32 protein-coding genes and 1 pseudogene are annotated in these 49,022 nt (G+C 45.1%); 15 read left to right on the top strand and 18 right to left on the bottom strand.

Translation table 11 applies throughout. The features are described from left to right. The first annotated feature begins 83 nt into the window (after positions 1-83). Positions 84-704 (top strand): ISAon1 family transposase, encoded by a 621-nt coding sequence (locus AC23P2_RS12250; protein WP_487773460.1) that lies wholly within the window; start codon positions 84-86, stop codon positions 702-704. Between the two features lie 112 nt (positions 705-816). Here the strand turns inward: AC23P2_RS12250 and AC23P2_RS12245 are convergent, their stop codons facing one another. From AC23P2_RS12245 to AC23P2_RS12225, 5 genes are all read right to left on the bottom strand, one after another. Then, a complete protein-coding gene (locus AC23P2_RS12245; RefSeq protein WP_487773459.1) occupies positions 817-3,063 on the bottom strand; it encodes a sodium-translocating pyrophosphatase in 2,247 nt (748 codons plus the stop codon). A gap of 181 nt (positions 3,064-3,244) precedes the next feature. Beyond that, entirely contained in the window at positions 3,245-3,484 is a 240-nt protein-coding gene (locus AC23P2_RS12240; RefSeq protein WP_487773466.1) for a T9SS type A sorting domain-containing protein, read from the bottom strand. A 42-nt stretch (positions 3,485-3,526) separates the two neighbouring features. Next, positions 3,527-14,482: a choice-of-anchor D domain-containing protein gene (locus tag AC23P2_RS12235; protein WP_487773458.1), complete on the bottom strand. Its 10,956-nt coding sequence runs from the start codon at positions 14,480-14,482 to the stop codon at positions 3,527-3,529. Positions 14,483-14,689: 207 nt separating this feature from the next. Next, positions 14,690-15,277 carry a diheme cytochrome c-553 gene (locus tag AC23P2_RS12230; protein ID WP_487773457.1) on the bottom strand — a complete coding sequence of 196 codons (588 nt, stop codon included), beginning with the start codon at positions 15,275-15,277 and terminating at the stop codon, positions 14,690-14,692. Positions 15,278-15,308: 31 nt separating this feature from the next. Beyond that, complete coding sequence (locus tag AC23P2_RS12225; RefSeq protein WP_487773456.1) at positions 15,309-16,298, bottom strand: ScyD/ScyE family protein; 990 nt, start codon at positions 16,296-16,298, stop codon at positions 15,309-15,311. A 264-nt stretch (positions 16,299-16,562) separates the two neighbouring features. Here AC23P2_RS12225 and AC23P2_RS12220 point away from each other — a divergent pair, with 264 nt between their 5' ends. The 4 genes from AC23P2_RS12220 (at position 16,563) to AC23P2_RS12205 (ending at position 25,063) form a co-directional block, all read left to right on the top strand. Continuing rightward, positions 16,563-17,891 (top strand): AAA family ATPase, encoded by a 1,329-nt coding sequence (locus AC23P2_RS12220; RefSeq protein WP_487773455.1) that lies wholly within the window; start codon positions 16,563-16,565, stop codon positions 17,889-17,891. Then, positions 17,888-18,343 carry a hypothetical protein gene (locus AC23P2_RS12215; RefSeq protein WP_487773454.1) on the top strand — a complete coding sequence of 152 codons (456 nt, stop codon included), beginning with the start codon at positions 17,888-17,890 and terminating at the stop codon, positions 18,341-18,343. The genes AC23P2_RS12220 and AC23P2_RS12215 overlap by 4 nt, the downstream gene beginning before the upstream one ends. Before the next feature lie 216 nt (positions 18,344-18,559). Next, on the top strand, positions 18,560-23,521 hold the full coding sequence (dnaE, locus tag AC23P2_RS12210; protein ID WP_487773453.1) for a DNA polymerase III subunit alpha: 4,962 nt from the start codon (positions 18,560-18,562) through the stop codon (positions 23,519-23,521). A gap of 48 nt (positions 23,522-23,569) precedes the next feature. Next, positions 23,570-25,063 (top strand): TlpA family protein disulfide reductase, encoded by a 1,494-nt coding sequence (locus AC23P2_RS12205; RefSeq protein ID WP_487773452.1) that lies wholly within the window; start codon positions 23,570-23,572, stop codon positions 25,061-25,063. Positions 25,064-25,148: 85 nt separating this feature from the next. Here the strand turns inward: AC23P2_RS12205 and AC23P2_RS12200 are convergent, their stop codons facing one another. The 10 genes from AC23P2_RS12200 to thrC all read right to left on the bottom strand — a co-directional run bounded on the left by AC23P2_RS12200 (position 25,149) and on the right by thrC (position 32,655). Then, the gene (locus tag AC23P2_RS12200; protein WP_487773451.1) at positions 25,149-25,571 is read right to left on the bottom strand and encodes a putative toxin-antitoxin system toxin component, PIN family; all 423 of its coding nucleotides are present in this window, start codon (positions 25,569-25,571) and stop codon (positions 25,149-25,151) included. 5 nt (positions 25,572-25,576) lie between these two features. Further along, the gene (locus AC23P2_RS12195) at positions 25,577-25,816 is read right to left on the bottom strand and encodes a hypothetical protein (protein WP_487773450.1); all 240 of its coding nucleotides are present in this window, start codon (positions 25,814-25,816) and stop codon (positions 25,577-25,579) included. Between the two features lie 15 nt (positions 25,817-25,831). Further along, positions 25,832-26,575, bottom strand: a complete 744-nt coding sequence (locus tag AC23P2_RS12190; protein WP_487773449.1) for a M23 family metallopeptidase — start codon at positions 26,573-26,575, stop codon at positions 25,832-25,834. Between the two features lie 18 nt (positions 26,576-26,593). Further along, positions 26,594-27,490 (bottom strand): SMP-30/gluconolactonase/LRE family protein, encoded by an 897-nt coding sequence (locus tag AC23P2_RS12185; RefSeq protein ID WP_487773448.1) that lies wholly within the window; start codon positions 27,488-27,490, stop codon positions 26,594-26,596. Positions 27,491-27,616: 126 nt separating this feature from the next. Continuing rightward, positions 27,617-28,735 carry a redoxin family protein gene (locus tag AC23P2_RS12180; RefSeq protein ID WP_487773447.1) on the bottom strand — a complete coding sequence of 373 codons (1,119 nt, stop codon included), beginning with the start codon at positions 28,733-28,735 and terminating at the stop codon, positions 27,617-27,619. 146 nt (positions 28,736-28,881) lie between these two features. Beyond that, the gene (locus AC23P2_RS12175) at positions 28,882-29,895 is read right to left on the bottom strand and encodes a toast rack family protein (protein ID WP_487773446.1); all 1,014 of its coding nucleotides are present in this window, start codon (positions 29,893-29,895) and stop codon (positions 28,882-28,884) included. 12 nt (positions 29,896-29,907) lie between these two features. After that, complete coding sequence (locus tag AC23P2_RS12170; protein WP_169731813.1) at positions 29,908-30,078, bottom strand: LiaI-LiaF-like domain-containing protein; 171 nt, start codon at positions 30,076-30,078, stop codon at positions 29,908-29,910. 57 nt (positions 30,079-30,135) lie between these two features. Next, positions 30,136-30,720, bottom strand: coding sequence for a PspC domain-containing protein (locus AC23P2_RS12165; protein WP_487773445.1), 585 nt, complete (start codon positions 30,718-30,720; stop codon positions 30,136-30,138). A 162-nt stretch (positions 30,721-30,882) separates the two neighbouring features. Continuing rightward, positions 30,883-31,350: a GNAT family N-acetyltransferase gene (locus AC23P2_RS12160; RefSeq protein WP_487773444.1), complete on the bottom strand. Its 468-nt coding sequence runs from the start codon at positions 31,348-31,350 to the stop codon at positions 30,883-30,885. A 3-nt stretch (positions 31,351-31,353) separates the two neighbouring features. After that, on the bottom strand, positions 31,354-32,655 hold the full coding sequence (thrC, locus tag AC23P2_RS12155) for a threonine synthase (protein ID WP_487773443.1): 1,302 nt from the start codon (positions 32,653-32,655) through the stop codon (positions 31,354-31,356). A 267-nt stretch (positions 32,656-32,922) separates the two neighbouring features. On the opposite strand from thrC, the gene rhaT reads away from it, so the two are divergent. After that, complete coding sequence (rhaT, locus tag AC23P2_RS12150; protein ID WP_487773442.1) at positions 32,923-33,975, top strand: L-rhamnose/proton symporter RhaT; 1,053 nt, start codon at positions 32,923-32,925, stop codon at positions 33,973-33,975. Between the two features lie 71 nt (positions 33,976-34,046). Here the strand turns inward: rhaT and AC23P2_RS12145 are convergent, their stop codons facing one another. Together AC23P2_RS12145 and AC23P2_RS12140 are read right to left on the bottom strand one after the other, a co-directional pair. Next, the gene (locus AC23P2_RS12145) at positions 34,047-35,531 is read right to left on the bottom strand and encodes a M56 family metallopeptidase (RefSeq protein ID WP_487773441.1); all 1,485 of its coding nucleotides are present in this window, start codon (positions 35,529-35,531) and stop codon (positions 34,047-34,049) included. After that, positions 35,528-35,899, bottom strand: a complete 372-nt coding sequence (locus AC23P2_RS12140; RefSeq protein ID WP_122934013.1) for a BlaI/MecI/CopY family transcriptional regulator — start codon at positions 35,897-35,899, stop codon at positions 35,528-35,530. Before AC23P2_RS12140 ends, AC23P2_RS12145 begins: the two co-directional genes overlap by 4 nt. Before the next feature lie 164 nt (positions 35,900-36,063). On the opposite strand from AC23P2_RS12140, the gene AC23P2_RS12135 reads away from it, so the two are divergent. From AC23P2_RS12135 to AC23P2_RS12120, 4 genes are all read left to right on the top strand, one after another. Beyond that, positions 36,064-37,110 carry a PDDEXK nuclease domain-containing protein gene (locus AC23P2_RS12135; RefSeq protein ID WP_487773440.1) on the top strand — a complete coding sequence of 349 codons (1,047 nt, stop codon included), beginning with the start codon at positions 36,064-36,066 and terminating at the stop codon, positions 37,108-37,110. A gap of 121 nt (positions 37,111-37,231) precedes the next feature. Next, positions 37,232-38,401: a DUF6600 domain-containing protein gene (locus AC23P2_RS12130; RefSeq protein ID WP_487773439.1), complete on the top strand. Its 1,170-nt coding sequence runs from the start codon at positions 37,232-37,234 to the stop codon at positions 38,399-38,401. 106 nt (positions 38,402-38,507) lie between these two features. Continuing rightward, positions 38,508-39,626 (top strand): sensor histidine kinase, encoded by a 1,119-nt coding sequence (locus AC23P2_RS12125; RefSeq protein ID WP_487773438.1) that lies wholly within the window; start codon positions 38,508-38,510, stop codon positions 39,624-39,626. Then, positions 39,623-40,387: a LytR/AlgR family response regulator transcription factor gene (locus AC23P2_RS12120; protein WP_487773437.1), complete on the top strand. Its 765-nt coding sequence runs from the start codon at positions 39,623-39,625 to the stop codon at positions 40,385-40,387. The genes AC23P2_RS12125 and AC23P2_RS12120 overlap by 4 nt, the downstream gene beginning before the upstream one ends. Before the next feature lie 245 nt (positions 40,388-40,632). On the opposite strand, the gene AC23P2_RS12115 is transcribed toward AC23P2_RS12120, so the two are convergent. Further along, positions 40,633-41,511, bottom strand: a complete 879-nt coding sequence (locus AC23P2_RS12115; RefSeq protein ID WP_487773436.1) for an AraC family transcriptional regulator — start codon at positions 41,509-41,511, stop codon at positions 40,633-40,635. A 280-nt stretch (positions 41,512-41,791) separates the two neighbouring features. Between AC23P2_RS12115 and AC23P2_RS12110 the strand changes: the two genes are divergently transcribed. The 5 genes and pseudogenes from AC23P2_RS12110 to AC23P2_RS12090 all read left to right on the top strand — a co-directional run. Next, positions 41,792-41,929 carry a hypothetical protein gene (locus AC23P2_RS12110; RefSeq protein WP_487773435.1) on the top strand — a complete coding sequence of 46 codons (138 nt, stop codon included), beginning with the start codon at positions 41,792-41,794 and terminating at the stop codon, positions 41,927-41,929. A gap of 72 nt (positions 41,930-42,001) precedes the next feature. Further along, a complete protein-coding gene (locus AC23P2_RS12105; RefSeq protein WP_487773434.1) occupies positions 42,002-43,471 on the top strand; it encodes a c-type cytochrome domain-containing protein in 1,470 nt (489 codons plus the stop codon). Between the two features lie 2 nt (positions 43,472-43,473). Further along, complete coding sequence (locus AC23P2_RS12100; protein ID WP_487773433.1) at positions 43,474-46,713, top strand: DUF1553 domain-containing protein; 3,240 nt, start codon at positions 43,474-43,476, stop codon at positions 46,711-46,713. A 5-nt stretch (positions 46,714-46,718) separates the two neighbouring features. Further along, on the top strand, positions 46,719-48,170 hold the full coding sequence (locus AC23P2_RS12095) for a DUF1501 domain-containing protein (RefSeq protein WP_487773432.1): 1,452 nt from the start codon (positions 46,719-46,721) through the stop codon (positions 48,168-48,170). A 602-nt stretch (positions 48,171-48,772) separates the two neighbouring features. Beyond that, positions 48,773-48,925 (top strand): annotated as a pseudogene (locus AC23P2_RS12090) (DUF1501 domain-containing protein); the annotation flags it as partial. Between the last annotated feature and the right edge of the window lie 97 nt (positions 48,926-49,022).

The following is a 49,022-nucleotide window of genomic DNA, read 5'->3' as shown; positions in this document are numbered from 1 at the left end:
TACTCTCAGTTTGAGAGTATTCCAAGTTATGATTTTCTTGGAATTTTTACATCGCACAAATCTAAAGGCCGAAGCGGATAACGTTGGATATGGCGGGTAATATGGAACTTATTGCCAAACGGTGTTTTCCTAAAGCGGCCAGAGTCACAGACCGCTTTCATGTTCAAAAACTGGCGATGGATGCCCTGCAAGAACTTCGCATTCAACACCGATGGCAGGCCATAGATGCCGAAAATGAAGCCATAGAACAAGCTAAAATCAGTCAACAACCTTACCATGCTGAAGTTCTCGCTAATGGAGATACCCTTAAACAATTATTAGCGCGCGTGCTCTACAAAAAGGAGAAAGATTGGACAGAAAATCAAAAACAAAGAGCAGAATTGCTTTTTGAGCGCTATCCTGATTTGAAAAAAGCCTATGAGTTAACGATGGCCTTGAGCCATATTTTTGAGAATACTACTGATAAACTTTATGGATTGGCCAGACTGGCCAAGTGGCATGAGAAGGTGCGGCAATCCGGCTTTAAAGCCTTCAATACGGTGGCGCGTTCTATCCAAAACTACTATGAGACTATCCTTAATTACTTTGATAACCGAAGTACCAATGTTTCTGCCGAGTCTTTTAACCGTGCGAAGGACCGTACCAAAATCAAAGCATTCAGAGGGGTAAGAAACTTAGAATTTTTCCTGTATCGTCTAACGTAGTTATAGGCGTAATCTAAGTTGCTCCACAAATTTTACACTTGAGCCTTTAAAACTATTATTGAGAATATAAAAATAGCCGCCCCAAAATTGCTTTTGAGGCGGCTATTTTTAATTACAGGAGTACTCTAACTATTTTGCAGCAATTTGACCAAGCGCCGATGCTTTGGTGAATGTGCTTGCTTTGGTGGTTTGTACTGAAACTTACTTTGTTCGTTTCTTTCGTTGCGCTATGCTCGTGACCGCCATTCACTGCAATGTAAGGAGCAATGACCAGCGATACGATAGACATTAACTTGATCAAGATGTTCATTGAAGGGCCAGAAGTGTCTTTGAATGGATCACCTACAGTGTCTCCAGTCACTGATGCTTTGTGAGGTTCTGACTTTTTGTAGAAAGTTTCTCCGTTGATTACTACACCTTTTTCAAACGATTTTTTTGCATTATCCCAGGCACCACCTGCGTTTGATTGGAACATTCCCATCAATACGCCTGAAACTGTCACACCTGCCAATAAACCTCCTAATACTTCAGGCCCCATAGTAAAACCTACAAGCACAGGTGTAATCAAAGCAATCGCTCCTGGTAAAATCATTTGTTTAATTGAAGCTTCGGTTGAAATAGCTACGCATTTTTCGTACTCTGGTTCCGTTTTGTACTCCATAATGCCAGGTATTTCGCGGAACTGGCGGCGAACTTCATTTACCATTTCCATGGCAGCTTTTCCCACAGCCGAAATACACAATGCGCTGAAAATGAACGGAATCATCCCACCTACAAACAAGCCTGCCAGTACGTCAGCTTTGTAAATATCAATTTGTGTAATACCCGCGATTCCTACAAAAGCCGCAAATAATGCCAATGAAGTCAACGCTGCAGAAGCAATCGCAAATCCTTTACCTGTAGCCGCGGTAGTGTTACCTACTGCATCCAAGTTGTCGGTACGGCCACGTACTTCCGAAGGCAATTGAGACATTTCAGCAATACCACCCGCGTTGTCAGCGATAGGCCCGAAAGCATCAATCGCCAACTGCATCGCAGTGGTTGCCATCATACCTGCTGCTGCAATAGACACACCGTATAAACCAGCGAATTTATAAGACAAAATAATACCCGCCGCCAAAACGATAATAGGCAATACCGTAGATTCCATCCCAACAGCCAAACCACCGATGATGTTGGTTGCGTGCCCAGTGCCTGATTTTTCGATGATTGAGTTAACAGGACGTTTGCCCATAGCCGTATAATATTCGGTAATATACGACATCAATGCGCCTACAATTAAGCCTACCACGATAGAGTAAAATACGCCATCAGAAGTGAACTCAAATCCACGGAGAACAAGGCTTTCAGGTAAAATATTTTTTACAAGGAAATACGAAGCGACAAATGTGATACCAATTGATGCCCAGTTGCCAATGTTTAAAGCATTTTGTACTGAAGCGTTTTCGTTGCTGATACGAACAAAGAATGTAGATACCAACGATGCCAACAATCCAACCCCAGCAATCAACATCGGAAGAAGGACTGGTGAGAAGCCACCGTAGTTATCAGTCACGTTGATTTCTTGACCCAACACCATGGTTGCCAAAATAGTAGCTACGTACGAACCAAACAAGTCAGCACCCATACCTGCTACGTCACCCACGTTGTCACCTACGTTGTCGGCGATGGTTGCTGGGTTACGAACATCGTCTTCAGGAATACCTGCTTCTACTTTTCCTACAAGGTCAGCACCTACGTCGGCAGCTTTGGTGTAAATACCACCACCTACCCGCGCAAACAACGCGATAGATTCAGCACCTAGCGAAAAACCAGCCAAGACTTCGATTACTTTTTTCATTTCGACCGAAGTAAGCGGTTGGCCAGCGGCAAACATTTGATAAAATACGATAAACAGACCACTTAACCCTAAAACGGCCAAGCCTGCAACTCCCATCCCCATTACTGAGCCACCCGTAAAAGATACGTTGAGCGCTTTGGCGAGCGAGGTACGCGCCGCCTGTGCCGTACGAACATTGGCTTTGGTGGCCACTTTCATACCGATGTAACCCGCCGTAGCTGAGAACACCGCTCCAATCAAAAACGCAACCGCGATAAGTGGAGAAGAGTGAATTTCGATGCCATTGGCTTCGGTTTGGCTACCCAGATATGCCAAAATTAAGGCAGTGGGAATGGCGAAATAGGCCAAAATTTTCCATTCAGCTTTCAAGAAAGCGATGGCGCCATCGGCAATGTAGCCTGATAGCTTTTTCATGTTGTCGTCTCCAGCTGGCTGGTTGGCAACCCAGTTGAAACGCCAAGCGGTGTACAGAAGCCCAATAGCCCCAAAAGCTGGGACAAGGTAAACGATACTATTCATGCGTAGGTTAAAAGATTTAGTTGATTATTTATATAAAATGTCGGGCAAATATAGCAGAACGCGATTCATTTCCCCAACCCAAATCTTAGTTAATTGCTTATTTTATATCGTTATTGTACAATTTTTGACCCTGTTTTGAGTGAGTGTCACTAAAACAGGGTCAAAAATTGATAATCAATCCTTAATTTACCTTCACCACTTTCAAAGTAGTTTGTTTTTCTAAGCTCGAAACTTTTAAGAAATACATTCCCGTCGGTAACTCGCTCACCTCAAACTCCTCTTGGTGTGTGTTGGTTTCGGGTACAAACATCCGACGCAACACTTCACGACCTGATGCGTCCGTCAACGCCGTTTGTACGGCTTGACCCTTGCTGTCGGTAACTGCTGTTCGCGCTGCGCCTACCCCATCTTTCGACTGGATTCTGAACCAGTATTTCCCCTTGGGTAATAATTATCCACACACCTATCTAGCCAATTTACTAATCTTGAAATCTTGCCTATGTTCAGAGGATATAACCCGTAATACATAACTCCCCGCTACATAGCCTTCCATTGAAATATCCTCCACATGGCCAGATTCCAAATCAAACAATGATCGCCGATACAACTCCTCACCTCTCAATCCAACCAACACCACCATAACCTCTCCATTAATCGACTGGTTGAAACGTAACGACAAAATGCTACCCACTGGATTACCCAAGATACTCACCCAAGAGTCAATAGATGAATCAACAGATATCCCAAACAAATCATCTACCCCAACTCGGAGACCACACGGAAAATTCGTCACCAATACCCCATTCTGCATCGTCAAAACACAGCCCGAGGACGATATACCTTCTACCGTGTACGTCCCCGTTTCAAGCGTCGAACCAAAGCTCAACTTCTGACCTGTCCCTGATAATACATTGCTACCATATAACCCTCCATTGCGCTTCAACTGGTAATTAACACCTACTTGGGAACTGGATAGCCCCAAAGAAACACTTCCGCTTCCACACAAACTACCCCCACCCGTCACTTGAAACTTGCTCGGCTTGCTAACATTGTAGTAGACCACTTCTCCACTCGACTCCGTAATACATCCACTCGTCTTATCCTTGGCGATCACACGATAAGTGCCCCCAAAACTCGGAATACCAAAACTTAAAACGCCTCCATTCCCATTCACTTGCTGGCTAGTCCCCAACGAATTGTAGTACAACTGGTACAAGGTGTTCAATTCTGAACCAGAGGTTAAAATAGCAGAAACGTTATTACAGCCCAGATAGCCTCCCCCTGTGATACCAAATGGCGAAGGTGAGGACTTGACAACAATCGATGGTGCTGCTACTTTAACACTCTCACAACCAAGTGAACTCACACAACTCACCCAGTAACTAGGCATCTCGCGCCTAATCGTTATGGTAGAGCTTGGAAGGGCAGAATTAGGTGAATCTGATGAATACCACCGTACGGTATGAGCTCCACAATGAGCGGAGAGTGTCACGGTTTCACCTGGACAACCCGTCGTTTTACTCACAGTTACTTGTTGGGGAGGGCCAGGAGGTACACCAATCGTTAACTCAATCGGTGAAGTATAAGTACTCATGCAATTGGCATCACAAGCCGCTTGGTAACTATGGGGTTGGTTATTGGAGGACTGGGAAACTGGTGGACTGGCTGACCAGTCGCTCCATGCACCGCTGCCTATTTGCACCCGCCAAACAGGATTACCTGAAACACACAAACCCGAAACAGTAAACTGCAAACTGTTTTCAGGATTGCCGTCGGTATCGCAGAGAACTGGGTTGTTGCCTTCGTTCAAGGTTTGTTGTAAAGCGGAAAGCGTAATTGTCGGTGGAGTAACCACTGTTACCATTACGTCTATAAAGCCACTCAATTGAGGCGCTAATTCACAACGAACTTTATAACCCGTACTCGCCGAAAGTGTTGGTGTGACAAAAGATGATCCCACAAACAGCTGGGTTGTACCCGCCGCATTGTACCATGTTTCTTGACCTACAAGGCAAGTGGCGCTCAAAGAGGCGGTTGCGTTTTTGCAAATCGTGACATTGGCTGTATTGGAGGGAAGTTCTACCGAGGCAATTGCTGTTAACACTACATCATTGCCATCGCCGCCTACGTAGCTGATGCGGGCGTTCAACTGACTGCCCAAAAATGGCGCAATCGTTGCGCCTTCGGGTAAGCCGTTGAATGTTCCTTGAATCGCATCACTTCCATCATTGTTCACTATTACGAAACTTTGCCCCAACACAGGCACATGGCTTCCACTAAGCACCAAATCAAGCCCCGCAAGATTGACCGAACCTTCTACTTTAAGCTGACGGTAATCTGTATCGGCCGTGGCGCCATTGATTGAAATGGCCAGATCATTGCCTGATGTAAACGACGCGGTTCCGACGTTGACGTCTGTTCCCGCCGCTGTTGGGTTGATTCCTCCCGCCGCGTTGATGGCAAGATTCCCCCCGTTGGTTGCCAAGGCCGAAGCATTCAAATTGACCACACCTGCTGTCGTGAGGTTCACATTAGTAGCTGCTGCACGGCTGATGGCCGAACTGACGGTAATGGCACCGCTGTTGGTATTTCCGATTTGGAGCGTACCTGCCGTAATGCGGTCGAGTTCGCCGTCAGACAGGTTGAGTGAGCCACCCAGAGCGTCGGTTGCTGCCCCTAAGTCAATGCCAACACCGTTGGTATATGGGCGTAACGTAACTGTACTTGAAGTGTTGGTTGAGATGTTTGCGGTATTTTTTATATTGATACTGTTGGCAATGAAGGCAATATTCCCTCCAGCGTTGGCCGTAGTAATCTGTCCTCCAAATAGTGACTCAATTTCAATACCAACACCACTACCGCCTTCAATACCCGTTACGGTAATGCTTCCGCCCGTCGTACTACTGATATTTCTTCGTATATACACTCCTATGTTGCTAGTGCCTGTTGAGCTACCTGCCGTTCCCTGAATCGTAATTGCTTTTCCGTTGCCAGCCGTAATGGTACCGTCTATATCCACCCCTAAGCTACCGAACTGGGCGGAAGCATTGGCGCCACCTACACCCACAATTGTTATTGTCCCGTCGTTGGTATTTACTACTCCACCTACCTCTATTCCATCACTAAACGATTGGCTTGCGCCCGTTCCTTCAATGTAAATAGTGCCTGTTCCTCCTGCGATGACATTGCCACTAAGCCCTACTCCTGTATTGCCAGTTGCATTTGAAAAAGGACTAGCAACTCCTTGGCCACCGCGACCAATGATTCGGATATTTCCGTTATTGGTCGTGATTTCACAATTAGAATCACCGAGTTGAACCCCGTAGTTAAAGCCAGCAGTACTGCTTGAGCCCGTTCCTTCTATGGTTACAGACCCTGTACCACCTGCGGCTATACGACTGGCATCTTCCAATACAATTCCTCTATTGCTACTGCTCTCACTCGCCCCCCCAGATTGTCCTGTGAGGCTGATGTTGCCATCGTTAGAGGTAATGGCACTTCCTATCACAAAAATACCTTGATGGGATCCACTTGTTCCGTTTCCACCAGTACCATTGGCCGTTACGGTACCCGTTCCTCCTGCGGAGATTAAAGCAGCGTTCTGTAAGTATATTCCATGGTTACGTGTAAAAGAGGTACTATTTCCACCGCCTAGCCCCGTCACACTTACATTTCCCCCAGACGAGGTAATCGTTCCGCCATTTAAGTGAACTCCATACGTGTCACTTTGTGTCTGTGCTGCGCCAGTTCCTTGTACCGTAACTGTCCCAGTTCCTCCAGCAGTAATCATTCCTCCATTCTTCACCACAACGCCATGTTGGTTATACGCATTTGAGACACCTGCACCTTGACCCGTGACACTAACATTCCCACCTGAAGAGGTGATTTTAGAATTAGTACCCGTTATCGACACCCCAATATTTTCATTCCCCGAGCCAATTCCGCCCGTTCCAATCACCGACATTGCAGCAGTACCTCCTTCGATACGACCCCCGTTACTTACCGAAATCCCCGATTTATAAAACGTCGTTCCTCCTTTTCCCTTCAGGGTAGCTTGGCCGCTTCCCGTTACTTTGAGCGTACCTCCATCCACATCGATACCCCCGAATTCGCCCGTAGTTGGTGTGGCTTGCTGGTTAGCTTCTACCACTAAATTACCGTTTTGGGTAAGTAGGCTACTGCCCGCATTGACGGTTACGTTTTTGCTTACTTTAAGCGTTGCTGTGCCCGTGCCTGAGAGAACAAGATTGGCATCAACGGCAAAGTTGATGGCATCTACCCCTGGCGTAGCATCGTCGTTTTGTAAATCCACCTCCAAATTAGCATTGCTGGCAAAGGTGATATCTCCGTTGAAATTTACTACGTCATCACCTGTACCACCGTTGATGGTCAAGGATGGAAGTGGTGTTGTAAACGCCCCTACGTTAATGATGTCATTGCCCACTGCCGTATTAATCACAATGCTAGTTTTACTCGCAAGCGCCACTTCGGCTGGTGTAGTAAATGCCGTGGTGAGGCCGCCGTCGATGCTATACGTTTTACCCGTTACATTAAAACGGATTTTACCGCTGTTTTCACTTATTTCCACCGTTTCACTTGCCCCTTTGGCATCCGTAATCACAATGGTATTGCTCGTAGTAGTGATGGTGTAATCGGGAGATGAGCAGGCAATATCTTGTGCATCGCCCGTGATTGTCCAGCTTTTAGTAGTCAACAGATTGTCTCTATCAGCTACGGCGGTGCAATATTTGAGACCAGCAGCCCCTAAACTTCTACTCGTTACGGTACCTTGGTTAAACCCAATCAACGTTGCATCGTAATTGGCTACACTCATGCCACAATTATCGAGCATATTTGTCAAGTTCACATCAGACTTCAGCTTCGTTCCCCAAGCCGCCAAGCTCTGGTCGAAGGCGGTAGCTCCAAAAAACATAAATTGCATACTGGTTACCTTACTTACATCCCAACTGCCAATGTTTTGATTAAAAGTTGTAGCCCTAAACATACCACTCATGTTGGTTACATTACTCACATTCCAACCACTGATGTTTTGATTGAAAGAATATACTTCACTAAACATTGACGCCATGTTGGTCACGTTACTGACATCCCAACCCGATATATCTTGATTGATAGCAGAAATCGCCTTGAACATATCACTCATATCTGCCACATCATTCAAGTCAGGGGTATCCGAAGCGTTAATTTGTAAGTTCCCACAGCCCAAAAATGCTTTCTCAAAGCTTTTCCAGTCAATATCTCCCCATTGATTTACAGCTATGATTCTTAAATTATTATCAGCATCGTTTTCAAAGTAAATGTGTGGAAAAAGCCCTCTGATGGCCACGGTATAGGTACCTGGAGTATCATAATTGTGAGTGACGTTACCTGTCACACCAAACTGATCAAAAATACCATCATTGTTCCAGTCAACGTCGTAATTGTAGCCAGTACCTTTGGTTGGAATGGTGATAGAAGTGTTTCCAACGACCTCTTGGTCGGTTTTCCAAGTAGTGATAAAAGGTTTTCCACCATAACCTTGAACGGTGAAATCGTAAGTCCCCTCTCCCAAATCATTGTTCATAACCCGTACTGTAGCCGTTCGTAATCCAAGTGCGGAAGGGTTGAATGTAACAACAAAGGTGGTAGATTGCCCCGCACTGATTGTAGCAGGCAACGTAATGGCACTTACCGTAAAATCGCTGGAATGAGTTCCGATTACGCTGATTGCCCCTGCGTTTAGTTGGAGGTTGCCAGAAGCCCCAGCTACGTTTTGAATCGTAAAGGTATGACTCACTGACCCTGATGCTACATCTAATATGCCAAAGTCGGTATCATCTAACCCTGATGGTGTTATATCGCCGTCAAGGATATTCTGACCAAGCCCTGTGATATTTATTTCGGGGGAAACACCAACAGCTCGCACGTCAAACGTGTAAGGTGATTCGTCGGCATCATTGCTTTGAATACTGATTGTTGCCGTTCGTTGTCCATTACCGCTAGCGTCTATGATGACAGGAAAAGTAGCCGAACCGCCAGGAGCGATGGTGAGAGGTAATGACACATGTCCGATGCCAAAATCCGAAGCTCCTGACTTTGTAATGCCATTTGCTGGAATGACCAAATCAGCCGTTCCTGTATTCTGGATGGTGAAGGAACGAATCACTGGTTCTGTTAAGGAAATATCAATGTCACCAAAGTTGGTACCATCCTCGGTTCTTGGCGATGTATCTCCGTTAGTTATGTCAAACCCATTCCCTTTGATATTGATGTCGGCTAACGTTGGTGATGCCACCGTTATCACCACATCATTGTTGTCCGAACCACCTGTATAAGAAATTGTTGCCGTTAAGCCACTTCCTCTAAAGTTAGGGATTGTCGCTCCTTGATCTAAATTATTGAACGTACCAACGATGGCATCTGTACCGTCGTTGCTTACAATGGTGAAGGTTTCACCGCCTACGGGGGTGTAGCTACCAGTAAAGGTAAGGTTCAGCCCCGTCAAATTGACCGCGCCAGCTACGTTGAGTTGTGAATAGGTACTTCCCGTTCCATCGCCAAGGGTCGTACCATTGAGGGTAATTTGTAAATCACCATTCGCAAACGAAAGGGTACTTGCGGTTACGTCGGTACCGTTGAAAGTAGGTTTTACTGCTTTGGTCGAAGCGCCTGGGTCAAGTAATAACGTACCACCACCCGTATTAATTCCTCCGCCGCTGATAGCCACATCTCCACTGCTGATAAGCTGCATATTGGTAGAAGTAGGGCGAGTTACCCCAATTCCAACGGTGATGTCTCCTGCGGTAGCATCGCCGATGATGAGTGTTCCGGTGCTAATTCTGTCCAGTTCAGAGTCGGATAAGATAAGGGGAGCATTTGTCCCATCGGGGGCAAAAGAAATATCAATAGCCGTACCCGCCGTAAAGGGCTTTAAGGTGACAGAACTTGCGGCATTGGTGCGGATGTCGGGTGAATTAACGATGTATAAACTATTGGTAGTGATACTGATATTGCCTCCGTTTACTGCCGTAGTGATACTGGAGACAGGGGCAGAGGTTTGTTTTGACATGTAGAATCCATACGTAAACGGACTTGGACTGCCTGGTTTGCCCGTGAGAGTGATGTCTCCTCCCGCCGATTTAATCAAGCCTTCTAGCTCCATACCGTGGTTTCCGAAACCAGTGGCTTGGCTACCTTCGCCAGTGATCGTTACACTGCCAGTTCCTCCTGCTGACACTTCGCCGCTTTCGCGCAAGAAAAGACCGGTACTTGATTGACTTGTACCCGTTCCTCCACCGTAAGCATTGACAGTGACATTGCCACCTACGGAGGTGATTTTAGCCGAATTTTGTACGGAAACTCCTACGTTGACGTTTCCCGTTGGGAGTGTAGCACCGCGCCCAGTGACAGTAACTGCCCCTGTTCCCGCAGAGGTAATCTCGCCTGAGAGGATGATGCTTACCCCGACATTTGTACCGCTTGTGCCCGTTCCACCTCCCGTTCCTTCCACGTTTACGGCTCCCCCTAAAGAGGTTATTTTAGCCGTACTTCCCTGAATGAGAATACCATGGTTAGAATTTCCACTCGAAGCACCGCCGTTACCAACTACCGTGACGGTATTGTGGCCACCGTAGATTACTCCTCCAAAGTTTAAACTAATACCTAACTGACCACCCGAGGCGTCGTTTCCTCCCTTACCTTTGACCGTCAAAAGTCCCGAACCTAACACTTGTAATTGTGTACTACTGTTCATGGAAATACCTATAAAATTGCCAGTAGTCGGGGTTGCTTGTTGGTTTGCTTCTATGGTGAGGTTACCATTATTGGTTCCAAGGGTACTACCACTATTAAAAACTGCATTTTTGCTCACTTTGAGGGTTATTGCTCCCGTTCCTTGTGTCAAAACATTAGAATTAATAGCAAACGTAATAGCATCAACTCCTGGGTTGGCTTCATCGTTTTGTAAGTCCACATCCAGGTTGGCGTTGGTAATAAAGGTAATATCTCCGTTAAAATTCACTTGGTCGTCGCCTGTGCCGCCATTGATGGTCAGCGAGGGAAGAACCTCGCTGTTGAAGGCCCCCACGTTGATAATATCATTACCATTAGCCGTGTTTACGGTGATGCTTCCCAAATTACTCAGGGGTACATCGGCAGGGAAGTTGGTGGTAATACCGTTGTTTAAGCTAAACTTCTTGCCAGCCACATTGAAACGAATGTTAGTATTATTATTTTGGCTAATGTCCAGTGTCTCCCCTGTGCCTGTTAGGTCTGTGATGACGAGGTTATTGCCTGACGTGCTGATGCTGTAGTCGGGTTGACCCGCATTCGTATAGGTAAATGGAACGACATAAAAACACCCTCCCGTATTGGGGGTAATTTTGGCGTATAACGTTTGTGAACCCGTAGGTAATCCCCCCGATGGAGTAAACGTATTGGTTGCTTGGGTATATGTACCCGCAGAAGTTGTAGCCGCTTCATTGGTAAAGATGCCATTCACATTGCCATTGTACGAAGTACCAAACGTAAAAATAGGCGTAGTGTTATTGACAACAACTGAATTAGTCGTATTATTCACACTCCCTACTAGGCTGTTATATTTAAGTACTCCATAGTTATTGGTCGTAGCTACGTAATGCCCTAGATCCGTTCCTATGTTGGCATATCCATAATTATTAAAGACAGCGTTACCCGACATGGAAAAATCACTCGTAGTTTTAATAACGCCACAGTTCTGATTCGTAAATGTGGAGCCAGCACCAGAGACTTCAATTTTATCGCTGTTGATATTCGCGTTGCTTTCGTTGATAATTTGCCCTCCTGCTACTACATTCACCCCTCTATGGCCTGAAGTAGTAAGTGTAGCTCCCGTTTTGTTATTGAAGGCTCCTTCTAAATACAGGCCAATATTTTGATTACCGTTTAGAGTCAAAGTGCCGTAGTTATCAAATGTTGTGGTAGAGGCTGGCAACGAAACCGCAGATTGGCCTTGATTACTGGCGGTAGTATTCGTTACTGTTGTGCTACCTCTATTAATAAATTGAGCATTACCTATTAAATAAATACCACTGTTATTGTTTTGAGCGGTTAAGCTTGCCCCCGTCTCTACCGTTAATCTACTGTTACCAGTCATAGATACTTGCTTTACCGAAGCATTGACTCCCGTCGCAATTGTTGGGTAAGTACTAGAAGTCGGGATGACAACCACATTCCCAGCTCCTGGCACGCCATTGGGGGTCCAGTTACAGGGGTTTGTCCAATCGGAGCTTACCGAGCCATTCCAAGTCATATTATCGGTGGAAGTGGCGACTTGGGGGCAGCCGTTTTGATAAATAATGGGTACAACGTAGCTGCAATTATTAGCGGTCGATGTTATTTTTATGTAGAGAGTAACAGACCCCGCTGGAAGACCATTTGAAGGCGTAAACGTATTGGTAGCCTGATTATACGTACCTGCTGAATTAGAGACTCCTGCATCTGTAAAAATCTCGATTGTACCATTATAAGTACCATTGTAGGTAAACATCGTGGTAGCGGTGGGGTTTACATTTATCCGTACCGATCCATTATTGGTGGTGATTGGATTATGAGTTAACGTCCCTCCGACAAATACCACGCCGCCGTTTTGATTCGTAAATGTTCCTACCGCGCCTAAATTTCCGAATGTTCTGAAAAGTCCAGCATTGTTAAAAATGGAGATTCCTACGCTATTCAGCAACATTGCCCCGCTGTAGTTCGTAAAAGAAGCACAAGCGTAATTGTGGAAGATGGCATTGGTGGGATTGGAACTATTATTGCCAATTTGAATGGGAGTTGCATTGGTAGAATTGATCACAACTCCCCCGTAGTTATGGAAAACGTTGTCATCAAGGCCCATTTCAAACGTACTGTTGACACCGCCGCCACCGCTTGTTTCGAGTATAAGTAGGCCATTGTTGGTCACAGTGGCATATTGCACCATATTAAATTTAGTCACTGTAGATTCTGTACTGCCCATACGTAGTGTGGAACCTTGACTGATGGTCAGCGAAGCTTTAGTGACCAAACCACCACTGAGGCTGATTGATTTGGCCGCAGCGTTTGTCCCCGAAGGAATGACCACCGCTTCACCTGTCGAAGAAATCACAACTGGATTGGTTTGAGTGGGGACGCCATTGGGCGTCCAGTTGCAGGGGTTTGTCCAATCATTGCTGACAGAGCCATTCCAAGACATTGATTGGGTGGCTGTGGCGACTTGGGTGCAGCCAGCAGTTCCTGTTCCTCTGACACTAAACGTATAAGGGTTTTCTGTGGGGGAATAATTATTGACATACAGCGTCGCATTTCTTGTTCCAACCACTGAGGGAGTAAATGCAACCTGAAACGTTCTACTACTATTGGGTGAAACGGGTGAAGTAGGTTGGGTAACTACTGAAAAGTCAGCAGCAGCATCTCCCATAAACGACACTACGGATCCTGTACTTAAGTCCAATGAACCAGTACCTTTGTTTTCGATAGTAAATGTTTTCGTAACAGCCCCCGAACCGATGCTCCGCGGGCCAAAGTCTGTATCATTATCCGTTGAAGGAGCACTGTAGGTATCTGGAATATCCTGGCCATTTCCTACTATATTTATATCAGGCAACGCACTTACTCCCGTTCCTGCAATGTTGAATGTATAGGTGCCCTCGTTGGTATCACTATTAACAATAGTGACTGTTGCAGTACGAGTTCCTAAGGCTGAAGGAGTAAACCGTATAATAAAAGAGGCATTTTTTCCTCCATGTATTCTGTCGGTATTGGGTTGCGTCGATACCGAAAAGTCTCCCGCATTTGTTCCAGTAATTGCCACTCGTGATGTCCCAGTAAGCCCTAAAGCTCCTACCCCCGTGTTGTAAATTCGAAAAAAACGTGTGGTAGATGACGATAGCAATTGTACGCCAAAATGAGAATTATCATTCACTATTGGCGTCACATCACCGCTAGAAATAGTCAAATCATTGCTCCGTACGTCTATTTCCGAAGCGGCAGGAGTAAAGGTAGCGGTTAGTTCCCCACCATAACTCCAATCCTGCGTATAAAGATTTCCATCAGTGGTATTATTGATGGGCATTTGCCCCCCCTGAGAATTGGTTCTCCTAAAACCTACTACACTGACTAGAGCATGTTCGGGAGCAGGGTCAAAATAGATAGTTGCCTGTCCTGCTCCCCCTGCATTCCCAACACAATAGGTATCACAGTTGAGATTGATATTAACGCCACTTACTCTTCCACTGTGGTCAGGGATAATGTCAGCGGTTACGCTTTGAGCTTGTACAAGCTGTGTAAAAAAGCTTAACAATAAACAAAACAAAAAACGGAATACGAGAGAGTTTATTAGCTCTTTCGACTCGTAAGGGCTAATAGTCAAAGCCTTTGGTGGAGGTGAAAAGTTTTTCATGGGTAGAAAAGTTTAAAAACGTTACAGAGTAAAATTCACAAATGAGTAGTAGAAAAAGGAGGTAGAAACATTCCGTCAAATATTTCCGTAATCCTCCTGCCCTTTCTACCACGAAAGTGTCAGCCATCACTGCCCCAACAGCACAAGGCTATCGCCTAGCCCTCCCAAAAAGGAGGGCTCAAAGCGAGAGAATTACGTCAAAAATGGTTATTGCAACTTATCAGGTGCGATAGGCATCGGCACGATGTTGTTAACAGGCGGAGTACTTTTCAAGTAGGCAAATACCGCTCGTAAGTCTTCGTCGGCCATGTTTACGTAGTTGGGCCAAGGCATCGGAGGCAACAACGGGCGAGCCGTGGCAATCCCTTTGGACTTGCCTTGCGTAAGGGCAATTTTAAACTGCTCAAACGACCACGACCCAATTCCCGTAGTGTCGGAAGTGAGGTTGGCCGCAAAGCTCATTCCCCACGGGCCCACTGCCGATGTTCCGTCGCCACCTAACAGCATCCAGCCGTTTTTCAGCGCCTCTGGAGTGACTTTTCCCACGGGGCGGTCGGCGGGATAACCCGACAAGTGGCGACCTGGAACTACTTCGGGGCCTTTGGGACCCAGCTGCTTAGGCGAATGGCAGTCTTGGCAGCCCATAATGCCTACCAAGTATTCACCACGTTTGATGAGCGCCGAGTCTGATAGCTCCACCTCAGCTTTGGCTGTATCTTTCGATTCTTCGGCCGATTGGCAAGCCGCAAATAATAAAACAAGTAGGGCAAATGCGTAAATGGGATAGTTTTTCATTGTTGTAGGGAAAAGGTTAATTAGTGAAATTTTAGTAGCTCAATTTCTGAATAGTTCCAAGCGCATAGCTTAGTAGGTAAAACTCGCGGTTTCCGCTGCGCTCAATGTCGGTTGGCATCATAATACTTGGGAGTAAAACTTTCCCTTCTTCATTAACCACTTTTCCTGAAAGCGGCTGAAAGCCTGTTGCTCCAAACTCGGCCATCTGAATCGCCAACGGTTTATTATTTTTTGAAAGCGTTAGATGCGACAAAGTCGTAAAACCCGTTTTGTATTCACTCACGGCGCCATCAGTTGTGATTTGGTACATTTTAGCGTTGCCTGGAGCAAATGGAAATCCACTAAGCGTTGTCACCAAAAAACGAGTACCATCAAACACAATCCCCGTCGGTACGGCCTCTACTTTGGTGGCCGCATCAGGAATTTTGGCAAACAAGCTCAATTTACCCGTGGCTTTGTCGCGTTTAAAGATGGCATTGGCTCCTGCATCAGCGATGTACAAGTTTCCATCGGGACCCATTACCAAATCAAATGCGTTTGAGTTAATCGGGTTGGTCAGGTTGAGGCTTCGAATGTACGTTCCTACATCTTCTTTCTGGGCTGTCGATAAACTGAGCGCGGCATCTCCTGCCTTAAACGAAGCTACGTCTAAGGTATAAAGCATCCCGCTCACGCCGTGTAATACGTATAATTTTCCGTCATGGAAAAGAGGATGACTCATGCCTTCAATGGCTCCGTTGGCAATCACCGAGGGGAAACCCGTCATGACCGTAGTTTTGGTTCCTTGTGGGGTAATCATGACGATACTTCCGTCGTTTTTACCCGTACCAGCTTCGGTGACCCAAAGCTGTCCTTTGGTGTCGAGAGTGAGCCCGATGGGAGCGCGTAATTGATCTGCAAAGTTGGCTGCCGTCAATTGTTCTGGCTCAGGCACGACTTCTTCTTTTTCATTACAAGCCACAAGCCAACCAACCAATACGACAGTCGAAAGAGATAACCAAAATGTGCGGGAAGTTTTCATAAAAGAATGAGTTATGAGTGAATAAATAAGCTGTACAAATATCGTATCGAACGAAGTAGGGGTGTTATCAGAAAATGGACATTCTTTGTCTCATTTTTGACATTTGAAAAGTTTTGATGTAAAAAAATTCAATTTTTATTAACTCATTTTTGACTTTCTTTTGCTCATTTTGAACAAAACGCCGTTTTCAGCCCATTTAAAGCGGGATTGTGTTAATTTTGAGTTTGGGAAGCCCCAGACATTTTAGAAAAGTAGTTATTGCGCATGGAACAAATACTGATAAAAAATTTCAAGGCCATTGTTAACCAAAAGGCACTTCCCATCAGGATAAAACGAATAACGGTTTTGATGGGAGAACAGGCGAGTGGGAAAAGTACGATAGGGAAGCTTGTCTATTTTTTTAAGACCATTCGAGAGGAAATTATTCTACCTTTTACAAATAGTTTCGTGGTTACTGATAATAACCTAAAACAAGTGGTAGAAGGCCAAATTCATTCCCATTTTACTAAGCTCTTTGGTTCGCCTCGACGGCTTACTTCTTTTGAAATCACCTACACGTACGCAAATGGAGAGGTAATTGCCATTCGTAACAGCGAAGCGGGGAGTTTAGAAATAGATTTTGCTCATTGGCTCCCCAAATTACAGAAAGTAGTCGCACTCAATAAAGAGCTCAAGCGGTTAGAAAATGCCTTTAGTGAACTTGAGAGAAAAGAGCGAGAGAGATTTATTAACGCTATTGCCAAAATTGTCAATACTCTTTTTGGGAGTACCCAATTAAATTTATACTTACCAGCTAGTAGAAACGCTGTTGTGTCCTTGGGAAATCATTTGCTAGAAATTTATGCGAAGTTAGACAGTAACCAATTTGCTTATAACGAGGCTGAAGCGCATCGCTATACTTCTGAAAACGACATTATATTGCTAAAATTTATCCAATACAACCGTTTCTTGAGGAACAAATTTCAACAATCAGGAAATTTCGCTGGGTTTATGCAAGACGAGATCGACCTTAACCCTACTCTTGACACTACAGATGCCCAGAAAATTCTTGACAGAGTTCAAAATATTTTAAAAGGCAACTATATCAACGACCAAGAAGGGGAAAAGCTAGTTCTAGGAAACAATCAGTCTATTTTCTTGCAGAACGCTTCTTCGGGCCAGCAAGAAAGCATTCGTACACTGCAAGATATTTTTATCAATGTACTTTATGGCGATTCTGTTTTTAGGGTTATCGAAGAACCTGAGTCTCACCTTTTTGCCTCTGCCCAAAAAGAATTAATCGAATCCTTGGCCATACTTGCCAATAAAAACTCTCAGAATCAGCTGCTTATTACTACACACAGTACTTTTATTCTACGCGTTTTGGATAATCTCTTAAAAGCTGCTGAATTAGAAAATGCTGCTGCCGAGCAACTTATAGACCGTAGTGCATGGGTAAAGTTTGAAGATTTTTCGGCATACAATCTCATAAACGGTGAAATCATAGATGCCCTCAATTACGAATTCAAGGGTGTGGATGCTGTACTATTTGATGATGTATCATCACAAATTAGCAATGAATTTGATGAACTCCTAAATATTCAATACCCGTGAGTGATTGTAAAGGCATCTATCAAAAAGTAGGAGGCAATCAACAATGTTATTCATCAGAAAAAAGTGCTTCCGAACAGGGGAAAACATTTGTCATCAATTCAAAAAAGCATCCAAGGGTTTGTCGCATCAAATTAGACAAATGTTTGATTCCTGAGGTTCCTCACCAAAAACAGTGTGATTATTTGTTTGTAAAGGTGAGAGAAAATGACGAGTTCGAATACCTCTTTGTTGAATTAAAAGGCAATGCCAAAGAAGCTTCCTATGCTTTCGATCAAATTTGTCAAGCGATTGAGTTTATAAAAAAGAAAGTGGGTCAGATTCCACAGAAACACATTAGAGGGTTTATTGTTGGTGGAAAAGATACGCAAGAAATGAATCGATTGAAGGAAAAGTTCAAACGTAGCATCGGTCTGGAATTAAAACATAGTACTGGCTCCCGATATGAATTTTAATGTCGTTCTTCTTTGCCTATGGCAAGTAGCTAACCCCTCACGCTAATCTCCCCCATCACAATTTTCGCGACGGCCTCCTTCTGCTTTCTAGCAGAAAACCGTAACTTTGGATAAGTGTTGAATTTGCTAGTTCATATTTGTCAAGCAAACTCCTAAAAAGCGCGCATTTGTAACGCACTAACACTATCCAAGGATAAAGACTTTAATGTAGTTGATATGCAATTCTCTCACCTCCACTGCCACACCCAATACTCGCTACTTGATGGGGCGGCAGATATAAAAAAACTGTTTAAAAAGGCCAAAGCCGACGAAATGCCCGCCATTGCCATTACCGACCACGGTAATATGTTTGGCGTATTTGAGTTTGTCGCCGAAGGGCACAAACAAGGTATCAAACCTATCGTGGGCTGTGAGTTTTATTTGGTAGAAGACCGCCACAAAAAACAGTTTACCAAGGAACAAAAAGACGTCCGTCGGCACCAACTGCTGTTGGCCAAAAACGCCGAAGGCTACCGAAATTTGGCTAAACTGTGCTCGCTAGGTTTTATTGAAGGAATGTACGGTAAATACCCGCGTATCGACAAAGAACTGCTCGTAAAATACCACAAAGGACTCATCGCCACGACTTGTTGCATCGGGGCAAGTGTGCCGCAAGCCATCATCAAAAAAGGAGAAGAGGCGGGGCGTCAGGAGTTTAAGTGGTGGCTCGATTTGTTTGGAGAAGATTATTATGTCGAAATTCAACGGCACGGCATCCGCGACCAAATTATTGCCAACGATGTACTGCTTAAATACGCCAAAGAGTTCAACGTCAAGGTGATATGTTCCAACGATAGTCATTACGTAGAGCAAGATGATGCCAATGCACACGACATTTTGCTGTGCGTCAATACGGGGGATAAACAATCTACGCCTACCAACAAGGACTTTGACGACGAAAATCCAATGCCCAAAGGCACGCGCTTTGCGTTTTTTAACGACGAATTTTATTTTAAGACCAAAGCAGAAATGCTCAAAACGTTTAGCGACCTGCCCGAATCGCTGGACAATACACAAGAAATCGTTGATAAAGTAGAACTTTTAAAACTCAATCGGGATATTTTGTTGCCCAACTTCCCGATTCCTGAAGAGTTTAGGAAGCACAGTATTTCGCAAATGATTGAGTTCAATGGTAAGATGAAAGAACTCACCGCCGATGTACTCAATCAGTGGGAGTACCTCAAGCATTGGACGTTTGAAGGGGCTCGGAAAAAATACAAGGAAATTACGCCTGAGGTCGAAGAACGACTCAATTTTGAGTTGAATACCATCAAAAATATGGGTTTCCCTGGCTACTTTCTCATCGTTGCCGACTTTATCCAAGCGGGGCGCGACATGGGCGTGCTCATCGGCCCAGGGCGGGGGTCGGCCGCAGGAAGTGCTGTAGCGTATGCCATCGGAATCACCAACATTGACCCTATCAAGTACGACCTCCTTTTTGAGCGTTTCTTGAATCCCGACCGTATCTCCATGCCCGATATTGATACGGACTTCGACGATGAAGGCCGCCAACGGGTGATTGATTATGTGGTGCAGAAATACGGTAAAAACCAAGTGGCCCAAATCATTACCTACGGTACGATGGCCGCCAAGTCGTCCATTAAAGACGTGGCGCGGGTGATGGATTTGCCATTGCAAGAGGCCAACGCCGTGGTGAAACTCGTGCCTGATAAGCCGACGTACAACATGAACTTGGACAAGGTTTTCAAAGTACCTCTCGAAAAAATGGCCGACGTGGTGACGCCCGACGAGGTAGAAAACCTTAAAAAGCTTCGTGAAATGCTGAAAGGCAATGACCTCACGGCCAAAGTTCTCAAAGAAGCGCAGAAATTGGAAGGAACAGTTCGCAACGTGGGGATTCACGCGGCAGGGATTATCATTGCCCCTTCAGATTTGACTGACTTGATTCCTGTGAGTACCTCCAAAGAATCTAATTTGCTGATTACGCAGTACGAAGGGAAAATAATTGAAGATGCGGGGGTAATCAAGATGGACTTCTTGGGGCTACGAAACTTGACCATCATCAAGGAAGCCCTTAGGATGATTGAGGCCAACCACGGGGTTAAAATTGACATTGATTACATTCCGCTCGATGATGTCAAGGTATTTGAGCTTTTCCAACGTGGTGAGACCAATGCCGTCTTTCAGTTTGAATCCGACGGGATGAAAAAGTACATGCGCGAACTCAAACCTGACCGTTTTGAAGACCTTATCGCCATGAACGCCCTGTACCGCCCAGGCCCGATTGCGTACATTCCTAACTTTATTAACCGTAAACACGGCCGCGAAAAAGTAGAGTATGACCTCCCCGAAATGGAGGAATATTTGGCTGATACATACGGAATTTGTGTCACTGGCGATACCCTCATTCATGACGCTAAAACTGGCGAGCGAGTACGCATCGATAGCCTTTCTAATCGCGTAGGCGAGTTTTGGGTGCAAGGAGTAAACGACGATTTATTACCTGCCTCAGCCCCTATAACTCATTGGGTATGTAATGGTGAAAAAGAAGTACTTGAAGTACGACTTCGCAATGGAAGTCGAGTTAAACTTACCCCTGACCACCAGGTTCTGACCGAAACAGGTTGGCAACAGGCGGGAAGTTTACAAGTAGGCAGTGTGATTGCTACTCCTCGAAAATTATTCGTTGAAAATGAACAAGAATATGACCGTGACAAATTGCGTGTCTTAGCTTATATTCTTGCCGATGGTTCTTTAAGTGGCTGTGGCGCTACGGCAGACTTTGTCTCTAAAGATTCTCAATTGTTGGATGCTTACACCGAGAGTATCAATACATTTGAACGCTTGGAAACTCGAACCTTACAACAAGTTCGGGACGTAACAAGAATCATGGTGGCAGGAACGGACAAAACGCATTACCACGAAACGAATTCATTGGTGGCTCAATTGAGAGAATGGGGCCTAAAAACCATGAAAGGTGGCTGCCGTTCGGACGAAAAATTTGTTCCAGAGTTTGTATTTGGTCTAACCGAAGAAGCCATTGCCTTCTTTTTGGCTTCGCTGTGGGACTGCGATGGGCACATTGGCAAAGACTTAAACCATTTCAAAACGATTTCACCCAGGTTGGCCAATGACGTTAAAACCCTGCTTCTGCGTTTGGGAATTTATTCCGTCACTTATCAATCAACCTATCACAACAACCGTCGTAACCAAGAAATGACGGCCTACCAAGTAAGCGTTTACAACCTCAAAGCGTTTGCTGAATTGATAGGCCCCCATTTAGTTTCTAAAAAAATCCAAGAAACCCTCTTATCAGGGCATGAGGTACATGATAATATTTCACGCACGTTATTTTTAGATGAACTAGGACAAGTTTGGAAAGGCTCAGGTCGCGGACTTATGGATAAATACGGATTTGACCGACAGCATCTTTTGCCTAACAAACTCCGAACGTGCCCTCGTATTTCGTTAAAAGCAGTACTGCCATTAATCGAACACCTACCCCTCAATCAGTCAGCTCGCCTCGCTAAAATACGGTGGGATGAAATTGTTGAAATCAAGGCGATTGGCAAAGAAAAAGTATATGATATTACCGTAGAAGGCATCCATAATTTTGTTGGAAACAACATTATTCTTCATAACTGTACTTATCAAGAGCAAATTATGCTCCTTTCGCAGAAAATGGCGGGCTTTACCAAAGGTGATGCCGACGTTTTGCGGAAGGCCATGGGTAAGAAGCAGATTGAGGTCTTGAACAAAATGAAGAGTAAGTTTATCGACGGCGGTAAAAGTAAGGGCCTCGATGAGAAAAAACTCGATAAAGTATGGACTGACTGGGAAGCCTTTGCGTCGTACGCCTTCAATAAATCGCACTCAACGTGTTACGCTTTTGTGGCGTACCAAACGGCTTATCTAAAAGCTCATTATCCCGCCGAATACATGGCGGCGGTCTTGACGAGTTCGCTGGGTAACATCGAAAAAATTACGTTCTTCCTCGAAGAATGTAAAGCCCTCGGGATTCCTGTATTGGGCCCTGATGTCAACGAATCGGAACGCCGTTTTGGGGTAAACAAACGTGGCGAAATTCGTTTTGGATTGGGAGGTATCAAAGGAACTGGTGACGCGGCGGTAGAAAGCATCATCGAAGAAAGAACCAATAATGGCCCTTTCAAAGATCTTTTTGATTTTATGACTCGGGTTAACTTACGAACTGTCAACAAGAAAACCATCGAATCATTGGCGTATGCGGGGGCTTTTGACTTGTTTGAAGAATACCACCGTGCTCAGTATTTTACGACCGCCGACGGCGAACAACAGAACTTAATCGAAAAATTAATCAAATACGCCAACGCCGTTCAAGCTGATAAATCCAACGCGCAAGCGTCGTTATTTGGTGGTTTTGGCGGAAGCGGCGCCGATATTGCCAAACCTAAAGCGCCAATTGTAGAGCAGTGGAGCGACATTGAGCGGTTACGTTTTGAAAAAGATGTGGTTGGTTTCTACATTTCGGGCCACCCGCTTGATATGTATCGCTTGGAATTAACTAATTTCTGTACGTGTACCCTTGATAAAGTGATGCTCACTTCCGAAGTTACTGAAACCAGTGATACCGAAGAAGGAGATATGCCTGCTGTTGCCAATGTAGAAATCGGCGGTCGTCCGCTCTTGTTTGGCAAAGACATTACGGTGGCGGGTATTGTGAGTAGCAGCCAAGTCAGAACCACCAAAACAGGAAACCCGTTTTGTATCTTCAAGCTCGAAGATTACGCGGGTTCGATGGAAATGGCGCTTTTTGGCGAAGATTTTGTGAAGTTTTCGGCTTACGTCCAAATGGGACACTTTTTGTTTGTCAAAGGGAAAATCCAAAACCGTTGGAAACAAGAAGACCAATACGAGTTCAAAATCACGTCGATGCAGCTGCTGAATGAGGTTCGCGAAAAACTTACCAAAGAAATCAAACTCCAACTGGATTTGGATATGCTCGACGGTACACTTGTCACCAAGCTCAACGAGGCTGTTCAAGCCTACCCAGGCCACTGCGCACTTACAGTGTCGGTGGTGGATCATCAAAGTCGGACGGAGGTGAAACTTCAATCACGAACGCACCGAGTTGCACCTACCAACGAGTTCTTTAAACTGATAGAATCAATGGGAGGGGTGAATTTTTCGGTCAATTAAATCGACAATTAGTTCCGCCGTTTTTCGTTTACTAGAAAATAACGCATTATGAAATATCCTCTCTATGGCCTTTTTGCGCTTTTGTTTGCACAAGTCCTGAAGGCACAAAATGCCCAAATTACCCTCAAAATGGCCCCTGAGGCCACCAATTTTTCGGTGTCGCTGGTGACGGAAAAAGTAAAATTTCAGCCTTCGCCAGCCATTGGTTTGGCCGATGTTGAGTTTCTAAATATTGGTTATTTTGAAATTACCAATCAAAAAGTCGCCAATGCAGAAGTGGAGCTTACCGAACCTCAGTTGGTACGGCTTCAAATTGTCCCTACTTCTGCGGGGACTTCGGCCTACCAGCCTGTTAGTCAAAGTTTTAATCGGGTCTTGTTTGTTAGCCCCAACGATAAGCTGACGGTAACGATTCATCCCAATAAATCGTTGACTTTTGAAGGGACAAACGCCTATTACCAAGAGTTTTTGCGGGATTATTTCAAAGAAAATTTATACGAATACTTGCCTGTATTTGGCTACAAACCTACCAAAAACGACAACAGTAGCATCTTGCCAAAGGTGGACAGCCTCCAACAAGCTCGCTTACAGCGTTTTCAAACATTGAAAAGCCAACAACCCATCAGCGAAGCGTTTGATGCGTACATCACAGCGACCATCAACACCGAAGCGTATTTGACCCGTCAGTTGGTATTGGACAAAAAAATCCGCGAAAGTCAGGGAGTTCAACTCAAAGCTACACAGCGCCAAGAGGTAGAAAATTTCACGCTTCAAAACTTCAAAATCTTGCCCGATGCCGCCCTTATGAGTGAGCCGTATCGCCGCGAGTTGGTAAATCATATCCTGATTCCAATTACCAAAAAATACCCAGCAGATTCGGCGCAACGCTACATTTTGTCGGGTGAGGCATTACAACTAGCTTACCAAGAAAGTGACGAACAGCTAAGGGCGTATCCCAAGCAACGTGCCTATCTACTCACGCATTGGGTTGATTATGCGGTGGCGTTTAGAAGCGACATGACTGCGGCTCATAGTTTATTAGAAAAATTTGAACGTGCGTACCCATCTTCTGAGCTCCTTCCGTATTTCAAACAAAGCATTACGGCCAAAGAAGGCATGTACGTAGGAAAAGGCGCCCCCAACTTTTTACTCAAAGACCGCGATGGTAAAGAAGTAACCCTCCAAAGTCTTCAAGGTAAGCCCATTTGCATTGCGTTTTGCTTCAATTTAAAACAACACGAGCTTATTTTTAAGCCGCTCGAAGAAGCTTACAAAGGTCGTTTAACGTTTGTTTATCTCAACGTTACACCCAATACGTCTTTTGAACTTTGGCAATCGCTGACCGAAAATCGTCCGAGTGTTGTCCATCTTTGGGCTTCCGACGAAGACGCACAAAAATTAAAAGAAACCTACGCAACCACCATGGGTTATCCGTTCGTATTGATAGATGCGCAAGGAAAGATTGTAGAACGCTGGATTCCGCAAGAATTTCCTGATAACAAAACGCTTCAAAAAGAGTTAAGTGGATTGGTAAAGAAGTGATTGGTTTCGTGAAGAGAATCGCCGCTATGGGTCACCATGCGGCGATTTTTTATCGTATTATTTCAAGTGGCAAAGCGCTAATTTGTTACCTAATTTCCTCCAATATATCCATGAATTTTTTCAGGTTTACAATTTTAGTTGTAGCGTAATTTTGAAGTTGCAGCAAGTCTGGATCACCAGTGATTAGATAAGTTGCTCTACCATCTCTTGCTAGACTCAGTAAATAATGGTCGTTTCTGTCACGCCCTACTTTTACCTGAGAGGTTACGATTACCTTAACAGCAAACCCTTGAAAATATCCCAAAAACGTTTTAACAATAGCGCTGTCAATACCTTTTGTCTTAAAGTAGTTTTTCCGTGGAAAACTACGTATCTCTTTAATTAATTGGTCACAGTACAAAAACTCTATTGTATCTAAGTGATAGGTCAATTCTATAAATCGTTCTCTTGTGATACCTCCAATCAACACACTTGCAATTAGATTTGGGTCAATGATGACACGTATCATATAGGTTATTCAAAATTTCCTTCTCGAACTTCTCTGACAGCCTTATTCACTTCAGATTGATTGGAAGTATGGGCGGGCAGTTGCGTCAAAAAATCCCTCATTCCCTGTGCAGATTTCAACGCTTTTTTTGTGGGAGGGGGCGACGTAATTTGTCGTTCTATTTTTACAAAATCCAACGACTCTAAGTACCGAAGTAAAGCTTCAGCCTGTTTACTTTCAGAAAGTGTAAGCGTAACTTGAGTCATAGCCTGTAATTAATTTTATCGTATTATTTCAGCGCTCGCTAACCAATCGTAGGTATTGACAGGATGAGGAAGCGCTTCGGGAGTCAGCTGAAGATACATCATGTGGAGGTGGGTACCTGAGCGTGCCTTGGCGGCATTGAGTCCCGTACGGCCTACTTCCGCTATTTTTTGTCCAAGTGTGATTTCATCGCCTGCTTCTACCATTACTTTGCTGTGGTGGGCATAATAAAATAAGCCATCGAGGCAAGGGTCATAAATCCACACAAAATTGCCGCCTCGGTACAAGCTTTCGGGTGACCAATTAGTCTCTGTTGCTACTACAATACCTGGGCGCATCGCCAACACATCCACGGGCTTATCTGTCTGGTCGTCAACGCTATCTTGGTTACGGTCATAGACAAATATATCGTGTGCGGGATGGCTTCCTTGTACTGTATGATCGAATAAATTAAAGCCTTTTGGACGAAAACCCGAGCCATGCCCTCCGATGTTGTTGGCATCATAATCGCGCAAAGGAAACACAAATCGAACCGAATCCGTGCAGTTTTGCTGACGATACGGCTGAGTTACTTGGCGTAATTCTCGCAAAATAGCCTGAAAGCGCAATTGAGCAGAATCAGGCGTCAGGGTTTGTTCACGAATTTGCGTATTCAAATCTTGAAAAGCCATTCCCAACGTTATCATTTGTTCGCGCGGGGCATCCGAACGAGCTGCTAGTAAGCCTAAAATCAGAATGATAAGAGCGTTAAACTTCTGCATCTAAACGTATTAATGGGGTTATTTCTTTCCTAAAAAAGCTTGCATCATTGTCCACTCTCTACCAGGCGCATCGGCGGTAAAAGTTTCCATACAGCCTCTGTCTTGTAAAGTGATGTAGCAAGTTCGCCCTTTTTTGCCTCCAAAACAAATATTAGACACACTTTTGCCTTTGGTTTTGATGGTCTTAACGATTTTTCCATCGGGTGCGACAACGGCTATTTCACCCTTTCCATGGCGGGTGATGTACAGATTTCCGTTGGCATCACAGCGCATTCCGTCCATGCCTCCGTCGGCAAACTGTATTAACAAACGTTTGTTCGACAAGCTTCCATCCGCACCAATGTCGAAAGCCCAGACGTTACGTTGCACGCTTTCATTGACGTACAATGTCCGTTCGTCAGGACTGACATCAATGCCGTTGGTTGTTCCCATTGAGGGAGCTGCAATTTTGGCTTTTCCCTCGGGCGATACATACCAGACTTGCCCCGTCCCTGCTTTCCAGTTGGGGTCCGAACAAAAAATGTGCCCTTTGCTCGTAATCGCCAAATCATTGGGTTGATTCATGCTTGGTTCGTGACAGTGAACACTCACTTGCTTTGTTGCTAGGTTGACTTTTAGTACATTATGGCCTGTAAAGTCGGCGACATAAAAAGTGTTGGCATTGCCAAAACGTATCCCATTGCCTGTGCTTCCTTTGGGTAAAGTCAAGAAAATCGACGTTTTGTTGCGTTTGGGGATTTGGGCAATGGTGCCATCCATGGCGTAGTTGACGGCATAGACATTGCCTTCACCATCCACCGATGGCCCTTCACAGTTGTTGGTAAACTCATGTTCACGGGTAAAGTCGGAGGTTTGGGCAAGGGCTCCGAGTCCAGATAACGCAGTAAGAATAGTTGAGAGGTACAAATGGCGCATGGTTTCGCTGGTTTTAGAATACTGTAAAGATTAAGGTTTGACTCAAAATAAAAAAACTTTCCAAGTGACGAACACCTGAAAAGTTTTCATGTTTTATTTTTTAGAAGTAGGAAGCGAGAAAATGACTTAGTTATTTACTTTCAATACTTCTTCTAATTTTTTCTCAAGTGCTTCGCCACGAAGGTTTTTGCCAATAATTTTTCCGTCTTTGTCCAACAAAAACGTTGCTGGAATACCGTTTACGCCGTACGTTTGTGCGGCAGCCGATTGCCAATACTTCAAATCAGATACGTGACTTGGCCACAACAAACCATCTTTTTCAATGGCTTTAATCCAAGCGGCTTTGTCTTTATCGAGCGACACGCTAAAAATTTCAAAGCCTTTGTCTTTGAAACGATTGTATGCTTTCACCACATTGGGGTTTTCTTGGCGGCAAGGCCCGCACCACGACGCCCAAAAGTCAATCAAAACCACCTTTCCACGAAGGGATGAAAGGCTAAGGGGTTTGTCGCCTGTTGTATTTAAAGTAATTTCTGGAGCGCTGTCACCAATCTGAATCCCACGCATACGTTTGGCATTGCCGACAAAAATCTGCCCTTGCTTCATGTTAGGGCGCTCTTTCTCAAACTTCTGGGCCAGCTCAAAAATAGTACTCATTTCTACTTCTGGATTGAGGAAATTGGTGGCAAATAAGGCCGAGAGTGATGTACCCATTTGTGGAATCATGGCTTTAACCTTACTCGTGAAATCCTTGCTTTCTGCCTCAAATGCCTGTTGAATTTCGGCTATTTTCTTGCTGTCTTTTTTCTGTTCGGCTTTTGCATACTCATCTTGCCATTTTGCTGATTTTTCTGACATTACCTTGTACATCCCAATCAGCTTTTGGTAATTATCGTTGTTCGCAGAACCTTTCACCAATGCCTCACCCTTTTCAGTACCATCCGCAGTAATCTCAATGTTTTCTCCCCCTTCAATAAGCACAATCAAACGTTGTTTTTGAGCAATATTTACCTGATACACCGTGCCTTCATCGAGTTCTTTACGCTTAAATGTAAAACGCTTGTCGCTACCTACTTTCACCGAGTCTAGCACAACCAACGGCTGAGTTCCAGGGATTTCGAGATATACTTTGTCGTTGGTTTGCAATGTTTTAGCCGTGCCCGATATGGTAAAATCTTTGGGCGTGCTTTGTGCGAAGAGGGTTATGCTTGCCAATAATGCGGAGGCAGTCAGTAGTTGTTTCATTGTTGTGCGAATGTTTGCCAATATTGAACGAAAAAAGGCCGCTTTTGTTGCGTGTGTTACAAAGGTACAAAAAACAAAAATGCTGCCAGTCATTCTGACCAGCAGCATTTTTGTGACTATTTATTTAACAGCGGCACTGTGCCAGCCTAGTAACGGTTCACTTCCAAAGAAGAGATGCCACCCTCATACGAAATTTTGATTTTTTTCTTCGCCGAGTTATAGTTGGACGTGCGATATAAACCACTGCTGATTTTTTCAAAATTGTCGAGGTCTTTTGAGTTGAGCGCCCCGTCGATTTTAAATTCACAACCTACCGATTCGGGGATGTTGATTTCAATGGAGGCTACCCCAGCTTCAATGTCGATTTGGGCGTCGTTTTCTACATTGTCACCAAGTTTGAGGTCAACTTCAGCAGCACCTGCACCTAATTTTACTTTTTTCACCCGATAAGCCGACAAGTCGAAATTTCCTTTTCCAGCACCAAGCCCCAAATCGAAGGTCCAAGTAGGTTTATCGCTCAAACGCATTTCTACGCGGTTGTCCATGTTGTCAAAATCACGAATACGGATTTTCTTGCGACCTGTGCTGTCTTTGCTTTCCATTTCAAAGTCCACCACGCTTGTTTTGGCGCTCTCGTTTCGTTTTGCGGTCATGATGTAGTTGCCAAACTCCGTTTCAGCATCCGCTTCTACCAGTTGAGAGGTAGTGCCTTCAATGGTAAACTCACCTGCGCCAGCGCCAAATTTTAAAGTTGCATCGGCAATATTTTCGGTAAATGGCTCCGAAAAGTGGGTTTTCCCATCTTTTGAATAAGTCTCAGAGCGGTCTTCATAATCACTGCGTTGCTGATGGTCGTCATCATCGTCGTCAGAATCGTCGATGTTGAACTCAAAACCACGGTCGTCCCAGTCGTTAAACTTTTTATTGGCACCATTAATGATGGCTGAAGGAATCGCTAAGGCAACCAAAATGGCGGTTACTACCCCAGACCAAGATTGTTTGAGTAACAAAACCCCTCCTGCCAATATCAATAAAACAGGCCAAAAGCGAAGCGTAAAGCCCCAGTCAATGTGGAACCAACCGAGGGTTTTGGCCAAAAGCACCAACCCAAAGGCCAGAAGTATAGAACCCCAGACGAGGGTATTAGAGGATTGTTTCATGGCGAAGTGGGGTTAAGAAAGATTTTTGATTTTATCTTTAAAAATGAGCAACGCTCCTCCGACAATCAACACAACAGGTAAAAAATAACGCTCGAAATCAAACCAATCAAACAACTCACGCATGAGCAAGAGGCCGCCGATTAATACGAGGATAATTCCCCAGAAAGTGCTTCGATAATTCATGGCAATCAAGATTTAAAGGTGTAAAGAAGTAAACTTTTTTTAGTGAGTAATGCTGTATTAGGCTTTGGGCTCGTCGGGGCTTTTGTCCTCTTTGGGTTCATCAGATGATGGCGCCGTCGATTCGGTAGATGCAGGAGGCTGCCACGAAGAGATAGGGGCCGAGTCGGTCCACGAGGGGGTAGCACGGTCGCTATCCACCGATGACGTTGGCGTTCCGCTTTGGGAGTTATTGTGTCTCAAAATCAAAAACAAACCAATGCCAATCAAAATAGCCGCTGGAATGTACTTTTGTAGGTGCATCCAGTAGAAAAGACGGTCGAAAAGCATAAATCCGCCAATCAAAAGTAAACCGTATCCTACGATTTCTATTCCACGATTACTGGTTTTCTTTGGCGCCATATCGTCGGGATACTGCCAACTATTCTCCAACCCAGCGGCGGGATTAGAAGGGCTGCCTACTGGCAATGCTACCCACAGAATAATGTATAATAATACGATAGGGAATCCTTTCGCAAAAATCATTAAAACGATCAGGATAACACGCATCAAGGCTTTGTCCATTCCGAAATAATCGGCAAGACCAGCAGCGACACCGCCTAAAACGGCTTCACTTTGTATTCGACGTAAGGGCTTAGTGTTCATGGCTATGGTTGATTTATAAGTGATTGTTAAAAGTTGGTTTGTATGCCGTGGGGCTTTATTGTTGATTCAAAGGTACTATGCAATGCAAGGTAATAAAATATTTTTTACGACCAACGGTTAAAGGAGAAAATGAATGGAGAATTTTGGGGATGAGGTGGAAGTCTAGGAAAGGAGATTTTTCTCAAAATAGACCACATCCGCCTCTGGATTGAAATTATAAGGAGAGATTGGCTGAAAGCCGTAGGAGGTATATAGTTTTACGGCGGCTTCCAAGCGTTGGAGGCTGTCTAAACGCATGGTATGGTAGCCCAACGATTGAGCGGTTTGGAGCGCCACGTCCATCAATTCCCGCCCCCAGCGCTTACCTCGGTAGATAGGGCGGATATACATTCGTTTTAATTCACAAATGCCTTCATCTAGTTTTCGCAAGGCGGCACAGCCTACAAAACTGCTGTCTTCTTCCAACAACCACAACTCGCCCACGGGTGGGCCGTACATGATCGGAAGGATTTGAAGTTCGTTGTCGAACTTCTGAAACTGCAAATCAATGCCAAGGCTGGTGGCGTACTCTTTGAAGAGTTCGACCGCCTCAAGGTAGTGTTCAGAAGTTCGAGCAACGATGATGTTCATATTTTATCCCAACAAATAGGCTTTGAAATCGGCAAACTGTTTGGTCATTGGGGTTGCTACTTTTTCTTTGCTGAGCAAATCAGACAAACGCGTAGGAATTTCGACATCGCCAGTGCCCAACGCTTCTTCAACGACGTTTAAGAATTTGGCATAATGCGCCGTTGATAAAAATACCCCCGCTACTTCTTTTTGGGTTAGGTTAGTGTACTCTTTTAAACCTAAATAAGCTACGGCCGTATGTGGGCACATCAAATAGCCTGTGCGGTCATATACTTCGCGCATGGCGGCTTTGGTTTGGTCATCATTAAACCAAAAACCCGAAATGTCTTGTTTTACTTTGGCCCATTCATCACCAAAAAAGCGCGTCATCCGCACAAAATTGCTTGGATTACCGACGTCCATGGCGTTGGAAATGGTTTCAACCGACGGTACAGGTGCATAATTCCCATTCGACAAATAGTTAGGAACGACGTTGTTACGGTTGGTGGTGGCAATAAAATGCGCTACGGGTAAACCCATTCGATACGCCAAAAGTCCAGCGCTCAAGTTGCCAAAGTTTCCGCTAGGCACCGAAAATACCACAGGCAAACCTAATTGTTTTACTTGGGCATACGCTCTAAAATAATAGAACGACTGCGGAATAAGGCGTGAAATATTGATAGAATTGGCTGAAGCTAGGTTGTACTTTTTATTGAGCTCGTCGTCCAAAAACGCTTGTTTTACCAACGCCTGACAGTCATCAAATGTCCCGTCCACTTCCAGGGCGGTTACGTTTCCGCCCAAGGTGGTCAATTGTTTTTCTTGAATATCGCTGACTTTTCCGCTGGGGTATAAAATCGTTACGTTGATGCCTGGCACATTGTGAAATCCTTGGGCCACTGCGCCCCCTGTATCTCCCGAAGTAGCCACCAAAATGCGTATTTCTTGTTGCGAACGTACCAAAAAATAAGACATCAATGACGCCATAAAGCGCGCCCCAAAATCCTTGAAAGCCATTGAAGGCCCGTGAAAAAGCTCTAAACAATACGTTTTTTCTTCAATAGGGACAACTGGCGCATCGAAATCAAAGGCCCGCTCCACAATACGCAGAATATCGGCTTCGGGGATGTCGTCGCTCAAAAGTGTTTTTGAAACCTCAAACGCAATTTCGTTGAACGAACGTTGCTCGATATTCGCTAAAAAATCAGGTGAAATACTGGGAATATGTTCGGGCATATACAACCCATTGTCGGCAGGAAGGCTACGAAAAACAGCTTCTTCTAAGGAGGCTTTGAGCTGTGTATTTTTGGTACTGTATAAAATCATTGGAAGGTGGTACGCGATGCGTGTTAATTTTTTACAAAATTGAGAATCCAAAATTACGCCGCTCATCCCCCTCATGCAAGAACTTCCTCATTTTTGCGTTTCGATGCACTCCAAAAAAGCTACAATACATGGTGCGTAAAACGGAGTAAAAAAAATCTTTTTACATGACAGTCAAGGACAGTTGAGGGTATGCAGCTATCTAAGTTTGTACAATTTGTTGTATTAATACAATTTTCAACTCTTTACTAACTCAAAAACCGTTTTCTCATGGAGTCTATTTTAGGCGTTATTTTTCACTCAATAGGGGGATTTGCCTCGGGTAGTTTTTATATGCCCTACAAAAAAGTAAAAGGATGGTCTTGGGAAAGTTATTGGATTATCGGGGGGCTATTCTCGTGGCTCATTATGCCGCCTCTGGCCGCTTGGTTGACCATTCCAGGTTTTTCCGAAATCATCAAAGCTACCTCCTCTGATGTTATTAAACTGACCATTTTCTTTGGACTTTTATGGGGAATCGGTGGACTTACGTATGGGTTAGGAGTTCGCTATTTGGGGATGTCGCTTGGCAACTCCGTTACTTTAGGATTCTGTTCGGCGTTTGGGTCATTGCTTCCTGCTATTTTCTACGCAGTTTATCCAACCGAAGGAAAAGTATCAATCATTGACATGATTAATTCGCGTAGTGGCCAAGTGGTGTTGCTGGGAATTGCGGTGTGCTTGCTTGGTATTTTTATTTGTGGAAAAGCAGGAATGATGAAAGAAAACGAACTTTCTACCGAAGAAAAACAAAAAAGTGTGGCGGAATTTAACGTGGGTAAAGGGCTAGTGGTGGCCATTATTTCGGGAACGTTGAGCGCGTGCTTTAATTTTGGTATCGAAGCTGGAAAACCCATGGCTGACGCCGCCGTCGCATCGGGGATGAATCCACTTTACCAAAACAACGTGATTTATGTGGTGTTACTCTGGGGCGGACTGACGACCAATTTTATTTGGTGTATGATTCTTAACAGCCGCAACAAATCGTTTGGCGACTACCTCAATCCCACCACGCCCCTCGTCAAAAACTATGTATTCTCAGCACTCGCGGGAACTACCTGGTTTTTGCAATTTTTCTTCTACGGAATGGGGGAAAGTAAACTGGGCAATGGGGCTAGTTCGTGGATTCTCCACATGGCAACCATCATCCTAACGGCTAACTTATGGGGATTGTATTTTAAGGAGTGGAAAGCCGTTTCTCCTCGTACCTTCCGCACGATTGTGCTAGGGATTCTCACCATGCTCGTTTCGGTGGTCATTGTGGGGATTGGAAATAGCTTGTAATGCTCGTTTTTATAAAAAAAGTGGCTGTCTCCAACCTAAGGGACAGCCACTTTTTGTTTGAATAGTTATGTTTATTTGCCTTTCTCCGCATTTTCTTTCTTCCATTTTTCCATGTTAAAACCCAAGTAGTAACGTTTATCTGCCAGCTTTTCGGCTCGGTATTTTTCATAGTAGGCCGTGGTCTCTAAATCCAGCTGAAACTTGTATTTATAACCAATGGTGGCTTGGGCGTTTTTGTAAAGGCGACTGATAAATACTTGCGAGAAATCAGACGCTTTGTAGTTGTCCAACACCGAATTAGGTACTTTTTTGCCATCAAGCCAGAGCCCATAAATTTTTGGATTTTTGTAGGATTCAAACTCTTTTTCCGTAGGCGTAATTCTTGGCAATGGTTTTAAAGGTGGATTCATGGCGTACTGCTGCTGTAACTGCTGGGCTTCACTCATCGACTTAAAAAGCACTTCCAAACGGGCACGGTCGGTTTCGTTAGGGAGGTCTAATCGGCTCCATTCTTTGCCGTTGTGTACCCCTTTTGTAAGGTATTTGTTGACCAGTTTTTGATATTCGGCAATCGCTTCGGGAGAGGCTCCATCGGGGTTAGAGATGGCTTTGGCGCCAGAAGTAGGTTGAATAGTTGGAGGGGCAGGTGTTTGCGCCCAACTAAGGTCAGCAAAAGCAATGCCTACGCCCAAGATGGTGACAAAGGCAGCAGCTTGAAGACCAAATGCGCGGAGAGGGGTTGTGTTTTTTTGCATCATGGCGAAACGGGTTTTGGTGATTTTATAATTAAATGAACTCGATAAGGCAAGGTGCGTGTGGTGACAAAGGCGGTGGAGCAGCAAGTATTGGTAAACGGGCGGATTGGGATGGGCGCGAAGTACCCATTCGTCGGCCAAAAACTCGTGGTTGAGCGCAATCGCTTGGCGGTAATACCACACTGCGGGATTGAACCAGCCGATGATTTTGAAGAACTCACTCCAAAGAATATCGAAAGTGTGTTTCTGACGAATGTGCGCCTCTTCGTGTTGCCAAATTTCGGGTTCAATGCTGCCTTGGTGATACTCGGTCTCATTGACAAAAACGTAATTCCAAAAACTATACGGCGTAATTTCTTGGGGGAGAAGAACAATCTGCAACTTGCCTTGACGAACAATTGGATGCTGTACGATGCTCTTTCGCATAAGCCAAAGATTTTGAACAAAACGTACTAGCAATAAGCTGGCTACCAGCAGATACAATCCACCAATGAGCTGTTCCAAAGTAGGAAAAATAGCGGTTGTTTTTTCAACCGTCTGCGGCACAAAAGGGGGAGTTGGTGCGGCTTTTGGGGCAAGGTTGGGCGAAATAATGGCTGTTTCATGGCTGAGGTAGGTAGGCGCGGGCGCGACCGTAGAAGGAAGTTGAATAGGGACGAAGGGCACAAGGGCAGCGAAAGCCAGCCCAAACACCAAGAAAAAGCGACTAAAGACATAGACTTTTTCTTTGCGCAGCAAAAAATGATAAACCATCAGCAACACGGCCGATACAACGGTGAATTTGAGCACGTAGAGTATCATTGTTGTTTGTTTTTGATTTGTTGTTCAATCACACTTTTTAAGTCTTCTAACTCGGTTTCGGAGAGGTCGGTGGCTGTGGTAAAAAAGGAGGCAAACTGAGAGGCAGAGTTGCCAAAAAATTGCTGAATCAATCCCTTGACGTGCTTCCCAAAATAATCCTCTTTGGTGACAAGGGCATGGTATTGTCGAGAATTTCCAAAGGTTTCGTAGCCCACAAAGCCTTTGTCTTGCATCCGTTTGAGCAAAGTGGCAACGGTGGTAGCGGCGGGTTTGGGGTCGGGATGAGCCTCAATCAGGTCTTTCATGAAAATGGGGCCTTGTCGCCAGAGGTATTCCATGAGTTGTTCTTCGGCTTTAGAAAGTTGCATATTCTATGGATGTGTATTATATTCTACAAATGTAGAATATAAAAACTAAACTGTCAACTAAATTTTTTAATTTTTTTGGATAGAGAGAGAAAAAATAGTTACTTGGTAGGCTAAAAAGGTGCGATTATTGTCCGATAGGATGCTAAAGAAAGAAAACAATTAAAATGACGAATATAGATAACGATCAGTTTCAATTTATTGCTGAAATCAAGCAAAAAGTAAGGCAGGCTCAATATGCCGCCCTAAAAGCCGTGAATACAGAGCTTATTAATTTATATTGGGAGTTAGGAAAGGCTATTTCAGAAAAACAAAGCATTGGGTGGGGAAAAGCTATCGTGCCTACACTATCAAAAGAACTACAACGTGAATTTCCCGAAATGACGGGGTTTTCTACAACTAACTTGTGGTATATGGTACAGTTTTACACGGAGTACAGGACAGATGAAAATCTCCAACCATTGGTTGGAGAAATCAGTTGGAGCAAGCATCTAATCATTTTATCGAAGTGCAAAGACTCACAGGAACGTTTGTTTTACACAATAGCTACTAAAAAATATGGCTGGACAAAAGGGTTACTTATCCATCAAGTAGAGAACAAAACATATCAAAAATATTTGCTTAATCAAACCAATTTTGAAGAGGTTTTGCCCGATAAAATAAAAAATCAAGCATATTTAGCTGTAAAAGACCAATATAACTTTGGCTTTTTGGAGATGGAGAACCAACACAGCGAGTATGAGCTAGAACAAGCAATTATTAGGAATATCAAAGAGTTTTTGCTTGAAATGGGTCCTGATTTCAGTTTTATGGGAAACCAATATAAAATCTATGTAGGCGATAGAGAATTTAAGATAGATTTATTGCTTTTTCATCGTAAACTACAATCGTTGATTGCGATTGAACTTAAAATTGGAGAGTTTGAACCTGAATACAAAGGAAAGATGGAGTTCTACCTCTCTGTTTTGAATGACACAGTAAAATTACCGCACGAAAATCCAGCTATTGGAATTATTATATGTAAAGGAAAAGATAGAATGGTTGTTGAGTATTCGCTAAAAACAGCTATACTGCCTATTGGAGTAGCTACTTATACAACTACTAAAAAGTTGCCCGAAAGTTATAAAGCTTTGCTGCCTGTAACCCAAGAAATTACGCAGAAACTTTTAGAGTGGTCAAACAAATCACAGGAAGAAAATGGAACTAGCTTATGAAATATTCCCCTCCCGTTACATTTTGCTTAATGATTGTTAACAGACTTGCCTATTGAAATGAAATGCAGTACCTTTTCGTTATCATTACAAAAGCAACAGCTTCCTTTAACAATTGAAAACAATGATGACTTTCAATAACTTCCGCGCTCTGTTTTTGGCTTTGGGTATTGCCGTGACGCTCTTTGCTTCACAAACAAGCTGGGCCCAAAACTACGACTACGAGCCTTCGTACGATGAGTTTTACGATGAGCTTTCTCCTTATGGCGACTGGATGGACTATCCGTCTTACGGACGGGTATGGCGCCCCCGCGTGGAGCCTGATTTTCAGCCCTACGGTACCAATGGCCGTTGGGAAATGACCGAATATGGCAATACTTGGGTGTCGGATTATCCGTGGGGATGGGCACCGTTTCACTACGGACGCTGGACGTTTGATAGCTACTATGGCTGGGTATGGATTCCTGGTTATGAATGGGGGCCTGCTTGGGTAACTTGGCGCTCGGGTGGTGGCTACTACGGTTGGGCACCGTTGGGGCCAGGAATGGGGCTGGACATCAATATTAACATCAACATCCCGTATAACTACTGGGTGTTTGTTCCCGACATTTACATTCGTAGCCCGCGTGTATATAGCTACTGTGTGCCACGAAACCGTATTTCAGGTTTGTGGGGTGGAACATCCTATCTCAACAACTATTACCGCTACAACAACCGTTCGTACGCGTTTGGTCCTCACCGCCACGATTTAGAACGTATCACTCGCAACCGTGTGTATGTTTATCGCGCCGATGATTTGTACCGCAATTACCGCCGCAACGATTATAACCGTAACGACCGTTATTCACAAAATAACCGCTCGTACCCCCAACGTCAATATGACAATCGTATGGGTCAAAATAACCCGCGCTACAATGATCGCTCACAAAATAGCCCTCGCTATGACGACCGTAACTCGCAAGGACAACGGAACGATAGTCGTAGAGATGAGGGGCGGTACCAACAACCACAACCTCGTTACGAACCACCGCAAAATGCGCCTCAGGAGCGTGGCGGAGGCTACCAACCACAACCGCGCGGTGGTGCTGAGCGTACTTGGCAGGGTGGGGGAGAAAGAGAAAGAGACAGTAGCCCGCAGCGCCGAAGCGAAGGACAAAGTCCTAGCCGTTCGACAGAACGGAGCGAAACGCCTCGCAATGACCGTGGAGGATGGCAAGGGCGCGGCTCAACCCAGTCGTCGCCTTCGGGAGAGCACCAAGGTGAACGAGGAGGAGGGAGAAGAATAAGAGATTGAGTAGATAAGGCATTCACAACTTGATATGAGTCATTCGACGGGCTGAAATGGACATTCAGCCCGTTTTTGTTGCCTTATTATGAGCTAATTCTTTATTTTTACTTTGATGAATCTAGCTCCTTCTGACTTTCTCAGCAAACGCCAACAACTCCAACTCGCTTGGAGTGTGGTGATTGTTTATTTACCAATTCGGATATATATCAACATTCACGACCTTAGCCAAGTCCCTATTTTACAACGCTTACCGCTCTGGATGATGGAAGTGACCGTGAATGTGCTGTTTTTCTTTTTGTGGATTAACGTCATTGAGTGGGTGCAGCAGCGGCTTTTTGGCTGGTTTGGGAGGGGTTTTCTGATGGAATTTAAAATCCCTGCTCAGTTGGTGATGTTTTCGATGGCTACTGTGTTAGCGATTATGTTCAATATCGGCTTTGGAAGTTTATGGAGTTTTGCCGAAGATTCGCTCGAACAACGTTTTGGCTTGGCTCCAAATCACTCGCCCGAAAACAGCGCCGCACACCATTTTACGAAAAAACAAAAGAAAAAAGCCAACATGGGTCTGACCATCTTGGCCATGTTATCTGCTTTTTATTTAGCCTCTAACCGACGAGCGTATCGGCAGCTCGAAAACGTACAGTTGAAAGCCGAGCGCTTAGAAAAAGAAAATATAAAAGCCCAATTCAATGCCCTGAAAAACCAGGTAAGCCCTCATTTTTTGTTCAATAACTTCAGTATTTTGTCTTCTTTGGTAGAAATTGACAGTGAATTGGCAGGGAAGTTTTTGCAGCAGTTGTCAAAGGCTTATCGGTATATTTTAGAACAAAGTGACAACGAACGGATTAGCCTTAAAGTAGAACTTGAGTTTATCGAAACGTATTTGTTTTTGTTAAAAATGCGTTTTGATGAAAAACTGAATGTGAAAATTGACATTCCTGAATCAGTCGCGAATCGGTATTTGATTGCCCCGCTGACGCTTCAGTTGCTGGTTGAAAACGCCGTCAAACACAATCGAATGTCGGCTGAAGAGCCGCTGCTGGTCTCTATTCACTGCGACGAGACGTATTTGAGTGTGGTTAATCCGATTCAGCCCCGTTCCCAAAGCGAACCTTCGACGGGATTAGGGTTGAACAATATCGTCAATCGTTATAAATTACTAACCTCAAGTCCCGTTTCTATCACCCAAAAAGACGGGCTGTTTCGGGCCACCATACCATTGCTTACATGAACGTATTAATTATTGAAGATGAAAAACTGACGGCCCAGCGGTTGGCACATTTGCTGCATCGTTACGATCCCGAAATTCGGGTGTTAGCGCAAATTCCCTCGGTGAAAAATGCGATTAATTGGTTCGAAAACCCCCAACATCCCAAGCCCGACTTGTTGTTTCTGGACATCCACCTAGAAGACGATTTAGGATTTCGGATTATCGAAAAACTTCAGCTGACGATTCCCGTCATTTTTACCACTGCTTACCACGAATATACCTTGCGGGCTTTTAAAGCCAATAGTATTGATTATTTGTTAAAACCCATTGATTTTGAGGAGCTAAAAGCAGCAATTAGTAAATTTAAACTGCTGCGACAACCGCTTGTTCCTGAAGTAAATCTCAATGCAATGCTCCAACTTTTTGGACAAAACCAAATGGCTTACAAAGATCGTTTTATGGTAACGGTGGGAGCAAAATTAAGGAGTGTCCAAACGAGCGAAATCGCTTATTTTTCGTTTGAAGACCGAGCTACGATTCTTACCACGCATGACAATCTTCGCCTCAGCGTCGATTACAGCCTCGACAAACTTACGCAGTTGCTCAATCCGCGTGATTTTTTTCGGGTCAATCGCTCACTACTCGTTTCTTTGTCGGCGATTCAAGTTGCCCATGCGTATTCGGGCGGTAAAATAAAGCTAGAATTGGCTCCTACTTTTAAACAAGAAGTTTTTGTGAGTGGCGACCGCATTGCTGATTTTAAGGAATGGTTGGGCAAATAAACTAAAACCGCTTTCAGCGCCTGAGATGCCTATTTAAGCACCCAAAACGGGCATTGGTGCTTTTTTATTTTTTCTGTTGCGCTCTCCGTTCTATTTTTAGGCAGCCCCCTCTAAATCGCTCCCGATAGGGGAGACTTTACTTCCAGATGCACTTAAAGACTTTTTAGATAGAATGAGTGAGTGGGCGACGGGGGAGGTTTTACTTCCCCCGTGCTTGGTTTTATGACCCTCTAACGTCAAGTCTTTTAGTCAAGCTCAGAGACTTGTTTCCGATACTGGCTCGGCGCTATTCCAAAACGGCTTTTAAACAGTTTCGAGAAATAGTAGATGTCAAATACACCTACTCGGTCGGCAATTTCTTGCAACGAAAGCGAAGAAGTCGTTATCAATAATTTGGCCCGCTCTAGCCGTTTATTGATGATATAGTCCAACGGGCGAACTCCCAAGACTTTTTGGAATTGTCGCGAAAAATAATCGCAATTAAGTCCCTGAAGATTAGCCAATTGTTCTACCGTTAGCTTTTTATCCAAATGCGTGTGAATGAACCGAAGCACAAAACCGATGTCACTGCGGCGGTGTTTTTCGCTGGTATTGCCAAAGGCAGTGGTAGGACGGATAAATCGGGATACCAATTGAAGTAAAATTCCCTGCGTTTCGATAAGATGGTGCTCGTTGGTAGCAGGGTACTTTTGGTTAAAACTGAGCAAATCTGCGCGGTTATCGTAGGTTTTAGGGTCATTCTTGAGAATGGCGCGGCCTGGGTACAAATCCAATATGCGCTGGAATAGCTCTTTGTCAAAATGCGACGCTTGGGTTTCATAGACAAACGGCAGCATGTCGAACACCGAAAGTCCCGAGTCGGAATCATCTAAAAAGGAAATATAATACTGCTCCATGTTGGTGTCGCAATGATAACGACTGACCGAAAACTTGGGAATCAGATACATATACCCAGGCTTTAGTAGGTACTTTTGCTGATTATGGTAAACCCAAGCTTCGCCTTCGGTAATAAAATACAACCGAGAAAAAGGGCTTAATACGCCGTCAAATTGCCAATCGGTGCCTAGTGAGGCGTAGCCAACGTGCAAAAGGCTAAATTTTAAGGTGTAGAGTGTGTCAATCATTGTAGTATGGATTAGATAAGAAAAAAGCTCATGTATAAAAGGAACAATGAGCTTTTTGTGATTTTAACCTATCTATCTATTTATAAAAACGCTGCGTTATAATGGGTGTCGGGCGCTTTAACTGTTACAAAGAAAACGTATTTTAATTCAATTTTGTCTTTGAAATTTACCAAAGTTATCAGGTATTTTAACCTCTAATTCGCATAAAATAGATTCTGTTGGGAATATTTATTTACCAAAGAGTAGGATTGCGGTATTTCTAAATTTTGACTCTAGAAATATGTGTACTGTACCCAAAGATTCTTATTTTATCTATGCTTTTACCCGTCTAAACCTGTTAAATCTGTGGTATCCGTGGACCATCATCGACGATTTTAGCACACGGATGGCTTTGAAAAAGTCGGATTTGTACAAATAGATGACACTTTTATTCATTTTTGTAAGGCAAACTTCGCCTTACTTTTGTGTATCCTAAACCAGACAAATTTGCATGATGACCGTTGCCGAATACATAGGCCGTTTTCACCCACTTCTAGTGCACCTACCCATCGGTATTTTACTGTTTGGGTTTGCGTTGATGTTGTACCAAAAAGCCAGAAAAGTGGACGTAACGGAAGCTATTTCGCTGGCATGGTTGGCTGGGGCGGTAGCTGCATTGCTATCGTGCGGGGCGGGTTGGCTATTGGTACAGTCGGGCGATTACGAAGCGGAGGCTGTGCAGGTACACCAATGGACGGGGCTGGCAACGGCTGCGTTGAGTTTTTTGACGTATGCTTTTACAAAATACCGCTGGATGTTGGCGTCGGCAACGGTGATTTTGTTGACTATTGCGGGGCATTATGGCGGTAACCTGACGCACGGCGAAGGGTATTTGTCGTTGGGTGATCGACCTGTTGATTCATCCGACACGACGGCGGTGGTCTTTGTGCCTGAGGTAGTAAAACAAGATTCGTTGGTGGCGGGCAATCAGCCCCAAGTACGGCGCACGTTTTTCTACCGCGACCAAGTGGTGCCCATCTTAGAAAAGAACTGTTACAGTTGTCATTCAGCTAAGAAAAAGAAAGGAGGCTTACGGCTCGACACTGAGGCTTTTATTCAAAAAGGAGGCAAAAATGGGGGAGTATTGGTGGCGGGAAATCCGCAAAAAAGTAAACTGTTTAGCTACTTGCTGTTGCCGCACGACGACGAAATGCACATGCCGCCCAAGGGTAAGCGCCAACTGACCAGCCAAGAAGTAGCGATTTTACATCATTGGATTAAAAAAGGGGCATCGTTTAAGGAAGAAGTGGAAGTGGTTCAAAATCAGTCACTCGCAGCGGTGGAAGCTTCATCTATTTTGCCTCTTACCTTACCAGCGTTGGTTGCGGATAGTGCAATTTCTCCGCAAAAAGAAACGCCTACCTTAGCAAGTATTGAAACGTCGATATTGACCAAACCAACTGAAGCACCTAGCGCGTCAGTAGTGTCGTATTTTCAACAGCAGCAGATTACGCTGACGCCCGTTCAGCAAGGAGCGGGCTATGTAGCGGCCAACTTTGTAAATGTAAAGGCATACCAGCCGTCGATGTTGAATGAGTTGAGCCGCATTCAAAGTCAATTGGTACGGTTGCGACTTTCCAACCAGCCCGTGCGGGATGATGAGTTAAAGCCATTGAGTGCCTTCACTAACCTCAATCGACTCAACCTCGAAAATACGCAAATCACTGATGGGGCGTTGGCTGAATTGAAGCAATTGCCGAAATTGGAGCAGCTAAATTTATACGGTACTGCCGTGACCGACGAAGGTATTCAACAATTAGCCACTTATCCACAATTGAAAGTAGTCTATTTGTGGAAAACCAAGGTAACTCCGCAAGGAATTGAACGGCTTAAACGCGCCAAACCAACGTTGAAAATAGAAGATGGACAGCAACGATTCACGTTGCCCGATACCAATAAAACCACAAAAACGCAATCATAGTCATGATGAGGTTACTCCTTTTTTTCTTGGCCAGCGTGCCTTTTTGGTTGCCTCCCACCAAAACCATCGACGGTGTAAAAGTGCCCGAGGAGGTGGCGAGTGCCTATGACAAACTCCCCGCCGAACTGGATTATAACCAACACGTAAAGCCTGTTCTTTCGGATAAATGCTTTGCCTGCCACGGCCCCGACAAAGCCAAACAAAAGGCAGGTTTACGCCTCGACGTGGCACAAGCTGCCTACGGTTCTTTGCCCGAAAATCCTGGTAAAGTAGCTGTAAAACCTGGTAATTTGGCCAAAAGCGAGTTGGTACACCGAATATTGTCTAACGACCCTGACTACCAAATGCCAACGCCGCAATCGCACCTCACGCTAACGGCAGAAGAAAAGGCCATTTTACTAAAGTGGGTAAAAACGGGAGCCGTGTATAAACCCCACTGGGCGTTTGTGAAGCCCGAGAAAAAAGCCGTACCGACGCTAAATGCGTTGAGTGGCTACACGCCCGTCAATGAAATTGATTACTTTGTTGGACAACGTTTGGTTCGTGAAGGACTAACCCCCTCGGTCGAAGCGCCCAAGGAGCTATTGCTGCGGCGTTTGTCGTTGGATGTAACAGGATTGCCTCCGACGATTGCCGAAATCGACGCTTTTTTGGCGGATAAAAGCCCAAATGCTTACGAAAAACAAGTCGATAGGTTACTGGCATCGCCGCATTTTGGTGAGCGCATGGCCACCGACTGGCTGGACGTAGCGCGTTATGCCGACTCCCACGGCTATACCGTTGATCGTCTGCGTGATATGTCGCCTTACCGCGACTGGGTCATCAATGCTTTTAACCAAAACATGCGCTACGATGCCTTTATCCACCAGCAATTAGCGGGTGATTTGATGAAAGCCCCAAGTCGCGATATGTTGATTGCGACGGCCTTCAACCGAAACCACCAACAAAATATGGAAGGCGGGATTGTGGAAGAAGAGTTTCAGACGGAATACGTCATGGACCGAGCCAATACATTGGGTGATGCATTTATGGCTCTGTCGCTGGGCTGTGCGCGTTGCCACGACCATAAATACGACCCCATTTCTCAGAAAAACTACTACGAACTTTACAGCTTTTTCAACAACGTACGGGAAGCGGGACAAATTTCTTGGAACGACGACTTGCCTACGCCTACGCTGCTGCTACCTACCGAAAAACAAGAGGAGTTAATCCGTTTTATGCAGTCGTCGATGAAAGAACAGGAAACCAAATTGGCCAAAACCATGGATGCTTCCGACGCTTCTTTTAAGGCGTGGTTGGGAACGGGAGAGCCGCAAAAACTCAAAACCCAAGCCGTGCCGCAGGTCGGACTACAAGGCTTTTTTACCTTTGAAGATTCGTTAAAAAATACTGTAAACCCTTCGCACAAGGGCAAAATGAAGCGAGATGCAGGCGATGCCGACAAGCCTGTTTTTTCTAAAACCGCCCGTGGACAAGTACTGGAACTCAACGGCGATTCGTACGCCGACCTGCGGCCTGTGGGTGTATTCCGAAAATCAGAGCCGTTTTCGGTTGGGATTTGGGCGTGGTTTCCCAAAGAGTTTAAAGAAGGCGTGATTTTTCACAAAAGCAATGCCGAGCGATTGTACAATTTCAAAGGGTTTCATTTGCACGTCAAAAACAACCGCTTCGAAATCTGCATGGCGCACACGGCGCCCTCCAATGCCATCACGCGGCAAAGCAATCAGCCCATTCCGCGCGACCGCTGGGTGCAATTGACCATGACGTACGACGGTTCGTCCAAAGCCAATGGTTTTAAATTGTTCATGGACGGGACTGAACTGGCGATGGAAACGGTGATGGACCAGTTGTACAAAGACATTATTTTTTACGATGCCAAAAACGAAACGGGGCTACAAATCGGTGGCTGGTGGCGTGGTTTGGGCTTCAAAGGAGGGAAAGTGGACGATGTAGTGGTCTATAACCGAACCCTCACGCCTTTTGAAATAAAGATTTTGGCCAACAAAGCTACGTGGCAAGCCATTGTGGATAAGCCTGTTGCCGCGCTGTCGGAAGAAGAACGGACGGTGCTGAAAGATTATTATCTGTCGGCCGTTGATACGGCAGTAGCTGCCGAACGAGCGGTGCTTCAACAGCAACGAACGGCTTTCAGCGATTCCACGCGTCACATTGCCGAAATCATGGTAATGCAAGAAATGCCGACGCCCAAACGCTCGTACTTGCTACAACGCGGGCAATACGACGCGCCTGGCCCCGAAGTGTTTCCCAACACCCCATCGGCGGTATTGGCCTTCCCCGCCACACTTCCCAAAAATCGTCTGGGCTTGGCACAGTGGTTGACCGACCCAAATCACCCACTGACGGCACGGGTAGCGGTGAATCGGTATTGGCAAAACTTCTTCGGGACGGGGTTGGTGAAAACGACCGAAGACTTTGGAAACCAAGGTGAATTGCCTTCGCACCCCGAACTGCTGGACTGGTTAGCTGTCACGTTCCGTCAGGATTACGGCTGGGATGTGAAACGATTGGTAAAATTGATGGTGATGTCGGCTACCTACCGCCAAGATTCGCGAACGACTGCCGCACTTAGAGAGCGTGATCCTGAAAATCGCTTATTGGCACGAGGCCCTGCCACTCGCCTAACCGCTGAAATGCTCCGCGACAATGCTTTGGTAGCTAGTGGATTATTGAATAACAAAATTGGGGGTAAAAGTGTAAAACCGTACCAGCCCGATGGCTTATGGGAAATCAACAGCATGACCTACAAAATGGATACGACCGATGCCATTTATCGTCGAAGTTTGTATGTGATTGTCAAACGTTCTGTGCCCAATCCGACTTTGGGGACGTTTGATGCCCCCACGCGTAGTAGCTGCATCGTACGCCGACAGCGTACCAACACGCCTTTGCAAGCCTTGGTTACGCTCAACGACCCCACCTACGTGGAAGCCTCACGGGTGATGGGTGAGCAGATGACCCGTCAAAAACAGGCTTCCGAAGCGATTGAATGGGCATATCGACAATTGACAGGAAAAAGACCCAACGACAATGAAGTCAAGTTGTTGGATAAATTATACACGACCCAATACCAGACCTTTAAAACAACTCCCGCCAAAACCAAAGGGTGGTTAAAAACAGGCTTGAAAAAAATAGATGCCACGCTCGAACCTGCCCAAGTGGCAGCCTACGCCGTCGTGGCCAATACCATTTTAAATTCCGATGCTACCATCACCAAACGCTAATGCCCATGACACCGCATCACGATGAACCTTTTCGATTGCATACCCCCGAATTTTCGGGTTTGAACCAACAACTCGACCGTCGCGATTTTCTCAAGCGAACGGCGTCGGGATTGGGGGCGTTGGCGCTGGGTAGCTTGATAGGAACGCCAAGTTTTGGGGCAACGCCGATTTTGCCCAAAGCCAAACGGGTGGTTTACTTGTTTATGGCAGGCGGGCCTTCGCAGTTTGAAACCTTTGACTACAAGCCCAAATTGCAGTCGATGCTGGGGGCTGCTTTGCCCGACTCGGTTCGGAAGGGGCAACGCCTGACGGGGATGAGTGCCAACCAAGCGTCGTTGCCGATTGCCCCGAGTGTGTATGGTTTCAAACAACACGGAAGCACGCGCACGTGGGTAAGCGAGCTACTGCCTTACACGGCGCAGGTGGTGGATGAATTGTGCCTGATAAAGTCGGTTTATACGGAACAAATTAACCATGACCCCGCTATTACGTTTTTTCAAACGGGGCATCAACTCCCTGGACGCCCTTCGATTGGGTCGTGGGTGAGTTATGGTTTAGGCTCTGAAAATCAAAATTTACCGTCGTTCATTGTGTTGGTTTCAAAAGATGCTTCCAAAGACCAGCCTTTGTACGCACGGCTGTGGGGAAATGGCTTTCTCCCGTCCGAATACCAAGGGGTGCAGTTTCGGTCGGGCAAAGATCCCGTGTTGTTCCTCAACAACCCCGAAGGTTACGACGGCGCGGACCGCGAGCAGATGTTGGGGTACTTGAGCCAACTCAATAGTTTACAAAACGATACGTGGGGCGACCCCGAAGTAAACGCCCGCATTGCGCAGTACGAAATGGCGTATCGTATGCAAACCTCCGTGCCCGAAGTGATGGATACCAGCCAAGAACCCGACGAGGTATTTGACCTGTACGGCCCTGGTAGCCGTGACAAGGGAAGTTATGCGGCCAATTGTTTGTTGGCGCGTAAACTGTTGGAAAAAGACGTGCGTTTTGTGCAGCTCTACCACCAAGGTTGGGATCACCACGGTTCGCTGCCCAAAGGTATGGCCAAGCAGTGCAAACAAATTGACCAAGCCACGGCGGGGTTGTTGATTGACCTAAAGCGTCGAGGGTTGCTAGAAGATACCTTGGTTGTGTGGGGAGGTGAATTTGGCCGAACGGTGTATTCGCAAGGAAAATTAGCGGCCAACGATTACGGCCGCGACCACCACCCGCGTTGCTTTACGATGTGGATGGCAGGGGCAGGTGTGAAGTCAGGGTTTTCGTACGGACAAACCGACGATTTTAGCTACAACATCGTCAAAGACCCCGTGCATGTGCATGATTTTCAGGCGACTTTGCTGCACTTGATGGGCGTTGACCACGAGCAGCTGACCTATAAATACCAAGGCCGCCGTTTCCGACTTACGGATGTACACGGTAAATTGGTCAAGGGTATTTTGAGTTGATGGTTGCGTCAGAGACGCTGGGCCGTGTGGGTCCCAATTGAAAATTGGGACCAGCGAGTTTTGATGAAAAATTATTAAATAATAACTTTGATACTAAAGTTAATCCACATACTTTTGTAGGCGTATTAGACAGTCAAAATTGACAAGATACATTGTAAAGTAAAAGAGCCAACGTATCATAACGAGGCTCTTTGGTAAGCTTCTACCTAAGACTATTGCTTATTCCAGTAGCGATAAAGCTTCTCGAATACGCAAAGTACATAGTAGAGCAGTGCGAATAACTTGTACGCTAGCTCAAACATATGAGTTTGTGTTTTGGTTGAAAAATTATTTAATGTCGGAATAAGGGGATGTCCTGCAAAGATTGCCCCTTATTCTGATGCTACAAATGTACACTTCATATTAGAACTTTCAAAGCAGGAAGAGTTACATGCTAGCAAGCTACACATGAACGTATAAGTCTATCGTTACACTAACCAGTTGATGGTAAAAGGGTTATAAAAGGCAACTTGCAGGTATTTATTTTTGTTAAAGACTTAGCGTAATATTCTTCTTTTTAAGAAGCTTCTACAACTTCTTGTGTGTTAAGAGCAGCCAATGGCCTGCTTAAAGACCCCGTCCACGTCCATGATTTTCAGGCGACTTTGCTGCACTTGATGGGCGTTGACCACGAGCAGCTGACCTATAAATACCAAGGCCGCCGTTTCCGACTTACGGATGTACACGGTAAATTGGTCAAGGGAATTTTGAGTTGATGGTTGCGTCAGAGACGCTGGGCCGTGTGGGTCCCAATTGGAAATTGGGACCAGCGAGTTGCGTCAGAGACGCTAGCCCATTTTGACCCCAATTTTA

Source organism: Runella sp. R0.1_18 (assembly GCF_057652155.1).
Note: the sequence above shows the minus strand (reverse complement) of the source record. Positions and strands in the feature narration are given on the sequence as shown.

Coding starts and splice junctions, on each gene's coding strand:
- AC23P2_RS12095 (WP_487773432.1), top strand. CDS start 46,719: ATGACACCGCATCACGATGAACCTTTTCGATTGCATACCCCCGAATTT.
- AC23P2_RS12190 (WP_487773449.1), bottom strand. CDS start 26,575: ATGCAGAAGTTTAACGCTCTTATCATTCTGATTTTAGGCTTACTAGCA.
- AC23P2_RS12230 (WP_487773457.1), bottom strand. CDS start 15,277: ATGAAAAACTATCCCATTTACGCATTTGCCCTACTTGTTTTATTATTT.
- AC23P2_RS12105 (WP_487773434.1), top strand. CDS start 42,002: ATGATGACCGTTGCCGAATACATAGGCCGTTTTCACCCACTTCTAGTG.
- AC23P2_RS12235 (WP_487773458.1), bottom strand. CDS start 14,482: ATGAAAAACTTTTCACCTCCACCAAAGGCTTTGACTATTAGCCCTTAC.
- AC23P2_RS12175 (WP_487773446.1), bottom strand. CDS start 29,895: ATGAAACAATCCTCTAATACCCTCGTCTGGGGTTCTATACTTCTGGCC.
- AC23P2_RS12180 (WP_487773447.1), bottom strand. CDS start 28,735: ATGAAACAACTACTGACTGCCTCCGCATTATTGGCAAGCATAACCCTC.
- dnaE (WP_487773453.1), top strand. CDS start 18,560: ATGCAATTCTCTCACCTCCACTGCCACACCCAATACTCGCTACTTGAT.
- AC23P2_RS12160 (WP_487773444.1), bottom strand. CDS start 31,350: ATGAACATCATCGTTGCTCGAACTTCTGAACACTACCTTGAGGCGGTC.
- AC23P2_RS12170 (WP_169731813.1), bottom strand. CDS start 30,078: ATGAATTATCGAAGCACTTTCTGGGGAATTATCCTCGTATTAATCGGC.
- AC23P2_RS12115 (WP_487773436.1), bottom strand. CDS start 41,511: ATGATTGACACACTCTACACCTTAAAATTTAGCCTTTTGCACGTTGGC.
- AC23P2_RS12120 (WP_487773437.1), top strand. CDS start 39,623: ATGAACGTATTAATTATTGAAGATGAAAAACTGACGGCCCAGCGGTTG.
- thrC (WP_487773443.1), bottom strand. CDS start 32,655: ATGATTTTATACAGTACCAAAAATACACAGCTCAAAGCCTCCTTAGAA.
- AC23P2_RS12195 (WP_487773450.1), bottom strand. CDS start 25,816: ATGACTCAAGTTACGCTTACACTTTCTGAAAGTAAACAGGCTGAAGCT.
- rhaT (WP_487773442.1), top strand. CDS start 32,923: ATGGAGTCTATTTTAGGCGTTATTTTTCACTCAATAGGGGGATTTGCC.
- AC23P2_RS12140 (WP_122934013.1), bottom strand. CDS start 35,899: ATGCAACTTTCTAAAGCCGAAGAACAACTCATGGAATACCTCTGGCGA.
- AC23P2_RS12185 (WP_487773448.1), bottom strand. CDS start 27,490: ATGCGCCATTTGTACCTCTCAACTATTCTTACTGCGTTATCTGGACTC.
- AC23P2_RS12220 (WP_487773455.1), top strand. CDS start 16,563: ATGGAACAAATACTGATAAAAAATTTCAAGGCCATTGTTAACCAAAAG.
- AC23P2_RS12200 (WP_487773451.1), bottom strand. CDS start 25,571: ATGATACGTGTCATCATTGACCCAAATCTAATTGCAAGTGTGTTGATT.
- AC23P2_RS12205 (WP_487773452.1), top strand. CDS start 23,570: ATGAAATATCCTCTCTATGGCCTTTTTGCGCTTTTGTTTGCACAAGTC.
- AC23P2_RS12225 (WP_487773456.1), bottom strand. CDS start 16,298: ATGAAAACTTCCCGCACATTTTGGTTATCTCTTTCGACTGTCGTATTG.
- AC23P2_RS12165 (WP_487773445.1), bottom strand. CDS start 30,720: ATGAACACTAAGCCCTTACGTCGAATACAAAGTGAAGCCGTTTTAGGC.
- AC23P2_RS12145 (WP_487773441.1), bottom strand. CDS start 35,531: ATGATACTCTACGTGCTCAAATTCACCGTTGTATCGGCCGTGTTGCTG.
- AC23P2_RS12110 (WP_487773435.1), top strand. CDS start 41,792: ATGTGTACTGTACCCAAAGATTCTTATTTTATCTATGCTTTTACCCGT.
- AC23P2_RS12125 (WP_487773438.1), top strand. CDS start 38,508: ATGAATCTAGCTCCTTCTGACTTTCTCAGCAAACGCCAACAACTCCAA.
- AC23P2_RS12100 (WP_487773433.1), top strand. CDS start 43,474: ATGATGAGGTTACTCCTTTTTTTCTTGGCCAGCGTGCCTTTTTGGTTG.
- AC23P2_RS12130 (WP_487773439.1), top strand. CDS start 37,232: ATGATGACTTTCAATAACTTCCGCGCTCTGTTTTTGGCTTTGGGTATT.
- AC23P2_RS12245 (WP_487773459.1), bottom strand. CDS start 3,063: ATGAATAGTATCGTTTACCTTGTCCCAGCTTTTGGGGCTATTGGGCTT.
- AC23P2_RS12135 (WP_487773440.1), top strand. CDS start 36,064: ATGACGAATATAGATAACGATCAGTTTCAATTTATTGCTGAAATCAAG.